The following is a 52,280-nucleotide window of genomic DNA, read 5'->3' on the forward strand; positions in this document are numbered from 1 at the left end:
TGGCAAGTCACGCTCACGCAGCCTGAGGGGAAGCTGCCCGGACAAGCCCGGGCCGGGGCGCATGTCGAAGTGCGGATGGGACGTGACACGGTACTGATGGGCTATGTCGACAGCGTGCAGCGCAAGACGAGCAAGCGAGAGAAGTCGCTTGCGCTGCACGGGCGTGACTACGCGGCCATCCTGCGTGACTGCTCGGCCCCGATCTTTACCGCCAGACAGGTGACGCTTGCCGAGGTGGCGTCGAGCATCGTCAAGCCGCTGGGCATCTCGACGGTACGCATTGACGCAAAAAGCACCGGCTACACCTGGGACAAAATCACCGTCGATCCGGGCGACACGGCGTGGGACGTGCTCAGGCACGCCGCCGAGGGTGAGGGACTTTGGCCGTGGTTCGAACCCGACGGTACATTGATCGTTGGAGGTCCGGACTACAACGCACCGCCCGTGGCGAGCCTCATCCTGCGCGAGAGCGGCAAGGGCAATAACGTTGAATGGTTCGAGGAATCCCGCTCGGTGGCCGAGCGTCACTCCGAGGTAACGGTCCTCGGCCAGACGCACGGCACGCACAGCGAGCCCGGCAAGCACGCGATCAAAGTCACGGTGAAGGATCCCACCGTGCCTGTCTATCGTCCGAAGATCCATGTCGATCACGACGCACCGAATCTCGCGGCCGCCGAGGCGCGTGCCAAAAAGATCATCTCGGACTCAGCGCTGGCGGCTCACACGCTGCGCGCGTCCGTGCAGGGCCATCGCACGAGCGACGGCGTGCTGTGGAAGCCCGGCCAGCGGGTACACGTTATCTGGGACGAGTGGGAGATAGATGCCGTCTATTTCCTGATGGGGCGACGTTTTTCGGGCGGCCGTCCGGGCGGCGAGCACACGCTGCTCAAACTCAAAGAGGATGGCGTGTGGGGGCCGGAGGCGCATCCGCACTCGGGGCGTCATCGCCATAGGCAAGAGGGACCATCGCTCCACGTGACCGACGCCACCATTGATGCGACCATCGCAGCGAGCCACGGAAAATGATTGAGGAAATCGACAAGCGCATTCGGCGCGCACTGGCGAGTTTTCGCCACGCGTTTCGCGGGCTGATTGGCCTTGCCAAAACCGATGGCCCGGTCGTTATCATCCAGGGCGAGGGGCTCGCAGGTGAGCCGGTGGTCGATGCGGAACTCTTCCAGCACTACGGCTATACCAGCGCGCCGCCGTCCGGCACGATGATGATTGTGGTGCCCATTGGTGGCAGGACAAGCCACAGCATTGTGATTGCCACCGAGCATGGACAGTACCGGCTCAAGGCCCTGAAACCCGGCGAAGTCGCGCTGTATTCCGACGAGGGAGATTCTGTGCATTTGGCCCGAGGTCGGGTGATGAACATCACCACGAAAACGCTTAATATCACGGCCGAAGAAGCGGTCAACATCGATAGCCCGAAGGTCAACGTCAAACATCTGCTCAACGTCGCAGAACAGATCACCGGCCAAGGTGGTTTGAGCGTGTCCGGTGGAGAAGGCGTTGTCGTGGATGGCAGCATGAAGGTGAAGGGCGACGTCGAGATCGGCGGCAAGAGCTTCCTTGGTCACAAACATCCGGTGCCGGGTAACGTCACAGACGTTCCGTCTTGATGGAATACGAGCGCGACCAATGACAGCCGTTGCATTTCTCAGGTCGCGCGTGCCGAGCAAAATCGGCACATGGACGCTCTGCTCAATCCCCGCACTGGTGGCTACGCTGGCTCGCAAACGGATTCGTTGGCGAACGCGATCTATATTCGCCTCGAAACACCGCTTGGTTCTTGGTGGGCGGCCCCCAATGTCGGCTCGTTGCTCCATACGCTGGCCCGAGAAAAGGACACGCCGCGCGTGCGACGCCTGGTCGAGCAATACGCCGAGCAGGCCCTCGCCCCCATCGTTAAGGACGGACGGGCGACCAAGATCATCCTCAAGGCCGACGCGTGCAATCCCGGCTGGGTCTTGCTACATATCGACGTGCACCAGGCGGCGGGCAAATCGCAGTACTTTCAATACCAGGTCAAGGTGTCGTAATGCCGGGTACGATCCTGACACTCGACCAGGTCCGCGCGAACATGTTGCGCGAGATCCGCAATCAACGCGTGGACGCGCACATCGGAGAAGACTCCGATTATTTCGTGCGTGCGAGCAGCGTTGCCAGTGCCGTCGAAGGACTGTACGCGCACCAGGCGTGGCTTGAGCGGCAAATTTTCCCTGACACGGCCGACGAGCGAAACCTCATCCTGCACGCGAGGCTGCGCGGCATCGAGCGAAAGACGGCGGTCATCGCTAGCGGCCAAGCGCGCATCGACGGCAAGCCGCAGAGCGCCGTCGCCAGCGGCTTGAGAGCCAAATACCGAGACGGCACGGCATACATCACGACCTCGGGCGGCACGACCGACGCCACGGGGCATCTCCTGGTCGACGTAGAGGCCATCGTCGCCGGGAAGCTCGGCAACCGCGAGGATGGCCAGACGCTCACGCTCACCGTGCCGCCCGCTGGATTCGACGCCACGCTTACGATCACCCATCTGCGCGGCGGCACCGAGATCGAATCGCTCGACAGCCTGCTCGCCCGGCTACTCCAACGGATTCGCCGCCCGCCTGCTGGAGGCAACAAATACGACTATTGGCAGTGGGCCATGGAAGTGCCGGGCGTGTCGGCCGCCTATGTCTACCCGCTGCGTCGAGGGCTGGGCACGGTCGATGTGGTCATTGTGACGCACGACGGTCTGCCCTCGGACAAGGTGCTCAAGGCCGTCCAGGCGCGTATCGACGAGATGCGTCCGGTGCGCGCAAAAGACGTGCGCGTGATGATGCCGACGATCAAGACGTATGACGTGACGGCGGCCCTCAAGCTTGACGGCCTGACGCTGGACGTGGCGCGCGAGGTAATCACGAGCAGCCTCAAGGCCTATAGCGCCACGCTCTCGCCTGGCGAAACCGCGATCCGCAATCGCATCGGCGGTGTGATCAACGACACGACCGGTGTCATCGACTACACGCTCGACAGCCCGGCCGCCAACGTCGTCGCACTCGTTAATGAACACGTGGTCGAGTGGTGCCAACTCGGGAAGGTCGAGTTGCGGGTGATGGCATGAGTCACGCCGAGCTGCTCAGCCAGTTGCTCCCACCGGTGTCGTATGCGCCGGGCGAGCCGAATCTGGCGCTGGGACTCATGGTTGAGGGCATGGCGCTCGATCGTGCGCTGGCCGACGCTGAGGCGATCGAGGATGCAATCACCCCGTACTACGCCCATCAATATTTGCCGGACTGGGAGCGCGTGTGCGGCCTCGCGCCGAAGCCAGATGCGACGCTTCAGCAACGTGTCTCGACTGTTGTAGCAAAGCTCAATGAAACCGGTGGCTTGTCGATCCCGTATTTCATGCGGCTGGCCGCTGCGCTGGGCTATCGGATCGAGATCGTCGAGCCGGAACCGTTTCGCGTGGACGAGGCGTGCGTTGGGGACGCGCTATGGAACGAGAACATTGTGGACCAGTGGGGCGTGATCGTGCACGGCGCACCGGAGCTGACGTACGACTTTCGCGTTGACGAGAGCACCGTTGGTGAGCCGTTGATGGCCTTCTCCGATCCCATCCTCGAAGCCATGTTTCGTGATCTCAAACCGGCAGACACCTTCGTCTACTTTCAATATCTGGACAAATAACCATGCAACGTATTGATACGCCTGACGGCCATTTCCATGCGGGCGATCCGTCGGCAGGCGTCAAAGGCAGCGTCGTCACACGGGACTACATGGAGGCCGTGCAGGAAGAACTTGCCGCCATCCCTGAGAGTGTCGGCATCAAGCTGGACAAGGGGGACAACAAGCAGATCCTGAAGGCAATTCAGAAGATGCTCGCTAGTGCGGTGGGTGGTCACGCGACGTCGGACGATGTCCAGAAGCTGATCGCCAAGGCCGTAGAGCCATACCTCCCCAAATCCGAGGCCGACTTCGCCAAAAAAGCGGGCGACGCCGCACAGACGTTTCAGGTAGCCGATGCGACCGAAGATGGGCATGCGTTAAACCGCCGATCGGCGAATGGCCTGTATGCCAAGAAGGGCGAGGCAGGCGCTTCCACCTGGGATGGTGTCACAGGCAAGCCTACCACGCTCGATGGCTACGGCATCAAGGGCGAAGCCGATGGCCGCTATCTCGCCAAAGACTCGATGGCGATCACGCGCTTACAGACGTCGAATGTGACCTCCAGCGTGTCATCGATCGATTTCTCGAATCTGTCCGACGACTATGCGCAGTACATCGTAGAAATCTGCGACTTGTCCACGGACACGATGGGGGCGGAGCTGTGGCTACGCTTATCTGAAGGGGGAAGCTGGCGCTCCTCATCCTACATAAGCACCTGGGCCTACAACAACCAGGCGCGCACGGGGGCCGCGCCGGGCAATGCTGGAGGTGACCACATCCAAATCCTGAACGGTATGCATGCCGGTAACGGACTCGGTGTGGCCGGGCGCATCGTGATCTACAGCCCGCATAGCGGCTCTGCGTTCAAGCGCCTCACCTGGGATATGCAGAACCACAACGCGGACTCGGGCGTGGGAACTGTCGCGCGCTACTACGGCGCAGGAGCGCTTGAGAGCCAACGGTCCATCGACGGCATCCGTCTGCAACTCTCAAGCGGCAGCATCGTCAACGCGACCGTCAAGCTTTATGGAGTGAATTGATATGAAACGTCTTGTAAATGGTGTCGAGATCGACATTCCTGCCGACGAACTCGCGGCGTTGGCCGCCGAGCAACTGGCGGGGGCGAAATCCGCTCGTATCGCCTGGCTGAACAGTGACTGCGCGCAAGCCATTGTTTCGGGTTTTCAGTCGAGCGCGCTGGGCGAGCCGCATACCTATCCGTCGCACCCTACCGACCAGCAGAACCTGAGCGCGGCCGTGACCGCTTCGCAGTTGCCAGTGTTCAGTGCCAACAAAGACTGGCGCGTGCCATTCCCGTGCGCGGATGCCCAGCACGTCTGGGCACGTCGAGAGCACACGGCCGCGCAGATTCAGCAGGTGGGCATGGATGCTTTTGCGGCGGTCGCGGCGCGGTTGCAGCAAAAAGACGCGCTTGTGTTGAAAGTCCAGGTCGCGAAGACGGAAAAGGAAGTCGCGGCGATTGTGTGGCCTGCGTGATGCGCGGGCCGCAGGCACAGCCGCCTCGCTTGCGCCCCCCGTCGCAGATCACCGATATCTCGTGTCCCGCTAGAAATAGAAATATGTTGACAACTTCTACCGTTGCATTTGTTGCCGCTGGTGCGGCCAGCGGCGCAACACTCGCGGCCATTTGGCCGCAAGCCGATCTGGTAGTGCTCAGCGGTGTGCTGTGTGGCGCGCTGATTTTTGCACTACGCAGCCAGGAAACGTCGCGCCTCAAAAAGATCTTGTACTTCTGCGTCTCGCTGGTGGGCGGCTACGCCGTGACGCCGAGTCTTGAAGTGGCTGCACCGTGGCTGCCTGCGTGGCCGGCCGCATTCTTTTCGTCCGCGTTGGTGGTAACGCTGGCTATGGTTCTACTCAGTTGGGTGGAGACGGCATTGCCGCAAGCCCTGACCCAACTGCTTAACAAGATGATTGGAGGTGGTAAATGACGAGGCTCGTTGCGCATTTTCATGCGGCCGGGGTGCTGGACTTCTGGATGCTGGTGGCGACAGGCGTGATGGCTACGGCCATTTTCCTGCTGGTGGTGTTTGGCCCGCCAGCGGGCAAGCAGACGCCCGCGCTCTCGCACCGGCTCGCCCGTTACGTGCTGGCGAGTTCCTTCGGGGTATTGGCGCTGCGTGTCTGGGTGGGCTGGTTCAACACCCCGGTGGAGCCTGCCAACGTGGTGATTCTTGTGCTGGCGCTGTGGGTGATCTGGCGTTGCCGAGGGGATGTGTCCGTGCTGCTGACGGCGGTGCGGCAGGCGGGACGATAAGGGACAAACGATGAGCAACTACGACGCATCAGCACTGAAAGCCGAGTTGACCTGCGACGAAGGCTATCGGCTGCGCTTGTATGTCGATACGGTGGGAAAGGTTTCTGGCGGGATCGGGCGCAACCTGACCGACAAGGGCCTTCGCCCTGACGAGGTCGATCTGATGTATGCGAACGATATTTCGGAAGCCGAGGCGTGGCTCGATCACAACCTGCCATGGTGGCAGTCGCTTGATCCGGTGCGTCAGCGCGTGCTGATGAACATGGCGTTCAACCTGCAGGGCAGGCTGTTGGAGTTCCGAAATTTCCTGGCGTCCGTGGAGCGTCACGACTGGCCGGTGGCGAAGCGGGAAATGCTGGATAGCCGGTGGGCGCAAGAGGTAGGCGCACGCGCCACACGCCTGGCGTCGATGATGGAGACGGGCGTATGACTTGGCTCAGTCCCCGTGTGTGGGGCGTATGTCTCCTGGCCGTCTCGCTCGGCATTGCCGGTGGTTACTGGAAGGGGCACCGGGACGCCGATCAATCGGCCAAGGTGGCGATGCTTGAGAAGACCGCCAAGGAACTCGCCGCAGAGCGAGACGAATACCGTGAACGTGTACAAACCCAAGCAGGAATTACCAATGACGCGAAACAATCCGCTGACAAAGCGCGCGACGACGCTCGCGCTGCTACTGCCGCTTCTGACCAGTTGCGCCGCCGAGTTGCCGAACTCGTCACCGTCGCGCGCCATTCCACCGCTGCCGACGGAAGCGCGCCAGCCGCAGACCCCATCGGAGTGCTTGCCGACGTGCTCGGCCGCGCTGATGAACGAGCGGGGAAACTGGCGGAATTCGCTGACGCTGCCCACATCGCAGGGCTTGCCTGTGAGCGAAGCTATGACGCGCTAAATGCCGGGATGCGTTGACGCCAGGGCGTCGTAACTGCGGGGCGCTGTGAGAAAAGACCCATCCGGACCAAACGTGATCCGGATGGAGGGCGTTGAGCATCCCCCCAGACACTCGCGGCCAATACGCCGGGAGGCAAGGCGTGGTACGTTGGGCATTGCGATCCATATCCCACGAAAGAATCGCCCCAAATTCTCGTTTTTTTGGGACGGGTCTTCTCACGAAAAAAAGCCCGTACCGGGGGGTACGGGCCCCGAAATTCTCCCCCGTCGGGGGTGGCGAGGGGAGAAGACCCAGCGCGAGTATCAGACGTCCCGAACAAAAATTGAATGGGGCTTGGCCCATCTGTCGGCATTGCTGCGAGGGGGCGTCGCCGAAATCTGTAGAGGGTCTTTGGTAAGGCAAGTGTTGATAGCGGCCGCTGCCGTGGTGGTGACAATTTTCGGATCACGCCCATATGCTTCCTTTGCGTCCAAGTGGCAGTCTGCGTTGAGGTGGTGAGCCTAATAGGTGAGATTGCGTGGCTTTGCTACCGGACATGTGGGATTGACTCTTATTGGATTGAAGGAGTGTTTATGTCTGATCGTCCGGACGCTGCGCTCGGCGTGGCGTTGGTGGGGGCTTTAATCGTTGCAGCCTATTTGTATTCCGTCTCCAAGCTCCTTGGAGCTGATTTCAAGACGACCGCCAACGCGGTTGGATATTCGGCCATAGTCCTGGGGCTGACTGGCGGCTGCCTGTATTTTCTAGGATTCGAATGGCTGGGGCCTTGTTCTGTCGCTGGTCTCGCATTCCTCTGGCCTGGGTGGTGGCCTGTTTTGCGGAGCATCGCGGCGGGAGGCCGGTCACCGGATGAATATCCGTGGTCAATGTCTGAGGCTTGGTACACAAATGACCTATTTCTGAAGGGGAGCGAGGCGGTGATAGTTATCGTCTTGGCATGGTTGCTGTACCGAGTATGGAATCTGCGCTTCCGATATTGAGGAGTTCGCTCCGTTTTTGTTATTTTTCTTTTGAGGGCTTGCGATGAGGAGGCCCTCATCAACTGTTCCTGGTGGATGTGCGGTCGAGTGGCCTAGGATGTCGACGTGTAAAATTGGCGTCGGGCTGCCGTCCATGAAGTGAATTCATCCCTACACGTATCCACCAATCCGGGACGTTAGCTCAGTGGATAGAGCAACAGCCTTCTAAGCTGTCGGTCGCTGGTTCGATTCCAGCACGTCTCGCCACGGGCCTCTAGCTCATGCTTGGTTAGAGCAGCGAACTCATAATTCGTTGGTGCCGCGTTCGACTCGCGGGAGGCCCACCAAACCCGAGTGGTAAAATTGGTAGACACAGCAGACTTAAAATCTGCTGCGCCTTTCTCGGCGCGTGCCGTTTCGAGCCCGGTCTCGGGTACCAATTCAAGCATTGAACATGCGAATAGGACGATTTCGCGCAGTGTCAAAACTCGTGCGAATCGGTGTCAAATCGCGCGCCACGCTACAGTTGATGGCTGAGTGAACTCCATTCAGCATTACACCACGTTGCGCAGTACCTCTTGACACGCGTCAAGGAAGCGCCGAAGGGAGCACATTTACAGTGTCGGGATTGAATGGACAGCGTGCCGAAAGGGCTCGGATCTCTGCCCGGAAGCGGGCACCGACAAAGCCGATAGGAGGGGGTATTCGTGCCGCGCAGCTACAACTCGGTCACAAGTCTTTGCCGATGACTGCGGATTGCGTGCGTGCGGGAAGGAAAGGGCGATCGCGTTGCCCCGGCAAACTAAGTTTTTGCGGAGCGAAAGGAAAAGGGCCTGCATCTCTGCAAGCCCCTTGAATTCGTTTGGTAGGCCGTGCGGGATTCGAACCTGCGACCAACGGATTAAAAGTCACCTGCACGTGTATGTAAACACAGTTAATTTTCATGCGCTTACGTAAAATCAATGACTTAGCGAAGCATGAAATACTGTGTATACCGACAGTAAAGTGTCTCGGAAGGCAGAAAAACCCACACCTTTTACCGCTTGCCGATCTTGTCCACGGCGGCGCTAAGTCGATCCGTTACGAGGTGGCTATAGCGCTTCGTGGAGACCATCGACTTGTGTCCTAGAACTGCGCCCACAGTGTACAGGTCCACCCCTGCATTAATCATCTCCGACGCAGCTCCGTGCCGAAGGTCGTGAAATCGGACGTTCGGCAGTCCGGCGGCTATGCGCGCACGATCCCACACGTCGGAGAAGTGCACGTCGCTGATTGTGAACTTCACGCGCCGGGCCCAGACGGCTACCTTGCGATGGATGGGAACAATGCGAGGCGTGCCGTTCTTTGTGTCTGCCAGGGAGAAGCCTTTCTTCGTGACTTTTGCGCGTAGGATCTCCGATCGTCTCATTCCTGAATAGAAGGCGATCAGGATGGCGGCGCGAACTTCTCGGTTCTTGCACGCGCGCGCTATCCGCAGCATTTCTGCCCGCTGAGGATAAGCATGCCGCTCATTGTTGACGGCCGGGAATACCATCCGCTTCGTGTTGTCGTGCTCGATCTTCCCGATCTTGTGCATGTACTTCACTGCCGCGCGGATATAGGCAAGGATGTTCCGGATCGACGCGTCGGTGAGGGGGCGCTTCGGATCTCCGTCATGATCGCGACTCGCGCGCAGGTACCCGACGAATTTCACCGACCACTCGTGCAGGTCATCGGCTGGCGAGTCGTCGTACTCGGCGCGCCATTTCTCCAAGATCCGCACGCGGGCCTCGGCGTCCTTCCATTCGCCTTGCTTGTCGGTAATGTGCTTTCGAACACATTCACCGATCGTCACGACGGGCTTACGCGCGCCGGTGGCTATGGCGTAGACTTCTGCCTCCCACTCGCGCGCTATTTTGTCCGCTTCGGCCGCAGTAACTCCAGCAGGGAGGAGTTTTGTTTTGCGGATACGCTCGCCCTCGATGACGCGCTCGAACGTCCAGCGGAAACGCTTCTTACCGGATTTTGCAATGGTTTCGATCGGCATGATTCGAGATATCTGTACAGTGAGTCGATGTCGTATACGTGTGTTTTGCGGGTCAGTTTGAACCGCTGAATCGTGCGGCCCTCGGTGTCCAGCCGGCAGACGAAAGCTACCGGTACCCCTAGGATTGCCGCGGCTTCGGCCACAGGAACGAGTTTTCCCATGTTCCAATCCTCCAATCTCTCGCGGTCGCCCGCAAAGTCTGCCTCAGAATGCAAACGGGGACGCGCTAACAAGGGCGTCCCCGCTTTCCAGTCATCAAATCAAGCACCAACGGCGGCGCTCACGTCTAAATTCCCCAATCTCTCGCGGTGACCCGCAGAATCTCTTTCAGTGCTTCGGCCGTGTCGGCCAAAAATTCTCTGCCGTTCTTGGGGCATAAAGCGAAGTCGTGACACGACACTAGGCATTCACCAGTAGCCTTTGTGGAGAAGCCTGATATGTCGTATTTGGCCCCGATTTTCGTCAATGCAAAGTTGTTCAAATTTGAGTCAATCGAAAAGAAGGTGGAGGCAGAAGCTTGGGTCCGTGCCCGGCCACGTCCTATCGACTTAGCGGAATTCCTACGCGAGTTTCCTGACGCCTCTCCCAAAGGCGAGTTGAGGCCCGGCGGCGGAATCTCGGCGTAGGTCATGCTGCTGCAATCTCACGTTGCTCGCGTGCGCTGAAGGCTGCCATTTCCGGCACGTTTGCGCGCACCAGCGCTGCAGCCATCGGTGGGCTGACGCTGTTGCCACACATGCGAACCTGCGCATGCTTTGCGAGGCGCTTGCCGTTGAACACCGGCGCGATGACGTAGCTCGCGGGAAAGCCCTGCGCCGCGTATAGCTCATGCGGCTCGAGCATGCGCATGCCGATGTCGGCGATCTGGTACGTCTGGCCGGCGACCGTGACGAGGCCCATGCGATCGGTGCACGGGATCGTGTGCATCGGGTCACGGCAGTCCTGATCCTGGCCGCCTTCGCTGTAGTACTTCACCAGGAAGGCGCGAACCTCGCCGGTGTGGTTGCCCTGTGCCGAGATCGTAGGCGCGGGCTCCGCGGTAGCGCTTCCCGTGCATTCGCCGCGGAGCTTGACCATGTGCGACGACACCAGCGCATGATGGTCGGCCGTCGTGATCGTGCTGGCCGGCTCTTTCAGTCCGACGCCGGACCCGTCGTAATTCCCGCCGTAGTGCTTCGCGAGAAAGGCCGCTGCGAGAGCGAAGTGCCCACCCTTGACCTCGGCGCATTGGGTGCGCAGCGGCTCGTCTGCCGACCAAGAGCGTTGCGTCGAAGCATTCGCGCACTCAGTCAGCACCGGCGCGACAAGGCCAAACCCGTGTTTGCCGGTCAGCGTCTGAATTGGTTCGCCGAGCGGCTGACCCCGGAAGTATTCGTACCCGTGGTTCACCTTCACGATGAACGGATCGGCCGAGTTGATGACGTACCGGCGCATGCCCCGCGCGATTCGGCGCTGCGTTGTCTCAGCCAATTCCTTCTTGCGCTCGAAGATGGACGGGCAGGGGATCGACCAGTCGATGCACTCGGCGGCTGTGCGCCACGGTTTGCGTTGGCCTGCGATCACGGCGGCACTGCCCGGCGCGCCGTGAGTCGGCTCGGGCCACACGATCGGCTTTCCGTCGCAACGTGCGATCAGGAACAGGCGTTTGCGGATCGTTGGCGCGCCATAGTCGCAGGCGCGTAGTTCGCGCCATTCCACAGTGTATCCGAGGCCATTCAACAGGCGGTCGGCGTGATCCTTCCCGGGCTCGATGTTCAGGAACTCGCACGCTTCCGAAAACGCCGGGTGGAGTGCGGAAATTCCGTCGGAAAGCATCGCGACGAACCCCTTGAACGTTTCACCCTTTCGGGCCGGGTCCGGTCGGTACTCCCCGGAGTCAATCTCGATCAGCGGTCCCCAGGTCACGAATTCCTCGACGTTTTCGACCGGAACGACTCGCGGGCGTACCAACAGCATCCAACGCAGGATGATCCACGCAAGCCCACGAATTTCCTTCTTTACCGGCGCGCCACCCTTGGCCTTGCTGAAGTGCTTGCAGTCCGGTGAGAACCAAGCGAGGCCCACAGGACGACCCTGTGTCAGCGCGAGCGGGTCTACGTCCCACACCGATTCGCAGTGGTGCTCGGTCTGCGGGTGGTTCATCGCGTGCATTGCGACGGCCTCGGGATCGTGGTTGATTGCGTGATCGACGTGGCGCCCGAGAGCCAGCTCGATACCGCAGCTCGCGCCGCCGCCGCCGGCGAAGTTATCGATGATCAACTCGTCGGAAATGTCGAGAAGGAACTGATCTCTGATCATGCTAGGATTCCTGAAAAAAAACGGGGGTAACGCATGTGGCGATACGCAGCCAGCTTGATTGGCGGAATGGTGGGTGGATACTTTGTGGCGAAGTTCTGGCAGTACCCGCCGAGCAGTAGTCAGGATGCTGCCGCGTGGGTGCAGGCTGTGGGATCGATCATGGCCATTGCCGGAGCCGTCTGGATCTTTCGGGCTCAACGGCGCGGCGACAGACGTGACAAATGGGATGGGATGCTCGCGATCGTCACCGTGGTCAAAGCCGACATCCAAAGCATCTATGCGTTCTGCGATACGACGAATGCTTCGCGATTTGATCCCGACCTCTATTTCGACGAAATATATCGCCCAGAGAATTTTGCACACGTTGACGATTTGCTCTCAGCCATACCTGTTCACGAAATTCCGTATGCGTGGGCCGCTTGGAATTTGATCGCCCTTCGGAGAGAACTTCGCCGCCTGGCTGATCTTCTCGCCGGGATGAACCAATCGCACTTGCGTCTTGGGAAGGAGGGTGTGATCGACGAGTGTGTGATAGCGATGGAGCACGCGCGAGCGATCAAGAACCTTGCCGACGGGGTTAGAGATAGGCAATCGGTACACCATATGTAGCGTCACGCCCCCTTAGCGCCGTCGACGCGTCATACTAGACGTCCTCGAAAGTTAAGGAGATCGGTATGTATGCAGTTGACTATGAAGGGTATGCAATCAGTGTTTTGATTGAGCGAGCGAAGCAATCCGAGCACCCCAACGGATTTGCCGTTTCCATCGTCATTAAGGCGGACGGCGAAGTTGTAGACCGGCAGCGGCGCACTGTGGAATTCGAGACCCCGAAGGAGTCTGCTGTGGCGCTTGATTGGGGACTAAAGCTGGCCCGCCGTCGTATCGATACGGGGAGCTGGGACTAGCACCACGGCCCTCACGCTGTCGGCGCGTGGTGCTAGGATTCCTCGAAACGAAAGGAGGCTGAGATGGCCAAACCAGTCCTGTCGCCCGAACAATTCATCAACGAGGTTAATCGCCGACTTCCCAACATGTTCGGCTACAAGCCCGGCATGAAAGCGTTTCTGGTTCCTGACGGAGCCGATGGCGCGCATGCGACTGGCTACGACTGTGAGCCAGATGATCTGGCCACGATTGGCGCCGTGAAGGCAGCGTCCGACGCGGTGCTGCGGGAATTTGACGTGAATCCGTACATTTCTCGCGTCTAGCATCACGCCCCCTTAGCGCCGTCGACGCGCTTGAACTCGACCACCCACACCCACGGGTTGGCGTCCCAAGAGCCGGGGCCGCTGATCGAATTCCACAATTGGCGAAAGTGGGCACGCGGCAGGCTTTCGAGTAGATCGCCGGACGACAAGACGCCCTCGGCACCACCGGTCAATCCGATTCCTTCAGCGATGCAATCCTGGTCGCTGATACTGTTCAGGCGCTCAATACGCACGCCGGTCACGTCGAGCAGCGTCCGAGCAGCTTTGCGCGGCATATGGATCGAAGGACGCCACTGTCGATATTTCCCTTCCGGCGACTTCTCGCCATCAGGCCCATGCGGGTCATCTAGGTAATCGGCGCGATAGAAGACGAGGCAGCCGTCATCGTACGGCCCGAGGGGGTGGTTGCTGTGCTGCCACGTCTCGCGCACCCACAAGCGGTCACCCGCAACTCCGTATGGCGAGTGCTTCTCTGCGAACGTCGTCTGTCCCATGCAGTGGTACGTCCCGCGCGATGTGCACTCAGCAATTACGCTGAGTCGGTCGGTGCCAGTTGGCAACATGTCGGGGCAGACGAACAGATCTCCGATCTCGATATCGCTGAAGGTCGGTGGGTTCGTCCGGCTGACATACGGTTGCTTCTTCATCACGCGCCGCGTCTGCGTCTTCGAGCCGTCGAGGATGGCGCGCACCATCGGCGCGCTGAAAAGGATAGGGCGCTCGCGCACCGGCATTGGAGTGCTTTGGCTCATGCTAGGATTCCTCAAAAGATCCGGGGCGCTAAATGAACAAGGTTGATAGATCGGTCATCGACGATGGACGTGCGGTGTTGCTTGTCGCGTTCGGCATGCTGCTCGGAGTCGTTTTCGCTTACATCTGGCCGTGGAAGACATTGATCGTTGGTCAAACAAAAGACTGGGTCGATATCGCAACTGCGATCGGGACTGTTGGCGCGGTGGTGGCAGCAGTCGGAATCGCGTTGCGAGACGCGCGCTGGCGTCGTGAGACCAAGGAGTCGGAAGCCGTAATGGCCTGGGGTTTGGTCAGCGACGAGTTGCGCGCCAAAGGTGACGAGTTGAAGGAGATGTTGTCCGTCTTTTTCGCCGAGCCCGACCGCCTGCGACGGTCTGCCGAAAGCCTCTACGCCGCAAAGCGCGTCTCAGCCAATTTGGCGCTGACGATCCCACACGACATGCTAATCAAGCTCGCGAGCCTTCCTGGCGGAAGGGGCGGTCGCATCGCGCACGCTGTAGGCCTTTTCCCATCGATTCGACGTCTGCTTGAGCAGTACATCAGCGCAGGGGACTCGCATGAGGTTTACTCGACAAGGAGTCTGGCGATACCGAAAATTGAGCAGGCTCTGGAAGATATCGAGATCGCTTTTCGAGACAAGGACGATAGGAGAATGAAGTAGCATCACTCCCCCTTAGCGCCGTCGACACGCTCGAAATAGAACACCACGGGCGCGCCGGTTTCCTGAACCAGTCCGTACGCTCTCGCCAGCCGGTAAATCGGGTGGTAGCTGTTCAACGACGTCACATGCCCAGCGAGCCAAGTGCGCCAGTATTCGAGGCCCATCGATCCCTTGCTGATGTTGCAGGGCGGGCACGCAGGCATCATGTTTTCGATCACGTCGCGCTCTGGCCGTAGTGGCGTAGTCGTCGCTAGGCGCACGCCGCCGTTAGGGGCGTCCACACGCTTCAGATCGCGAATGCACGGCTCGAAGTGATCGGCATGCCAGTGCGCGGGCAATTCGCAGCCGCAATAGGCGCAACGGCCGTCGTATTTCTGGCGCACCTGCTCGCGTTGAGCTTTCGTCAGTTTCACGATTTCCGCTCCTCCGCTGCCTGAGAGGCGGCGCGCACTATGGCTCTACGAGTTGCAGCGTATTCGTCGCGGTTGAACTGTTCGCGCACAAGCGGTTCATCCTCGCGCGCTGGGCATACCCATACTTCGGTATCCTGGCGCCGAATCTGGATTTCGAGTCCCAGCTTCACCGCCAGCCGTAGCGCGTCGCCGTCGTCGGTGAGAGGACGCCACGGCACCGGTATGTTCAGATTGCCGTTATACGCGTAGCAAAAGTCTTGGCCCCACCAGGAACCCTCAATCCCCGCCGCCTTAGCGGCCAGTTCCAGCAATTCGCGATCAGTCACGGGCTTCCCCCTTCGCCTTGGCGGCAATGGCGTCGACAACTGCGTCCAATTCTGCGCCGGCATCTGGCGCTACATAGGTAGGCCGGAGATTGATGATGTGAAATGCATCTCCGACGATGCACACTTTGTGGCGGACGATCCTATACCTTTCCGCATCCCGCTTGTCCTCCCCGCCATCCGCCGACAGCGCGGCGCAGGCGTAGTCCAGCGCAGCAAGCCAGACATGACGAGCTTTCTGAGATTCCCAATGCCCGTACTCGTTGAGACTGCCTTTCTCGGCCTTGTCAAAGCGCTGGCAATCCTTGATGAACGTTTGACCGCGTGCGAATCGCTCAAACGCCTCCCGCTCATCCCCGCCCACCTGCGCGGTGGGCGAGATCGGCGTTAGGAACGTGCCGGTCGACTCAAGGTCGTATGAGCCCGCCGGACATTTGCCTACGGCCTGGCGCACAACGTCCCAGTCCACTTCCTTCGCGGGAGACGTGAGGGCGGCACTCCACGGAGACTCAAGCAACCGGCGAATGACTTCTGTTACGATTTCCGGATGGTGAGTCGGCATGCGCCTCAGTTCTTGCGCGAGGCCGTAATTGGTATAGTCCGTTGGTTTCATTTGCATTCGCCTTTTACGATTTTCCACGACGCTTCGCCCCATGCCATGCGGCAGTATTGGCACATCCGACATAGTCCGAACTGCGTTGGCTTCCATTGCGAAACGCCTTTCTTCCCGCATTCCGGACACCGCAGGCGTTTGGGTTTGGGCACGCCGTAGCCCTGTCCAGCGCGGATTCCCATTACTCATCCCCGCCCACCTGCTGCGCATCTGCGGCGCGTTTGTGTTCATCAGCATCCAAAGCCTGTTCAACGTCGGCAGTGTGTGGCGTCAATAGCTCGCCGCCATTCACGGGCGCGACGTAGACGATGCGAGTGCGGTAGCCTTCGGCCGCCAAGAAGCCGAAATCGTGTCTAGTGACATCCCGCCATGAGGCACCTAATCCCACTTGATAGATCGCCTCTTGCCCTGCGCTCTGTGCGGCTGGCGTGGGGGCGGCAGGCTCAAATAGCGGAACGATGATTTCTGCAATACGCGCCCGCAGTTGTTGGGCATCGCGGAACTCGATGGCAGTGTCGCGCAAGAGATTCACGAGCATGGCAACTTCGTGCGCATCAAACGTCACGGTCTTGAGGTCAGGCATTTGCGATCTCCGAGGTTTCGGTAGCCGCTTTCTTCGCGGCGTCGTACTCGCGAATCGCCCATGCGATTGCGTACAGGTTCCAGACGAAATGGAAGGTGTATTCCTTGCAGTTCCATTCCCAGCAGTCGGTGAAGAGGTCCGGGAAGTCACGAGCGTGGAAATCGCGCATACGCCTGAACGCGTCACCCTCGTCCCGGTGGTCGAGCACGGGCGACAGGATATCTTCCTGAATCTCTGCCATCAGTTCAGCGCGGCGCTCATCGGAAATTTCGGCGTCTTCCAGATGGCTCTCGATGCGCTCTTTCAAGCGCTTCTCGAACTGTTCGACCGAAAACTCTTCCGCACGCCCACGCCCATATCCATCGCTGGCTACCGCCTGAAGCTTCTCGCACCAGTAACCCTTATTGATGTACAGCTTGGCCGGGTCGCCCCGATCGTCAGTGCGGAAGAACTCGAACATGTCGGTCAGCCGCGAGAAGACGTAAGTGCCCATATCACCACGGATGCACAGTGCGCCGGGCCACGTCAGGATCTCGAACCAGTACGATGAGCCGCCCTCTGCACGCCGAAGCGCGATATGGCGATTGACACCGTCGTCACGAATCACCGTCATTTGGTGCGTGGCAACGTCTTGCAGGAATCTCTCTTGGGTGCAGGTCATGCTTCCACCTCTCTTGCGGCTGCTGCGTGGCCCATGCAGCCATGCTCTTTGTGATCGAAGTTGTCGCACTTGCCGAACGGGATGAAGTTGTGGCCGCGCGACAGTTCATCAAGCAGTTCGGCCTTCGCCTCGTCGGGCGTCATCGTGCGACCGTCGTCGTGCTTGAACATCCCGCGAAAGTCACGGGGCTTCCAGTTCATAAGTGCGCCGCGCACATCGAGGCACAAATGAAAACTCTTGCGCTGATGCGTTAGCGTCTGCACCACAGAAGGCGGCGCAGGATCGGTATTCAGCCCTTCGGGGCGTGGGTCGTAGGGGCTCATGCTAGGATTGCCCTCCTAAACAAAAAGGAGAAATCGCTTGGATAAGTGGTCAAGAAGAATCGGGGGATTGACCGTTGCACTGACATGCCTTTCGGGACATGCGGCAGATTGGGCAGGCTGGGTTCGTGTGCCGTTTCCGCCATCGAAGGACGGGCCAGAAGCGTCCATCTGGTGTCAGAGGCCTAAGCCGTATTACCCTGCCGAATGGGCTGATGCGGGAGAGGTAGGGGTGGTAAAAATTCGCGTGGTCGTTGCCCCGTCCGAGCGCGTGGTCTCAGCATCGGTTGTGCAATCGTCTGGATTCGTGCGTTTGGACGACGCTGCTCTTGCTGCAGCGAAAGCTGTCCGATGCCGGGCCGTTACTGGCGATATTCCGTCCCCTGGATTTTCCGCCATCATGCCTATTTCGTTCGAGGCACATTAGAGGGCTCAAACGAGCACCCCCCAGCGTCTGCCGTCCACGCCGGCGGTATACGTCGTTCTTCGCTGCGAAGAGTTCTAGCGCTTTCACCACTGACGCGCTAAGGGTGACGGTAACTTTGCTCATGCTAGGATTCCTGAAAATTTCGGGGATGGCGATGGACAAGGAACAAAATGGAGATCAGGTGAGCATCAGCCTGAATCGGACCATCAACACATATGCGGAGCTATGGCATGGAGCAAAATCGTTGGCGGCGAAAGGTCGTGCCGACGTCGATGGCTCGTTTTGGACGCTCATGGGGGCTCAGATTCTCTTTGCGTTCAGCATCGAGGCGTACTGCAACTACGCTCTTCCGTATGTGTTTTCTAACCTAACGGAGAACCGCCGGCGGGATGTTGCCCAGCGCCCTCCTGTGTGCAGGATTGCACTGATCTGCGCGTCGCTGGACGTATCGTTCAATGAAGGTGGCGACGAGTTGAACGCGCTCCAAGAACTATTCAGATTGAGAAACTCATTGGCGCATGGACGACAGCTGGATCTCGCCGAAAGCAAGATGTACGCGGCGGAGGACGTCAACGATCCAGCGAATTTTTGGCTTTCCGCACCTTGGGAGGCGATGTGTACAGTGGACGCTGTAGACAGGACTCAGGATGTCGCTTATCGGATCATCACGGGAATTCACGGAAGATTGCCAACACATCTCGGGCGTCCGTTTAAATTCGGCGTCGGTTCTGGATTGGCTCAACTGGTGCGGTCGTAGTTACAAATCTGCGGGTCGTTCAAGTACTCCCGCCAATGCACCCATCGCGTTGGCGTGTGAAACCCCCAGTTGCGCTGCCACGGCCCCAGGATGAAAGGGGGGGCGCGTAGACAGATCGACCAGCACGATGGCGGTTACGCCGCTTGTTTTTGCAGTGCCGATTGAATGTGGTCAATCAAAGCCGCACAAATCACCTCAAAGTCGCCTTCGTGGTACAGCTTCGCGGCCTTGTCGGTCGCGGCGTGAGTGATGCCAAGGCTGGCAAGACCGTCGGCGGTCAGGCTAATCGGCGAGAGGCGCTCATTGATCTGCCCGAGGCGAAGCGTGGGTGCGCCCTTTGAGGCAGCGCGCACAGTCGTATTCCAAGGCGGCGCATCCGGTTTCTGTTGGGTCGGCCCGGAAGGGCTGACTGCCGCAGTAGGTATTGCCGGAGCGCCCGGCGTGACCTTCTGCGCTTCCGCTCGCTTGTGCTGCTCGATCCGCGTCGTGACGGCCAACTGAAAATCCTCGGCCGGTTTCTGGATTAAGGATTGCAGGTCACGGAACAGGAACACGTGGCTTTCGTGCTGGGCGAACCAAGCCAACTTCTCGCGCAAATCCCGCGCGGCGGCGTCAGCGGCGATCTTGCCCGCGGCGACGGCCGTGTCGACGGCGTCGTGGAGGCTCGCGAGCGTGCGCTTGTTCTTTGCCGCTGCCACGAGGTCCGGTGCGGGGATCACGATTTGGACCGGCTTCAGTTCGGCGTTCAGCGCGGCCACGTGATCCGTGTAGGCCTTGCGTCCGCCGACAATGATTTCGCCCTTGATCTCTTCTTTGCGCTTCGTGACGAGTTTGTCGAGGCCCAGCCGCTTTTCGCGGAGTTGGGACTTGATGTAGTCGACCGTGCGCATCAGCTCGTCGATGCTGGCCGTCTGAGCGAGTGCTGCGTTCTTCGCGACTTCGAGTTCCTTTTCGGCGGTTTCGCAGAACTTGACCGTCGCTTCGGCGTTCGCGAAGTCTTCGTCGCTCTTCAGGTCGGTCTTGATGCCCTCGATGAAGCGCTCAGCAGCCGCTCGGAACGTCGGCAGGTTGCTCGCAAGCACCTCGCCGCAGATCTGCACGGCGAGCGCCGGCAACGCCATGATTGCGTCGGCCTGCGGCTTCTCGACAATCTCGACCGGCGCGTAGCTCACTAGGTCGCTCGCGAACTGTTCCCAGCCGGCCTGCAGTCGCTCGAACCATTGCGCATCAGGTTCGATCTCGATGCGCTCCATGTTGTCGGGCGTGCCGTCCGAGACAACGAAAATCACCTTCTTTGCACCCGTCACTAGCATGACCTGCTGGCATTGCGGCCAGTACTCTTCGGGCAACTCGCCAGCGCGCACAGCTTCAGCCAGTCCCGCGTTCCATTGCTTGTGCTCGAACGCGATGTCTTCGGCCATCGTCAGACCATCGCACGAAGCGGACAGGCGCCCCAGTGAACAGGTAACCGGGTACAGATCGTCTCCGATGATGCCCTCGACGATCGGGCGTGCCAGCGCTTCAACCTCGTGGCCGTAATCCAGAATGTTCTTCTGAACCCAGTCCGAGAACTCGCGCGGCGTGCCGACATACTTCATGTGCAGTAACTCGTTGCGCTTTACCTTGGACGAGAGGCCAAGCATTGCGGCGGCTTCGCTTGCGCCGAAGTGCTCCAGGCGGAACTGCGCCCATTCGTCAGATCCCTGCACCAAGTTGTGAATGATGCGTTCAGTCATTTTCGTGGCTCCATGCGTCGATCGTCAGCTTCTGGTCTTCGGTGAGGCGTAGCCGCGTCTCGATCATCGCGATCAGGTCAGCGGGAGTTTTGGCCTTCTCGATGATTTGCTTCCGCCACCCGTCCTTCTTTTTTGCGAAATCCTCGGCCGTGCAGGTGGGGATAGTCTTGGTTTCGCTCTGCGTCGCCGCGCCGGCTGCATCGCCGCCTTGCTGCTCGGCGCGGTTTTCCATCACCGACTTCCAAGTGGCTTCGCCATCCTTGATGGCGCCATAGATGCCGCGCAGATCGACCAGTTCAGTAGGCGAGCAGGTGTCGAGTGAATGGCCGAGGTACTTCGTCAATTCCTCGACTTTCACGCCGATTTCGTGGAACGCGTCAGCGATCCGCTTACGCTCTGCTGCTGGGTCACGCGCGGCCTCATCCATACGAACAGATTTGATGATTCCCTCGGCTTCGTCCTGCAAATCGCCGGGGATAATGCGCAGGCCCAGCGTCCGTATCGCTTTCGAGATCAGTGCCGCCCGCTTGTTGAGCAGGTCGTCATCGTTGGCCGTTACCGTGTACGTCATCTTCCCGTAGCTGTTCTTGCGAACCGAGATATACGTACCGTCGTCCATCGGCTTCGAGCGCTCGACCGTCTTCGAGACCCGCACGTCGAGCGGATACGTGAGGTTCGATTCGAGGTCGGTCACGCTGACGCGGTGCACTTCTTTGGCGTCGTCCTCGAAGATCATCGTCGTCTCGACAAGGACGTTCGACATACAGCGCAGCGCGACTTCGACGAAGCGAATGCCGAGCCCCTCGACACCGTTGCCGATAGGCTTTCGGTAGTAGGCGCTCTTGTTTTTGGCGAACGTGGGTCGGCGGCACTCGTTGATGAGATCCTGGCGAACTCGATCCCAGTTGCGGGGCCGCTGCATCGCCATGATGTAGCGAGCCTCAACCATCGCTTTGGACTGGGCGGCGACTGCTGTCGATGCGGTCTCGACGACGGCCATCGTTTGGTGCTGTGCGCCGAATTCGTTGCGTGTGGTCAGTGCGTTGGTCATGGTCACTCCTGCGGGACGGCCGGCGCCGGTTCGATCTTCATGTAGGGATACTTCTCGGCGAACGGCTTGATGGCCTTGTAGAAGTGCGAGCCGATAGACTCGGCGGTATCGAACGCGATGAAGTCAGTGGCCGACACGTTCGAGTAGTGATAGAGCGAAGAGGGCGCGCCATCCTTCGTCTTGAAGCGAACTGCCAACGTGTTCGACGCCGGGTCGTGGCCGATGCTGTGGATCTGCGACGACTGGACTTCCTTCATCTCGATTTGCACGGCGCTTGCGTGCTGGGCTTGGTTCTCGATCATGGTGTTCTCAGGGGATACGGACGAAAACAAGGTCGGTGCCTGTCCAAACACCGCGAAGAACCCAGCCCTTCGCGCGCATCTCGATCAGGAAGTCGTACATAAGCGGGTCTGACATTTCAGTTCTCCCAGGTGGTCAGGCAGTACGTCGTGTCGTGCGCGACGCGGCAGGCATGCCAACTCGTGACTTCGCGCCACGCCATGAAGGCGAGGGCGGCAACAATCAGCACGACGGTGAGCGCCAAGCGGGCGGGGGTGTTCATTACGCGGCACGCCCGTAGACGGGTATTTCGCTGGCGTCGGCGTCGACGCAGTATTTCGCGCCACCGACGAGTAGAAAGAAGACGATCAGGATGAAGAGGACGCGGCCGCAGAATGCGCCGAAGTCGCGGGCGAGGCGGATCATGTTTCACCTCGCGCGCGAATCATGGCGTCGGCCATCTTGTAAGCGTCTTCCGCGATCTGTTCGCACGAGGACGTCCAGTCTTTGTTCGGCTCGGGGTTTTGATCCCCCTTGCGCCACTCGTCCCAACCCTTGATGGCTTCCGGCAAAGCCTTCGCCGCGAAGTAGTCGCGCACGGTCATGCCGAACGCTGTGCCGTGGCCGCCGTACTCGCTCGCTGCGACCGGAAACGCTGCACCGCCGTTCTTGATATCGCTCATACACGCACCTCGCCCTCGGCAAAGACGTTGATCTCAACCTCGAACGCGACCTGCAGGATTTCGCCGGCGCGCTTCGTGTCCTGCTTGATGAGCGCATCCTGCAATGCGCAGTAGCCGTCGTAATCGGTGTCGATCAGGCGCTGCACCGCGTTCTGGACGTCGGCTGATTCGGCGGCACGCTCGCGGGCCGCACGCTTCAACTCGTCGAGCGTTTGCTGACGAACGTGTGCGCCGGTGTCTCGCGACACCGCGCATTCGAGTTGTGTGTACATGGGGATTCCTTCTGACGTGCGGGGGGCGCCCCGGCAGAACACCGGGGCGATGCGGCTTTAACCATGTCCGCCATGGGCCTCTGAGCGTTCAGGCTTGCTTCAAACTAGAAAGGGAGGGAAGTCTGATATGCTGTTTTCGGCTTGGCTGCAGTGCCCGGCTGACCCGAAACGACCCCCGAATATTCCATCTGAGGAAGCCAATGAAGAAGCTTCTCGTAATTTTCGTCGCCGCGTTGTCGGGCGCAGCAAGCGCCCAGGGAAATAACTGCGATTGCCAACAAATTGTCGGATCGTGCACCGCTTCCATCAGCGTGGTTCCGACTCAAGTAACCAAGGGCAGCTACGGCGCGGACTTGAAGATCACGTCGACTGCACCTCAGTGCTCAAAGGTTGACTACTACGTTGACGGAACGCCGTACTTCACTGTACTAAGCCAGGGTAATCAGGGCGAAGACCGTGTGTTTGGCCAGAAGCCAATCTCACGGTCAAATATCTCCGGGGTCGCGTGCCACGTCTGCAAAGTTCAATCTTCGGCAAGTGGTTCTACCGCTAACCAGCAGGGCGGCGCGGGCTCAGGCGCAAGTGGGTCGCCGAAGGACCGTGCACAGGCGTTCCTGCAGGGAACGTGGTGCTCGGATACGGGAAGTGTCCATACCGTCATCAAAGTCGCCGGCAGTAACGTAACTTTCGCGGCGAGCTACGAAGGCGGGCCCCCAAGCTACAATTCCGGCGCATTGGTTTTGCTCGATAAGGACGAGTTTGAATTCCGCAGAGGTAACGGTACCGATCTGTTTCGTATCGAAGGTCAGGGGTTCCGATGGACTGGGCGTAATGGGGGAGCATCACCTTATCCCGACAATTTGGCATATCGGTGCGCTGGATAATCAGCGCTCACCCTCAAGAGAGCAGACCCGAGATCCTGATCAGATCGGGGAAGGGGGATACGGGCTATTTAACGTCGCCGCGCCGACGCGGGTCTGCATCACTTGAGGATGCTCAGGAGTTTTTCATCATCAATATGGATGATTCAGTGCGAATTTCGCTGGAATAGCATTGTGGTGCGGCGCATCACTTAGGGTTTGCCTCGCTCTATGCCCAAAGGTCTCGTCCGCGTGAAGAAGATGAGAAATGTGCTTTTCAGGGGACTTCATGAAATCCAAACTCTTTTTATTCGCTACCGCTTTTCTCGCACTGCTGGCAGGTAGTCAGGCTGCAAATGCAGCAGAGCCGTGTTGGGATGAAATGGTGGCGGCTAACCGCGCGAATGGCCCCGGAGGACGAGCCGGTGCTGATGCGCAATGGGATAGCCTCTCAGACGAGCAGCTTAGAGCGGACTTGAACGATTACAAGGGCTTCCGACAGTCTTTTCGTGCACAAGGTCTTCAGGGGACGCCTGACTACAAATGGGTTGAGTGCACAATAAAAGCAATGGAATCTCGCTTGAAGCCAAACAGTAACGAGGCCAGCGCCAAGGTGTCGGAGGGGAGCAAGTCGCTGTACGACAAGCAAGTCAGCAAGTACCGAGACGGCACTCAATGCCTGAAGCTGATCCAAAGTCACGACAGCCTGAACAACATGTTCTGGTACAACGGTTGCAAGTTCCTCATCTCTGTTAGCTGGATCGACTATGGAGAGAAGAACGGCGCTGGCTTAAGCGCGGCGGGTCCCATTTCCCCGGGGAAAAAGGAGGTCATCACTCCCGTGAAAGGGCGCTATACGGCAGCCGCTTGCGAATATCCCGGAACGGTACGAGCACCAAACGGTGAGCGTTGGAACCCTCAATCAATGGATCGGCACAGCTGCCGCTAGCGCAAAATCTTCTAGGGGCAAAACTTTTCCGGGGGGGGGGCGCCTTCCCCGGGGAGGTGTTAGGCGTTTCGCATAGCCTGGCGGGCAGCGCGATAGGCGCGCAGCCACGCTGCTCGGGGCGTTTTCGTTGTGCCGCTGCCGCGATAGCCGTTGCGGATGGCTCGATAGATCGCGGGGGCCACGTACAAGCACGCGCAGTCAGACTCACGGACGGCAGTTTCCTCGCGGATCATCCAAGCGGCGTCGTTGCTCTTCGTGACAACGTGGTGTGCCTCGACGGCTGCATATCCGAAGGCGCGCAGCTTCGTATAGCTGTTGCGGTGAGATTTGGTCACTTCGATATCTCCTGCATCGTGTATATGGCGCGGCTCTCGGAAGAAAGCCGCTTCATGTACAGCTCACGCAGTGCCCCGGCTACACCCGGCCAAGCCGGCTCCGGGGTCTCCTGCGTTTTGTGCCGATTACCTCGCCATCGACACGATGTGTGGGCGCCGCGATGAACTGCGGAAGCCAGTCGGGCCAGCCGACCAACCATTTCCGCGTTTCCAACCGACTCATCCACGCGTGTGGGAGATGTGTGCGCATGGCGGCGCTATGGCCGCGTGACACCTTTTATCCGTCGAATTTTTAGAGAGCACCCGAGAGGTCGGGCGGGCAGCGATGTGTGCTGCGTTGGAGTGAATAATAGAACTGCTATTAAATATGCACAATAGTAATTCTAGTATTTAAGGAGAAATAATAGCTATCGACATTCTTGTATTGATAGGAATTGTCGGGCGTGGACGCAAAAATGCCCGCTCGCGGCGGGCAGCAGGCAACAAAAAACCCGCCGAAGCGGGTTTGTATGGTGGCACTTGTCTGAGAGATTAAAACCAGTGGAATCCTTTGGCCATCATCCCGGCTAGCCCTATGGCGACGGCAATAATGGCGCCAAAGGTCAGACGAAAATCTGTGGTGCGAATGCCGGAAATATCGTTGCTGCGAATCGGCGCTGGTGAAATCTCAACGATCTCAACGCGTCACGGGCTTTGCCACCTACGAGAACGTCCAGATGCTCATTGTCGGTGCGTCTCGTCCGTTACCTCCTGATGACGCACGTTAGACCGTGCGACGCGAGGAAATCATTTCGTTGCAGCACGCTCGACGAAAAGAACGGGCTCCGGGCCTCGATCTTGTCCCCGCGTCGCTCAAACAGGATTTGCATTTCGAGATCTTTCCCGGTTTCCTGTCGTCGCAGCACCGGGAAATATTGCATAGATATGAATGACGTGCCTGTCTTCAAATCTCGATCAACCTGGGCAAAATCAGTCGTTGAAAATCCGCGGCTGCAATTTTTGATGAAGTCGAAGAGAGATTGACCATCTGCCAGGCGGATCTGTTTGGCAAAGTACAGGGCACGGTGAAAGTCCTGGTGCATCCACCGTGCAGTCTCGGGGTCGGCATCCAGCTCGCGCGGGATGCGGTACCGGATGCTACTGATGTCTGGGTATTCTTTGAGAATTTGACGGTCGAACTTGTCGAAGGTTAGGCACTCTTTATCGTCATAACAACCAACATCACTTAGAAGCTTCTTTTCTGCCGGCGACTGTGGAAGTTCGATTGATGCAGCCGGCAATTTACGCTCACTGGACTGCATCGCCGCAGAAGCTGGAGCATCCGTCTTGCGTTGCTCATCGGAATCATTGTCGCAGGCCGACAAAACCGAAATCACTGCTGCGGCCCAAGCTGCCATTAGGATTTTGCTCACTCAAGATCCCCGAATTTTGGTGGCTATTTGCTGTTTCTTATAGCTGCTTGGTGCCGGTTCAGATTGGCGCAATGACGCACTACCGCAGCATGTTCTCTCTACGTTCGATGCATACACCGATTACGTGAAGGTGATTGCGCTCGTTTCTAGCTCTTTGGCTTCTGATAGACCTCAAGTTCACCGTTCATGGCATCTTGAAGAATGGCCCAAATGAGGGAGCCTTCGGCTGCGGCCACCGTATCTGTCCGAGCTTTATATCCATCGAGGTACGTCTCTGATTTCACGAACTTGCAGGGGGATTCGCAGGACACCTTGTTGGTCACACCATTGTCGATGAGATCTACACGGTATTTTTTCCCGGTCTTGCCCTGATATCGCACCATCAGCAACGCCTTCGTTGCGGTCCCGGCTTTTCGGTCATCATCGCTTAGTGCTGGTTGATAACCATATTCGCCATCTTGAGCGATGGAGTAGTAGTGAGTTGGCTGAGGCGGTGTTGGGGGCGCTGGCACTTCTGTCGGCCGGGATGCGCTCTTCGGCTTCTCCTCTGAATCGCCACATCCGGTCAGCAACGCCGCCATGGCGAAGGCCGCGATAATTCCCGATTTGGTCATCATATTTTTCTCGTTTTCACTGGTGAAAGTTGGTTTTTCCGGCGCCTGAAGCGCAACGTCCAACAAATATGTCCCTTGGGGTCAAAGCTTGGTCCCGCGCCACGCATAGACCACTCTGCCAAGGATCTTGAATTTCTCGCGCTCGCCATTCTGGATCAGGTACGGCTCGTACTTCTTGTTGTCTGAGATCATGAGAATTGATCCGTCCGGACGACGCTGCAGCCGTTTCACGTACAACTCATCGCGCAGAGCAAGAACATAAATCGCATCAACTTTCACGTCGACCACGCCACGGTCAACCCATAGCAAGTCACCGTCGTTGAAGGTACCTTCCATCGAGTCTCCGAACGCTGGCAAAAGCGCAAGATTCCTTGGGCTGGACACATTTGGCAGGGTGTCCCGGACCCATGTCCGGGTGACTCTGATCTGTTCCACGACATTGTCATAGTCGGGCATCGGGAAGCCATTCCCCATGGACGCGCGTACGTCGAAGCGCGGGATCTCAATCTCGTCCGCCAAAGCCTTTGCAAAATCGAATCTGGTCAGATGGGCCGCGGCGCTGGTCGGATCGTCAAAGTCAGCATCCGTCAACTCGCTCACATCAGGGAGAACGTCAGAGGGGGGCGGACCTTCATAGTTACGCAGTGCAGGCGAAATATGTAACGCAACGCTCATGGCCTGTTTGGCGAGCGTCGGGCTGAAATCGGCAATAGAAACGCCTAGACCGCGCGCGAAGCCGGCGGCGGCCTTCGCATTCAGCGGGCTTCGCGCATTGAGGTACTGCCAAACCATCCCCTGCGAGCCGATCTCGAACTTCGCGCCGAACGCCTCTTGCGATAGATCGGATTTGACTTTGAATAGGGCCTTCAGACGCGCCGCGTCTTCGATCTGCCAGGGAAGAAGGGTTGTTTTTGCCATAGGGCGAATATAGCGATTCTATTAATGAGTTCAACAAGGATTCCTATTGACCAAAACAAATAGTGATACTAGTATTTGGGCATGGACATCAATACCTATCTTCACGAGAACCGGCTGACGCAGACTTGGCTGGCGGGAAAACTTGGCGTAACGCCCGGGGCAGTGTGGCAATGGATTCGCTCTGGCCGATTTCCGCCTGAGCACTGCCCGACGATTGAGCGCCTCACTGACGGCAGCGTCAGATGTGAGGATCTGAACGATCGTGTGGATTGGGCATACATCCGATCCCACCCGGAAGCCGAGGATCCACCCCGAAGCCCTCGAAGTCGCCCTCCCGCCCAAAGAGGCGGTGAGGGCGCAACGGCTGACGGGGACACTGCGGGGGCGATCGCATGACGAAGATCACCCCGATTCGCCGCCGCTTCGGTTTGCTCGGTGCCGTCGCCTCGCTTTTTAGCGCGTGGCGGCTGCATCGCGCTGATCGGAAGCTGGCCAGTCCCTATTACGACCCGAAACAGTTCCGGGGGCGTCGATGATGCGATTTCAGCTAGTACAGCCTCGGCATCTTGATCTGGTACGTCTTTCCGGTGAGGAAGTTCGCTTTGCATGCGTTGCAGTGAAGAAAAATCTTCCCATTCCCTTTGTGCGTCTGGAGTACTTCCTTCTTCGACGCGTTGTCCATGCAGGACTGGCAAAGGTAGTGCGCGGGATCGGTTATTTCATCCGGCGTACTTCCGCCGTTGTAGGCGAGGACGAAAACACCTTCCGACAGTTCATGAAGGCGGTACTTCGCTCGCTCCGACTGCCCTTGTTCAAGCTCAGCGACGCGTGCACTGATCTTTCGCTTGTCGTCTTTGAGCGCATCAATCTCGTCGCGTGCCGCCGACAGCTTCTCTTGCAATTGAAGCGCGGCGTTTGTGACATCGAAGATCCGTTCATCCAGTACTTGCTTCGCCTCGGCGAGCTTCGATTGATCCCGTGCTGCGACGGCTGTCTTCGTCAACTCGAATGCACTTTTCAGGCCACTCAATGCGGCACTGATGGATGCAATGTCCATGGGGTTTCCCCTTGTTTTGGTTTCAACGGTGTAGGAACCAACGATTCTAAGGCAGGTGGGAATCCTCACCATTTCAATCCGGCGCAATCGCGCCGCCTCGTTTGCTTTGTTGGAACCAATCGTATGGATCACGAACCGCACGTGGGAGCAACACATGAAGGTTGCTGAGAGAAACGAAAATGTGGTAGTGGGCCTGATCGCGAAACGGACTCAGATAGCCGTCGCGAACGCTCTCGGCATTGACCGAACGAACTTCAATCGCTTCCACAACAGCCGCGGTCACGGGCTGTCCCTCAAGAAGTTCTGCGAAATGCTTGAGCTGCTCGGGTTGGATCTGTCTCGGCTCGACGGTGCGCCGGAAATCCCAGAAGACGTCGACACGGTCACGATGCCCCGCGCTGAGTACGAGGCCATGCTCGAGCGACAGGACGCGATGCGCACGCTTCTCAAGCACTCCCTGGGGGACTGACCATGTCAGGGAACAAGCGCATGCCATGGTCGCCGGAAGACAGCGCTCGGCTGACGGATCTGTGGGACTCGGCGCTCCCCATCAAATGCATCGCCGAACATTTCCCCGGGCGCACGACAAACGCGGTGCGCAAACACGGCCGCTACGGTTTGGGGTTGCCAGATCGCAATGGGAAGCGGGGGCGGGCTACATCGATCGCCTGGGGCGCGATTCAGCGAGAGCTGCGGAAGGTGCCGATGGGCGATTCGAAGTATCTCGCGATGGTCACAGGCTACTCGCGGCGCCAGATCCTGCTGCTTCTGAGCGAGCACCACGAAGCAGGCGACTTGCATATCGCAGGCTGGGTACGTTACGCGCCGGCTGGCGCTTGGGCGGCACGCTTTTCTCTCGGGAACGGCGTCGACGCTCAGAAGCCAGAGCCGCTGACGCGCAAAGAGATCGACCGACGTCGCACTCTCAGACTGAGCAAGGATGCCGAATATCAGGCCGCCCGCTGCGCGCGTGCGCGCGTCCGCTATGCGATCAAGACAGGCAGTCTCGTTCGACGAGACCCCTTGATCGCGGCTCTTTACGGTACCGCGTAGGCGGGGAATCAATGGCACGAATTCGTTCAGTCAAACCCGAGTTTTGGACGTCCGAGCAAGTGATGGACGTCTCTCGTGACGCTCGTATCCTTTTCATCGGGATGTGGAATTTCTGCGATGACGCTGGGATTCACTCGGCCAACGAGAAGCGGTTGAAGGCTGAGGTGTTCCCGGCCGACGACCTGACTTCGGCGGATGTTCGGCGAATGGTCGACGAACTGCTTCGCGTCGGATTGCTCGACGAGTATGAAGTCGCCGGACAGCGCTTCTGGATCGTTACCGGCTGGCATCACCAGAAGATCGATCAGCCGACGTTCAAGCATCCTCGCCCGGACGGCACTGTTCCGTCCGGTGCGCCGAAGCGCCGTCAAACCCGCATGAAATCGAAAGATTCGGCGAGTGATCGCCAATCGGACGGCGAACATTCGTCTAATGATCGCGGAATGTTCGGCGAACACTCGTCGAACGAACGGGGAGCGGACGGTGAACGTTCACCCCCGGAGAGGAGTGGAGTGGAAGGGAGTGGAGTATCAAAAGGTAGTGGTACTTCAATCGTCGTAGGCGACGACGATGAAAATCGCAGCCTTTCCGATGCTAGCGACTTCACGGACCCCCGCGTGCCGGCCAACCCCGCCGAGTGGGCCACGTACTTCGGCGACGAGCACGGCATCGATATCGACCCAACGAGCATCCACGAGCGCAAGCGATTCGTGCCTCTCGCGACGGCATGGTGCAACGCCCGGGTGTCGGTCGGGCGCATGCGCAAGGCTATCGAGAAGGCTCAGGACGAAGCCACCGAGCCAATCGTGTTTCTCCCGGCCTACGTCGACCGTGTGCTGGCGAACCAGGCCGCGCCGCGCGCGTCGCCGCGACAGGCCGAGAACGCAGCAATCCTCGCCGGCCTCGCCGGTAACCCAATCGGACACGACTATGACCACGACACCATCGACGTTGAAGCGCGGCACGTCAGTTGACTGGCCGCAAGACGCGGCACCGCAGCGGCTTATCGAGCGCCTGTTCACCGTGCTTGGCCAGCGCTACGGCGCCCGGCTGGCGGACATGTGGCGCGGCGGGGATCCGTCGAAGCCCGAGACAGTGCGGCAACACCTCGAAGGCGTGAAGCGGCAGTGGGCGCTCGATCTTGCCGATCTGACCGCAGCCGAGTGGCAGCGCGGCATCGCCGCATTGCGCGATCGCCCTTACGTGCCGACCTGCCCGGAATTCCGGCTGCTCTGCCGCCCGCGTCAGCACGTCAACGAACTGCTCGAGTACGCCGTCGCGCAGTTGCATCGACGGGACACCGACGGCAGCGACGTCTGGCCCGATCCGGCACTGTTCTGGGCGGCCAAGCGCGTCGGCGGGTACGAGATGCGCACGCTTGGTCGGGACGTCCTCGTGAAGCGATTCGCCGCAGCACTCGATGCGGTGCGTGACGAGGGAAACCTGCAGCCCGTTCCGGCCGCCATGGCCGCCTTGCCTGCACCCGGCAAAGCCACGACGGACAAGGCGACAGGCCGTGCGCACCTCGCCGCGATTCTGGCAGGACGCCCGGGCCGCTCGGAACGCTCGCTCTCGCGTACGCGCGAGGCGTTGCTCCCGATTGCAGATCGCCCCGACGCCGTGGCGAAGTTGCTCCCGGACTCGGTCCTCGCGTACGCGCGAGAGGCAGAGAAGGGCGCGGCACGAGCCCCGCAGGCGTGACGCATGGATCTGTGCCCACTCTGCCAGGCAAACGCCGGTCGGCTCGACTTCACGAAGCCGTGCTGTCGGGTTCGTCACCTGATGGCGTTGCCCAAGGTCGAGATGCGGCGGGCGACCCTCGACCGGTGGCGCAGGCAGTTGGGCGATACCGCAGTGAATCGGATTGAGAACGAAGTGAAGGCCCGGTGGGCAGCGAGGAAAGCATGAGTACGTTCAATTTCAGAAGTTCGGCGAAGACGCGCATGCAGGCGCTCGGTCGCTTGAAAGCAGGGCAGCGGAACAAGACGGAGACGGCCTACGAGGCGTTGCTTGAAGCCCGTCGACAGGCTGGAACCGTCGCCTGGTACAAGTTCGAAGGCCTGAAACTGCGACTGGCCGACAACACGTTTTATTCGCCGGATTTCTTCGTGATGCTCGCAGACGGAACGCTCGAGGCTCACGAGGTGAAAGGGCATTGGCAGGATGATGCGCGGGTCAAGATCAAGGTTGCGGCTGAACTGTACCCATTCAGATTCATCGCCGTGCGCCCCAAGCCGAAGCGAGAAGGCGGCGGCTGGCAGCAAGAGATTTTTGAGTAATGGATTGGCACTTTTGACGGGGATCAGGCCAATGAACGAAGCATTTCAAGACACTCGACAGGCGCTCCACGTGGCGTACCTCGTTCTGTCGCTGCCGCCTCGGCAGAAGGCACCGTTTCGCAACATGCTGATTCGGATCATCGAGTCGATTGACAAGCCGACGAAGGCGCAGGAAGCATGGCTGAACGAGTTGCGCGGGCCGCAGGGCGAGTTTGACTCCGAGCGGCTGACGCTCGAGGAATTCCGCGCGCAGTGCGCCATGATCACGGACGCGGCGCGCACACGGCTGCCGTCACCAGAGTATGCGGCGGTGCTCGCGCGCTTCGCGCATGGAGACGAGAAGGTGGCGGGCATCAATACGTTGGCCGTCTGGTCGCGCAAGTCGAGCGGCATCACGGCCGTGGCGCTGCTGCGCGACCTGACCGCGTGGAACTACCTGCCGCGTACGAAGCGGGAAGGAGTGTCGATCCGGGATCTGGCCGAGCGCCACAAGATAGCAAAGAGCACGGCGTTTCGCGCGGCCAAGTGGATGGCGGCACGCTTCACGGAACTGGAAAATCTGGCAGTGGCGAGGCTCGAAGCGGGCTTCGTCTCGCATGGCGTCGTCCCATCTTCAACCCATCCCGCGTGCGATTATGCGCAGCCCGTTGCAGCGTAAGGACTTCGAAGGAAAAAGCTCTTGCAGTTTTGGGACAAAGCACCTAAGATTTCGCCATACTCAGCAAAAGTACGTTCAAAGCCCGCCTAGTGCGGGCTTTTTTCATTGTTTCGGCGCTATTGCAGATCCGATCGCCGAATCGATGAGTGCGCGTGTTTTCTCGAAGGCCTCGATTTGTGTGTCGGACCAACCGGCACCGAGCGATGTTGAGAGCAGCGTTTCCATCCAGTGATTCATGGCCCGCTCGAGTTGTGGGGTTCGCTCCACAGTACTCAGAAGTGCAATCATCGCAGCGAGAATGGCATGCGTATTCCCCGCAGTCGTCATTGTGGCTTCGACCAGTGACTTTTCCATTGTGGATCCCTAGGCTGATGAATTAAGCGTGTTCCATCTCGCGCTGTGCCGCGAGTGCCAGAAACGCCGAGCGCGACATATGGCGCTTCTCGGCCACCGCATCGATCTGGTGAACTAGCCTCTCTGGCAGGCTGATGTTCAGCCGAATAGCCTTGCTGCTGACCTTCGACAGATCGATGTCAACGAACATCCAGCAGCCGGTACCGTCATCCACCTCGTGCGCATGCAGTTTGTGGATGTCGTAGGTCGGTGCCGGGATAGCATCGGCGCTGTCTTCGTACATGAGTTCGACGGCTTCCTGCGCCATACGCTCGAGTTCGTCGAGTGTATCGGCGGCCGTGTGTACGCCCGGAAGATCCGGAAAGGCGGCACCGAAGGCGCTTTCGCCTTCCTGCCACACGTAGATCGGATATTTCATTCGCTTCTCCAGTCAATGCCCGCTTGCTTGAAGATTGAGCGGGCGGTGCCAATCGGCATGTCCTTTTTCGGGTGCGGGACGATCACCACTCGACCGTTCTCATGCCGAAACTTGTGATGGCTGCCGCGCACCGACACTTCGGTGAATCCGGCGGCTTTCAGTCGTTTGATGATGTCTGCGCTTGTCATGTGTGTAACTTTACGCAATACACAACGTTGTGTAAAGAAATTATGCGCAGCGTGACGCGTATCGGTTGATTCGCCCGGCAGGGCAAAGACCATAACGCCGCGTCGCTGCCCGGGCCAGCCGGCCAGTGTCCGATCCTTCTCAGAAATAACCCCGGCAGCGCGCCACATGTCGCCACCCGTACCTCCTGCGGGGAAACGAGCGGTGGGGGCGCGTGCAGCAAAAAAGCCCGCTTTCGCGGGCCTCGATTTTTACTTGCCTTCGAGCTTATCGGCGAGAGTTTGAATCAGCGTCGCCAAGTACACCGCATCCTGCTTCCCCGCATCGGCTACAGTCGCTGCAGAGTTAAAGCCGCCAAGAGGTATCGACTTGCTCTCCAACGCGATCTTAACGAGTGCGAGAGCGTTGGAGCGAGCATCGATTTGGTCGTAGTTCAGCATCTTGTGTTTCTCCGTAGTGTGGAGTGCTAAGTTTGCCATATCCCCCCGCGCGGCTCCGCGACTCCGCGCCAGATTCCCTGTCGTCTATGAAAAGGCCCGGCCAACTCTCGATCGTCTACCGATCGACCGATGAGCTGGCCGCTTACGAGAACAATGCGCGCACTCACAGCGCAGCGCAGATCGAGCAGATCCGCGAATCGCTGCGACAGTTCGGCTGGACCAATCCGGTTCTCATCGCAGACGGCGGGATTGTCGCCGGGCATGGCCGCATTGAGGCGGCGATCGGGATGTGGGAATCGGGCGAGAACGTCGCCATGTGCCCCAAGCCGTTCGAGGTGCCGACGGTCGACCTGTCGCACCTGGACGCCACCCAGCGACGTGCCTACATCCTCACGGATAACCAACTTGCGTTGAACGCGGGATGGGACGAAGACTTGTTGGCGGCTGAACTGGCCGAGCTGAAGGAAGACGGCTTTGACCTATCTGTGATCGGCTTCAGCGACGCTGAGCTGCGCGACCTGCTAGCAGAGCCGGGTGAACCCGGGCCGGACGGCGCTGGCTCGTTGGCTGAGCGTTTCATGGTGCCGCCGTTCAGTACGCTCGACGCACGCGCGACGGCGTGGCAAGACCGGAAGGACGCCTGGCTGGCGCTGGGCATCGAATCGGAAGTAGGGCGCGACGCACCGTCGTACGGAAACGCCAGTGAGACGCAGAAGGCTGCCCGCGGTGCCACGGCGCAGCACCGCACCAGCGTGTTCGACCCGGTGCTGTGTGAATTGGCGTATCGCTGGTTTTGCCCTGATGGCGGGACGGTGATTGACCCCTTCGCCGGCGGTAGCGTGCGCGGCATCGTTGCGGCGCGCCTCGGCCGCCAGTATGTCGGCATGGAACTGCGCGACGAGCAGGTGGCCGCCAACCGCGAGCAGCTTCACCTGATTGCGCCGGACGATCCGGCACCAGCGTGGCAGGTGGGCGACAGTCGCCACATCGGCAAAGCCCTGAAGGGCATCGCGGCGGACTTCCTGTTCTCGTGCCCGCCGTATGCGGACCTCGAACGCTATTCGGACACGCCGGAAGACCTGTCCACGATGAAGTACCCCGAATTCCTTGCTGCATATCGCGACGTCATCGCGGGCGCGGCGGCGCTGCTGAAGCCTGACCGCTTCGCCTGCTTTGTCGTGGGCGACGTTCGGGCGCGCAGCGGCGCGTATCGCAATTTCGTGTCCGACACTATCACCGCCTTCCTCGACGCCGGGCTGACGCTCTACAACGAGGCGATCTTGCTGACGGCATTGGGCAGCGCGCCCATCCGCGCAGGCAAGCAGTTCGCCGCCAGCCGCAAGCTCGGGAAGGTGCACCAGAACGTGCTGGTGTTCGTGAAGGGCGACTGGAAAAAGGCCGTCGCGGCGTGCGGCGATGTGGACATGACAGATGTTCAATTTCCCGATCCGGATGAGTAACCAATCCAGTCGATTTCAGGGATTTGCGAAAACTCCCCCATGAATGAGGTCCGAGCATGGCCCTGTGCGGAGCCAAAGGCCGCAACGGTCAGCCGTGCAAACGACACGCCTCAGTGGGGGCGAAGCGTTGCAAATTGCACGGCGGGAACAACAAGCCGGCCGCCAAGGGGAACACCCATGCGGCGAAGCCCGGTTCGTTGTACAGCAAGTACCTGACGCCCGAAGAGCAGGCCGATTTCGACCGTATCGAACTGGGCCGCATCGACGATGAGTTGCGCCTGACGCGCATCCGTCTGGCCCGCGCGCTGGCGCAGGAACAAGAGAAGGGCAGCACGCTTGAGGTCGAGTCAGCCGTCAAACGGTCAGCCGTCAAACGAAAAGGCGGCGGCCCGCAGGTGGCGACTGCAGAGGTGCACACGAAGCGTCGCGACTACGTGGGCATCATCGACCGCCTGACAGCGCGCATCGCTTCCCTTGAAGCACAGCGTGCTGCGATGCTGAACATGTCGCTCGACGCTGAACTGAAGCGATTGGAACTGAAGGAACGCGGCGACGAACAGAACCCCGAGCCGCCCGCATCGCGCTCGTTCACCTTCGTGGTGAAGGACGCAAGGCGCCGCACCGATGACGCCGATGACGACGCCTAGTCCAACCCTTAATGTTCCGCAGGCCCAGTTCCTGCAGATGCCGCACAAGTTCCGGGCGTACGTCGCCGGGTTCGGTTCGGGCAAGACGTGGGTGGGCTGCACGAGCATCTGCCAGCACTTCTGGCAGTGGCCGCGCATCAATCAGGGCTACTTTGCCCCGACGTACCCGCAGATTCGGGACATCTTCTATCCGACGATGGAAGAGGTGGCGGCTGTGATGGGCTTGGCCGTCAAGATCAACCAGACGAACCACGAGGTTCACGTCTACGAGGGACGGAAGTATCGCGGCACTGTCATCTGCCGCTCGATGGAAAAGCCGGAAACGATCGTTGGTTTCAAGATCGGGCACGCGTTGATCGACGAGCTGGACGTGATGCCGCTGAAGAAAGCACAGACGGCGTGGCGCAAGATCATTGCACGGATGCGCTACAACGTACCCGGGCTGCTGAACGGGATCGACGTCACCACGACGCCCGAGGGCTTCAAGTTCGTCTACCAGCAGTTCGTCAAAGCCGTGCGCGAGAAGCCCGCGCTGGCAGAGATGTACGGGCTTATCCAGGCCAGCACGTATGACAATGAGCTGAACCTGCCAGACGACTACATCCCGTCGTTATTCGAGTCCTACCCGGCTCAACTGATTGCCGCCTACCTGCGCGGCCAGTTCGTGAACCTTGCCAGCGGTAGCATCTACGCCGATTTCGACCGGGTGAAGAACCACACGGACGCGGTGATCGCGCCGAAGGAAACGCTACACGTCGGGATGGACTTCAACGTGTTGAACATGACGGCTACGATCAACGTCGTGCGCGATGGACTTCCGATGACCCTGCTAGAACGCACCAAGGTGCGCGACACGCCCGCGATGGCGCGCATCCTGAAAGAGGACTTCGCCGATCTTGGGCATGGCATCGTCATTTATCCGGACGCGTCAGGCGGCAACACGTCAACCAAGAATGCCAGCGAGTCGGATCTGTCGATTCTCAAGCAAGCCGGCTTTAAGGTCGAAGTGAATTCGGCGAACCCGGCCGTAAAGGATCGGGTGAATGCCTACAACGCTCTGATCCTGAACGCAGCCGGTGAACGCCGCTTCCGAATCAATACTCATGCGTGCCCGGTGACCACCGAGGCGCTCGAGCAGCAGGTTTGGGGTGAGGACGGCCAGCCCGACAAGAAAACCGGCCACGACCACCCCAACGACGCGAACGGGTACTTCCTCGTGAAGAAGTGGCCCATCGTCAAGCGCACGGCCACGGTCAGCACGCTGGCCGCATAACGAGAATCCAGGCATGTCCAACGTTCGAACCCCGACCGCCGCCGTAGCCGAAGCGGCCGAGGATCTCGCCTTGATCGCCGCTCTGATGGGCGGCACGCGTGCGATGCGTGTTGCTGGTAAGACCTATCTGCCGCAGTGGCCGAACGAGGCGGATGACGCCTACACGGCGCGCTTGAACACAGCTACGCTGTTCCCCGCTTTTCCGCGAACGGTCGAAGTGCTGGCAGCAAAGCCGTTTTCCCGGCCGATCACGCTTGACGACGACGTTCCGACGCGGATTAAGGAATGGTCAGAAGACATCGACCTTCAGGGTCGAAGCCTCCACACCTACGCGGCGGCGCTTGCTGACACGGTGCTCGCCGAAGGCATGGCCGGCATCCTGGTCGATTACCCGACGAAGGAAAAAGGGGTGACGACTGTGGCGGACGAGCGCCGGGCAGGTTTGCGTCCGTACTTCGTGCATATCCGCAAGGGCGACATCCTCGGATGGCGTTCGATGAGGATCAATGGTGTTGAGACATTGACGCAACTGCGGCTGCTCGAACGCGTGGCTGTCAATGACGGCCAATTCGGCGAGAAACAGATAGAGCAGGTGCGAGTTCTGTATATCGGGAAGTGGGAAACCTGGCGCGAGACTGAGAAGGTCGACGCGGACGGGAAGAAGGTCTGGGTGATTCATCAGTCAGGCACCACGACAATGAAGCGCATCCCGTTTGTGCCGGTGTACGGCAAGCGCACGGGCTTTATGACCGCCGTTCCGCCGCTGATGGAACTGGCGCATGCGAACGTCGAACACTGGCAGTCGAAGAGCGACCAGCAGACCATCCTGCACGTCGCGCGCGTGCCCATACTGTTCGCAAAGAACCTCGGCGAAGCGCAGATCGTGGTCGGCGCATCCACGGCGATCAAGGCTGACGGTCCCGACGCTGACATGAAGTTCGTTGAGCACACCGGCAAAGCCATCGAAGCCGGGCGTCTGTCGCTACTGGATCTCGAAGACCGGATGCGCCAAGCGGGCGCAGAACTGTTGGTCATCAAACCCGGCAACATCACTGAGTCCCAGACGCTCGCGGACAACGAGCAAGGCATGTGTGCGCTGCAGCGCATCGCGCACGACGAGGAAGACGCGATCGACGCGGCGCTGCAACTCATGGCCGACTGGGTCGGTGAGAAGCAGGGCGGCCACGTCACGATCTACAAGGAATTCGGCGCGGCCACGCTCGCGCAGGCGTCTCTCGAGCTTCTGCGCGACATGAACATTGACGGCACGCTGTCCGATGAGTCGCTTTTCCGCGAGGCCCAGCGGCGCGGTGTGATCAGTCCCGAATTGAACTGGGAAGCAGAGAAGAGCCGCATCGCGGCGAACCTCAAGCGCCCTGCAGCGCCCGTGCTCCAAGACTGAGCGGCCGAGCGTCGAACGATTTACCGAAGGCCCCTGGCAACGCGCCCGGGGCCTTTTTCTTTGCCTGTCCGGCGGATGCCGAGGGCGCAACGCGGCGGATGCCGCACGGAATCAAGGGCGGATGCCCGAGGAAAGCCACCATGCCATTCAAGTACGACGCCGAAGGGAACATCGTCACGCAGGACGTCAACGGTCAGAAGTTGCCGGTATTCATCAGCGCCGGCGGCGGCGAAGCCCCGTTCGACGCCGATGCCACCGTCGGCAACATTTCCCGGCTCAACGGCGAGGCCAAGAGTCACCGCGAGCGAGCCGAGAAGGCGGAAGGCACCCTGAAGGCGTTTGAAGGTATCGGTGACCCCGCTGCCGCTATCGCCGCGCTGGAAACGGTCAAGAACCTGAACGACAAGAAGCTGGTGGATGCCGGCGAAGTCCAGAAGGTGAAGGACCAGGCGATCGCGTCCGTTCGCGCTGAGTTCGATCCGATCGTCAAAGAACGGGACTCGCTGAAGACGGCACTTTTCGACGAGAAGATCGGCGGCGCTTTCGCCCGCTCGAAATTCATCGGAGAGAAGGTCGCAATCCCGGCGGACTTCGTCCAAGCGACGTTCGGCAAGCACTTCTCGATCGAGGACGGAAAGATCGTGGCGAAGGACGCGAGCGGCAACCAGCTTTTCAGCCGCACGCGCCACGGCGAACCGGCCGACTTCGAGGAGTCGCTGTCGATTCTGATCGACGGCCATCCCCAGCGCGACAGCATCCTGAAGGGCTCGGGTGCCAGTGGCGGCGGCGCGAGCGGGGGCGGGAACGGCGGCGGTGGTGGCAAGCGCACGATGTCACGTTCCCAGTTCGACGCGTTGGGGCCCGCAGAAAAGGCGGCCGCAGCGCGTGATACGAATACGACGATCACGGACTGATCAGTCCAATACCCAACTGAAGGCCGCCGCGTGCGGCCATTTTTGTTTAAAGAGGCTCATCCAGATGAAGCGTTTCCTTTCCAATCTGCGCCGTATGGCGCTGGTCGCTATCGCGTTCGCGGTCGTGGCCTATCCGGCTGCGACCATGACAAAGGTCGCTTCGAAAGCCATGGAATGGTTCCATGCAATGGCACTGCGGCCGGTCGGCGGCGTGGTCCTCGGCGCTAATACTCTGACCGGCCTCATTCCCACCATCTACGAGGCGCTCGACGTCGTCTCGCGCGAATTGGTCGGAATGATCCCGGCAGTATCGCGCAACAGCAGCGGCGCGCGCGCTGCGCTCAATGAGCTGATCACCATTCCGATCGCGCCGCCGGGCACCATGGCCGACAACACGCCGGCCGTTACGGCCCCGAATACGGGTGATTCGAATATCGGCAATGTGTCGATGACCATCAGCAAATCGAAGCACGTGCCGATTCGCTGGAACGGCGAAGAGCAAAAGGGCATGAACAACGCCGGGACGTACGGTGGCGTGCTGATGAATCAGTTCGCGCAAGCGTTCCGTACCCTGGGCAACGCCATCGAGGTCGATTTGGCCACCACGGCCTATCAAAATGCGTCGCGCGCCTACGGTACGCCGGGCACGGCCCCGTTCGGCACCCCAGGTGACCTGTCGGATATCGCGCAGGTGCGCAAGATCCTCGACGACAACGGCGCGCCGCAGATCGACCTGCAATTGGCGCTTGGATCGTCCGCAATCGCCAACCTGCGCGGCAAGCAGAACGTCCTGTTCAAGGTGAATGAAGCGGGAACCGACGAGCTGCTGCGCCGGGGCATGATCGGCGAACTTGAAGGCATGGCTATCCGCAACTCGGCCGCCATCAAGCCGATCGCGAAGGGCAGCGGCGCAAGCTATACCACGGATACCGCCGGATATGCGATCGGCGCCACGCAGATAGGTCTGATCACTGGCACGGGTACCGTGCTGGCAGGCGACACGGTCACGTTCGCGGGCGACGCGAACAAATACGTGGTGGCAAGCGGTGTGACCGCGCCCGGCGTGGTCACGATCGCTGCCCCGGGCCTGCTGCAAGCCATCCCGTCTTCGGCTACGGCTGTCTCAGTGGGTGCCACGGCAACGTCGAACCTCGCGTTCAGCCGCTCTGCAATCCAACTGATTACCCGCGCACCGGCAATGCCGATCGGCCCGGATGGCAAGGCGATGGACATGGCCGACGACGTGATCCAAGTGACTGACCCTGTCACCGGCATCACGTTCGACGTCGCTGTGTACCGCCAATTCATGCAGTTGGTCTACCACGTGCGTCTGGCGTGGGGCACGCAGGCCATCAAGTCGAACCACATCGCCACGCTGCTCGGCTAATCCGGCACGAGGCTTTCCGTAACTTATCGGGGCGGCGGATTTACGTTGTCGCCCCGGATCGCATTGGAGTGACCATGCAACTCGAAACGGTCAAAGTCGTTTCGCCGGTGTCGGACGACAACCCGCTCGGCTACATCGTGATCAACAAGACGGACCTCACCGACGAGCACGAGCTTTTCGATGAAGACGGCGCGAAGAAGGAACCAGCCGCAAAGGCGCTCACCGTCGAGCAACTGAAGGCGGCGCTCGCCGATAAGGGCATCGCTATTCCGGATGGCGCGAAGAAGGCGGACCTGCAGGCACTTCTCGACAAGGCCAACGAAGGCTAAACCATGCTCACCGACGCGCAACTGACCGATGTTCGGCGGTTTATGGGGTACCCGCTCGCGGGCACGACCATGCCGATCACGAACGATCAGGACATCGTCTACGGGCGCTTCGGGATGGTGGTCATGTCCCTGTATCAGCGGCTGACGACGCTGTCTGCGAGCGAGGAAGCGGTGATGGTCACCTATCTGGCGACCCTCACTGAACTGGAATCGGCTGTGCCTGCAACCGGCGACAACCTCGACACCCAACAGGCGGCAGTCTGGAAGCACAACCCGTATGAAATGCGCGACCGTCTGGCGCTATTCGATGAGTGGCGGCGCCGCCTTTGCGCGTTCATCGGCTTTGCGCCAGGTCCGATGCTTGGCCCCGGCGGCGCGACGATTGCCCTTAGCCGGGCCTGATATACCACGATGGACGCGATTACTCTTCAGAACCGCATCTACGCGGGCTACGCGCAGGCGGCGAAGCGGCTCGGGCTGAGCTACGTGAAGTTCCGTCCGGCCAGCGCGGCGAATCCACTTGCCACGCAGACCGGTAGCCTGCTCGCGGCGTTCAATGCCGAGGATATGAGCTACGGGAAGCCGAATCGCTACGGTGATCCGGTCTGGTACGGCCTGTTCGACGGGCGGAAGACGCAGGCCGGTGACTATCTCGTCGGGCCGGGCGGCACATTCTTCATCGCAAGCCAGCAGTTACACCTGCCGATTCAATGCGTCGAGTGCAACGTCACCGTACGCGCGACCCGCGTCGCACCGGCCACCGGCGTTGGGGCCGTCGGTTACGGCGGCCCATGCGGCGAGCCCGGCGCGGGCGGCGACGACTATCTGATCGGCGACGCGACGGGCGCAGGCTGGCCGGCGTCGATCCTGTTGTTCGGGCAGCGCGAGAAGTCCATCAGTGGCCTGCCGTCCTCTTCGCAGCAGATCGGCTGGCGGATATTGCTGCCGAGGTCGGTGCCGGCGTCGGTCGTCTTCCAAGCATCTGACACTCTCTCCTGCAACCTTGGTCGGCGGTACGTCGTTCAGGGCGCGGAACTGACCGATATGGGCTGGCGCCTGACCACCACGGAACTGCACGCGTAATGGCCGACCTTTCAGACGTCAGCAACCTGATCGTGGCTCAGGTTGCCGCTTACCTGTACCCGAACGGCACGGCGAACCCGATCTCGCCCATCGTTGGGTGCGCCGTCAAGGTGTTTCCAGGCTGGCCGCAGCCCGAAGCGATGCGCGAAGACTTCGCCAGCAACATCGGGTACGTATCGGTCTACCCGTTGCCGACTGAGACAGTGCTTCGCTCCACGGTTCGCGAGTGGGAATTGCAATCGATCGCGGCCCCGACCGTGACGGTCACCGTGAGCGACGCCACCGTAACGCTCGGCGGCGCTGTGGCTGCGCCCCAGAACGTCGCGGCGATCGTTGACGGCAAGCCGTACGTCTACGGTGTACAGGCGACTGACTCGCTCGCAGGAATCGCAACGGCACTGGCCACCGCAATCAGTGCGGATCGCCCGGCGACATCGGCTGGCCCCGCTTTCACCGTTCCCGGGGCGCACTCGCTCGAGGCTCGCGTAGGTACAACCGGCAGGATCATTCGAGAACTGCGGCGGCAGCGCAAAGGCTTTCAGATCACGGCTTGGGGCAACTGCTTTGATGTCCGGGATCGGCTGGGCATGGCAATCGACCAGGCGATAGGCCCGCTCGTGCGGGCGACGCTGCCGGATGGCTCGATGGCGATCTTTCATTACCAGAGCAGCCGCCAGGACGACGCGCAGCAGAAGCAGCAGATCTACCGCCGGGACGTGATCTACGGCGTCGACTATTCCACCACCCAGATCGACAACGCTTTCGGCGTTGTTGCGCCGCAGGCTTTCATCACCGGCGGTGTTGATGCGCTGGACATTCACATTTCGTGAGGCACTCATGAATCTCGTTGTTTTGCACGCCTTTGGCAGCTACCAGAAGGGTGACCAGATCACCGATGCCGACAAGGTCGCGGCCATTCTCGAATCGGAACAGGCAGCCTATGTGGTGAAGGTCGCCACGCCGGACGATTCGGGCGGCACCAAGCCGAAATCCGGCAAGTAAGTCGCTCAACAAACAGCATTTGCAGACCGCCTCCGGGCGGTTTTTTCGTTTCCGGAGGCACAAATGCCGGTTTCTCAAGAAGGCGCGCTGAATACCACCGCGCTGATCGTCCCGGACGTCTACGTCCAGATCCTCTCGCCGCGCAACACGCTCATCAACGGCCTGCCGACCAACATCCTCGGTATCGTAGGCACTGCTCAGTGGGGCCCGGTGAACTCGCCCACGATCGTTGGCGACATGGCGGGTTACGCCCAGAACTTCGGTGCCGTGATGCCCCGAAAGTACGACATGGGCACGCAGGTGGCCGTGGCCGCGCTTCAGGGGGCCAACAACTTCCGATGTGTGCGAGTCACGGACGGCACCGACGTCGCGGCCAGCGCGGTAATAGGAGCGTCGCCGACGAACATCACGTTCACGGCGAAGTACACCGGGACGTTGGGCAATAGCCTAGTCGTGACACTGGGCACCGGCTCGGCCGCGAACTCATGGCGTGCCGTCGTAGCAATGCCCGGACAGGTTCCCGAGGTGTTTGACAACATCACTGGCACCGGTGCGGCGTTGTGGGCCAACATCGCGGCGGCCCTCAATCTGGGGCAGTCGGGCCTGCGCGGGCCGTCCCAGTTCATCGTCGCAACGGCTGGCACCGGAACCACGGCGCCGACAGCAGGCAGCACTACGCTCTCGGGCGGCACGGACGGCGCGACCACCATCACGAGCGCTACCCTTCTTGGCGTCGATACAGTGCCGCGCAAGGGCATGTATGCGCTTCGCAACACGTTCACAAGCGTTGCAATGCTGGCAGATTGCGACGACTCGACGAGTTGGACAACTCAGGTGGCGTTCGGGCTGTCCGAGGGGATTTATATGATCGCCGTCGGCCCCGTTGGTGACACGATCACGAACGCGTCGGCTACGAAAGCCAGTGCTGGCATCGACACATACACTCTGAAGCTTCTTTTTGGGGACTGGGTCTACTGGCAAGACACGGTGAACAACGTGATCCGCCTCGTCTCGCCGCAGGGCTTCGTGGCAGGTCGCTTGGCAAATCTGTCGCCCGAGCAATCGAGCCTGAACAAGCCCCTCTACGGCATTGTCGGCACGCAGAAGTCGATGCAGAACCAGTTGTACTCGAGCGCTGAGCTGCAAGCACTCGCTCAAGCTGGCATCGACATCGTCACGAACCCCATCCCGGCGGGCAACTCGTTCGGCGTGCGTATCGGACACAACGCGAGCAGCAACCCGGTCATCAACGGCGACAACTACACGCGGATGACAAACTACCTTGCATACACGCTCAACAGCGCGATGGGTAAGTTCGTCGGGAAGCTTCAGTCGACGCAAAAGAACGATCCTCTTCGTCGTCAGGCGGGATCGACCATAAGTTCGTGGCTCGAAACCATGAAGGGGGATGGTGACAATGTCGGCATGATCGACGACTTCTCCAACCAATGCGACGATCGCAATAACCCTCCGAATCGCGTCGCGCTTGGCTACTTGCAGGATGACTGCAAGGTGCGTTACCTCGGCGTCGTCGAGAAATTCATCATCAACCTGGAAGGTGGCCAGTCGGTCACCGTCACGCGCCAGAGCACGCAGCCGGCGTAACCCTCGCTGAAACATCTTGGCCCGCCGAGCGCGGGCTGTTCTCATTTCGGAGTTCGCCATGCCAGTGAATGGCTTTAACGTCGGCCGCGACGTGTCGGTCGACATCAACACGTCGACCGGCCCATTGAATTTCGGCCTAATCACCAAATTCACCGCCAAGCAGGACATCACCGACAAGAAGGTGAAGGGCCTCGACGGCATCACGCGCCACGTGCGTTTCCCGGACGGCTGGTCAGGAACCTTCGACGTCGAGCGTCAGGGGCCGGAACTCGATAACTTCTTCGCCCAGGCAGAAGACAATTATTACGCCGGTGTGGATGAGCAGGGTGGCACGATCACCGAAACCATCACCGAAGTGTCGGGCGCCGTGTCGCAATTTCGCTTCCTCGGCGTGCTGTTGAAGTACGACGACGCGGGCGACTGGTCGGGTGACGACACGGTTAAGCAGAAGGTCTCATTTGTGGCCTCGCGCCGCGTAAAGGTGTCTTGATATGACGAAGCTCATTGTGAACACGGGGACGCCGAGCGACGAAATTGTGAAGGCGGCGATGGCTGAACACTCCGTGCAGGACGCCACCGGTCGCACGCTACTACTGCGCAAGCCGGGCATTCTGGCGCAGTACCGCCTCATTGAGGCGCTGGGCGACTCGGCCAAGAACGAGGCCTATATGGGCATGGTCATGCCGTTGCTGTTCGTCGGCGCGATCAACGGCGATGCCGTGCCACCCCTGCGCACCAAGTCCGAGGTGGAGGCGCTTATCCAACGCTTGGACGACGCTGGCGTCGAGGCGGTCATGCTCGGGGTTCAGGCCCACTTCGCTCGCCAAGATCCGGAGGCGGACCGGGACGCGCTAAAAAAATAGTCAGGGCCACGCCGATCCGCGAGGCGCTTTGGCTCGTGAAGAATGGCGTGCCCTTTGATGTTGCATTCAGCGTCAACGACGCCACGCGTGCGGGCTGGGCCATCATCTTCAGCGAGATGGAAGGGCACGTATTCAACTTCCGGACGATGGAGTTCGAAAAGGCGGGGGCGAGATGAAGGAATTCGGTGATCTGGCATCGTTTGCAGCACATCTTGGGACGATGGCGGCGGCAACCGACCGTAGTCTGCACCACGGGTTGAAGAAGGTCGCGGTCGTCATCGAGAAGCGGGCGGAAACGAAGTTCGGGCATTACCAGACGAGCGTCGGGCCGTTCTCGGCGTGGGCGCCGCTTGCTGAGGCGACGAAAGCGGACCGAGTCGCCAGCGGGTTCACGCCGGACGACCCACTGCTTCGTACTGGCAGCCTGCGAGACTCGATCGGGCACCAGGTTTCCCATCTGGAAGCGATCATTGGTTCACCCGATGACCGGATGGTTTGGCAGGAACTGGGGACTGACAAGATTCCGCCCCGCCCCGTGCTCGGGCCTGCGGCGGTCGAATCGAAGAAGGAAATCGAAAGAATCGTCGCGGGGGCTGCGGTCAGCGGCCTGCTGGGCGGCGATGTAATGGCGGGTGCGTTGGCGAAGACCTACGAGGGCTGACTGCCGAAGCTCGCGAGCACGAAGAACCCCACGATCAGCACTACGGGTGCCCACAGCCACCACATCAGGATCACGAAGACGAGCCACTTCAGCAGCGGCCCGGCCCACGAGCCTGATACCCGCTCGACCTTTGTTCGGCGGATCCTCGGGTACTGGACGAAGCTGAATCGTTCGGCCGCCCATTCATGCATCCGATAGAGAAACTTTCCCATGTTTGAAGCCTATTCGATTGGCATCCGCGTGCGGCTGGTCAACCTGGCAACGCAGGGGCTGGCGTTGCTCGGCAAGGACATCCTCAAGACGCATGGTCAAGCGGTCCAACTCGAGAAGCAACTCAACGCCCTGAAGCTTGCAGGCGCGGGCTTTGCGGCGCTGAAGATCGGCGACGGCATGCTGGGCTCGCTTGGAAAAACTCTTGAGGTGTCCAAGGAGTATACGCGACAGCTTTCGCTTATGGGAGCGTCAGGGATGTCGCAAAAGGACATCGCCGAAGCGACCGGCGCCGCGTGGAAGACCTCGAAGGACGTCCTCACAAGCAGCGCAGCGGAAAACCTTGCAGCCATTCGCGAGCTGCGCTCGGTCTTTGGCACCGAACACATGCCCGAGGCCTACGGCATCCTGCCGACGGTGCAGCGCACGCGCGCGGTCATGGAAGCGCTGAGCGGCAAGCCACAAGAGCACGTGGCATTCGATATGGTGAAGGCCATCGAGCTGCGCAACACCGGCGCGATGAGCATGGAAACCATGCAGCGCAACGCCGACATGATGGCTCGGACGATGATGGCGTTCGGTGGCACGTTGAACGTGCACGACTATCACATGGCCCTCAAGACGGCGAAGACATCCGGCATGCGGCTGGACGACGATTTTGTCTACAAGTACCTGCCGACCCTGATGCAAGAGGTGAAGACGGGGAGTGGTGGTGCGCAGTCAGCCGGCACCATCCTTGAGACCATGCGGCGGGCGGTTGCCGGCGGCCGCATCCCGGAAAAGATGATCGGCAACTGGCTGGACGCAGGCCTGATCAACGCGAACGGGGTCGGGCGGGGTGGTTCGGGAAATCGTCACATCAAGCCCGGCGCTGTGATGGGGACAGAATTGTTCCTGTCGAACCCGTTCGAGTGGGCAAACACAATTGCCCGCCCGGCAATCGAAAAATTGATGAAAACGCGGAATGTCGGCTTCGACACCGCGACTGCCATGCTCTTCGGCGATCGCAACGCCGAATTCGGAGTTTCGACTCTCATTAAGAAGGCTGCCCAGTTTGAGCGCGACCGGAAGCTTGTCGAGTCCGAAGGCAACAGCATCGACACGTATCAGAAGCTGCTGAAGACGAATCCGCAGCTCGCATCGGACGCGATGCACAAGCAGTGGGAAAACGTGCAGGCACGCCTTGGCTATGAGGTACTTCCGCGCCTGATTCCGTACATGATCAAGTTCGCCGACTCACTCGACGGCATCTCGCAATGGATGCAGCGCAACGGCGGCGCGACCAAGGCCATCGCTTTCGGCTTCGTCGGCTTGGCGGTTGGCCTCTCGGTGCTCGGGCGAGTACTCATGACGGCCGGCATCATCAAGTTTCTCGGACTCGGCCCGGTGATTGGCCGGTTCTTCGGCGTGATCGGCACCGGCCTTCTCTGGCTGGGCAGGGCGGTGCTCTTCATTGGGCGCGCGCTGTTACTTAACCCCGTCGGGCTGGTGATCACGGCGATTGCGGCGGCGGCGTACCTGCTCTGGCGAAATTGGGATGAGGTGGGGCCAAAGCTGACGGCCGCGTGGGAAACCGTAAAAGCGGCTCTCGGTGCGGTGGCCGATTGGATCGTCTCCAAATGGAAATGGGTGAAATCGCTGCTGCCGTTCGGAGACGACGACAAGGAAACGACTTCGCCGGCATCGCCAGGTGTACCCAGTGCGCCGACGGCAGTGCCGGCTCGGTACGAGAGCCGTTACGTCGCGACGCGAGATCAGGGGGAGCGCCCGTTGCAAGCGAAGCTGTTCCTGACCGAGAGCGGTCGCCGAGAGATCGCGTCTAGCACATCGGCCATCCAAGCTCGGGAGGTATCTCGTCCGCTCGGATCCGGCATGTATGACGTTGGCCTCGGCCTTCCGCCTGTTGGCATGAACTACGCAAAATGACCCCTGACACCGTTCTCACGCTCGGCGACTTCTCGTTCACGCGCACCGAAGTTCCCGAGCAGATTCCGTTTGGCGGGCAGCAGGCGCTTGTCGTGCACAAAATGGTTGGCGGCGTGCGTCATGTGCAGGCGATGGGGGACGACCCTATGCCGCTGGCGTGGTCGGGACTGCTTTTCGGCTCGACAGCACTTGAGCGCGCGCTGTACCTGAAGACGCTGAAGGAGTCAGGGCAGGAACTTGAGCTGATCTGGTCCGAGCTGTACTACCTCATCGTCATTCGCGAGTTCGTCGCGGACTTCGAGCGCCAGTATCAACTGCCGTACCGCATCAGTTGCGAGGTCGTCGAGGATCTGACGCGCGCGGTACGCGACGTGCCTGACGCAGGCATCGACGACCTGGTGAACGATGACATGCTGACGATCAACGGACTTAGTGACCTGATCGGTGACGGGCCACTCTCGTCTCTCGTCGGCGGTTTGAATTCGGCGATCAGCGCCGTTTCGAGCACTGCGAAGGCAGCTCAGAGCACGATCAACGGCGTGTTGCAGCCGCTCAACGCGGTGCGCTCGCGGGTACAGACGCTGATCGCCTCGGCGAACAACACGCTGCTGAATGTCACCACGCTGGGGGGCATCCTGCCGAATAACCCAGTGTCGCAGAACATCATGCGTATGACGCGCCAAGTGACCGCCGCCACTCAGTTGCCGGTGCTTGTGCAGCTCAATACGGTGGCGGGGCGGCTCGGAAAGAATCTCGGCACCGTCAACGCCGGGACGAAAAGCGTGGCGCTCGGCGGCGGCAATCTCTACCGGGTGGCGGCCAACGAGTATGGCGATGCGATGGGGTGGACGACAATCGCGGCGGCGAACGGCATCACAGACCCGACGCTCATGGGCGTGAACTCGGTAAAGATCCCGCCGTATAACGTTCCTACGGGGGGCGTATTCAATGCGTAGCCTCAACCCGGTGCCATTGGGACCGATGGCGACGTGGCCGCGCGGTGCTGTGAAGCTGAATGACACGCTGATTTCAGGCTGGGTGAGTTGGGAAGCCGAATCGAACAGCTTCTACTCGGCGGACACGTTCCGTGTGACGTTCGTAGCCGACAAGTTGCCGCCCGACCGCGACAAGCGTTGGTTTTCCGAGCAGGAAGACATGTTCGTCGAGTTGTTCGGCGGATATGTGGAAGATCCTGAGCGATGCAGCCTCACGGATCTGACCAGTGAACTGTACGGTCGCGTTGACGATATCGATTTCGACATAGTTGCTGGCACATTCGAACTGGTGGGGCGCGACCTGACGTCCGCCTTCATCGACGCAAAAACGACCGAGAAGTGGCCGAATCTGACCGCATCGGCAATCGCCACCCAGTTGGCCGAGCGCCATGGCCTGACGCCGGTGGTTACGCCCACCACGGCCAAGGTCGGGAAGTACTACGAGATCGACCACGTCAACATGTCGGACCAGCGCAGCGAGTGGGACGTCCTAACCTACCTCGCGCATCTCGAGGGATTCGTCGTGTACGTGTCCGGTCGCGAGCTGCACTTCGAACCCAAGACGGACCCGAACGCGACGCCTTACGTCATCCAGTGGGTGCCACCCGACGAGTCGAGGGGGTATCCGACATCCAACGTGATCGACATGAAGTTCACGCGTTCGCTGACCGTCTCGCGCGGCATTCAGGTCGTTGTGCGCACGTGGAATGCCAAACAGAAAAAAGGGCTCACGGTGTCGTACCCCAATAAGGCGAAGACAACGCAGGCGGGCAAAGCGAAGCCGTTTGGCGGCGCGCAAATCTACAGCTACACCATCCCCGGCCTCACGCAGGAACAAGCGCTGCAGCGGGCTCAGACGATCTACGCCGAACTCGTCGCGCACGAGATGAAGCTAACGGTGCCCCGTATGCCGGCCGATTCAGCCCTCGACATCAAGGTGATAGTCGAGGTGGCTGGGACCGGGACCGCGTGGGATCAGCGCTACATCCCCGACAGCATCGTGCGCCGCATGAGCATGTCCGACGGCTATGCCATGTCACTGAACGCGAAGAACCATGCACCCGACTCGACGGTGACGCTATGAATCCGCACGCGCTTGCGAATGCCATGCGTGGCCTGGCTCAGTTGAACGCGGGGACGCGGTCTGAGTCGCGCGACGGAACGATCAGCAGTTATGACCCCAACGCGCACGCGGTAAAGGTGCTGTTGCAGCCGGAAGAGACGGAAACCGGCTGGATCCAGCTTGCGGCGGCGGCCGTTGGCGCCGGGTGGGGTGTTGTCTTCGCCCCTTCCATCGGCGACGCCGTCCAGGTGGATTTCATCCTCGGGAACGCCGAGACGCCGAAGATCGTTGCGCGATTCTTCAATGACGTCGACAACGCGATTGGCGTGCCGGCCGGCGAGTACTGGATGGTGCACCGGAGCGGAAGTTTCATAAAGCTGGTGTCGAACGGCGATATCGATGTGAACTCGGTCGGAAACTTGAACGCCACGGTGACGGGTAAGACCACGGTACGTGGGACGGGTGACATTTCCCTTGTCAGTGACACGAAGGTCTCTGTCAACGCGCCAATGGTCAGTATCAACGGTGCATAGCCATGCGAATCTGCGCAACCACGCCGATCCCTGATTTCAATGGGCTGTACGAGGCGGCCCGCGCATCGATGACCTTCCCGCCGCAAGGGATCACGGTACCCGCGCTGCCCAGTTTGCGGAACCCGATCTACCCGGGGCTCTCGCGAACCAACGACGAGATCGTGCAACTGGTGCAGGAATTGCAGTCATACCAGATGCTCACGACCTTCAGCAGCTTCTTGAATCCGTTGACTTCGTTTCTGGGGCTGTCACCGGCGTCGATATTGCCGAAGATCCCCGGTACCGCGCTGAACCTTATCGATCTGCTGGCGATGTCACCGGGGGCGATCTATGACGGCGTCGCGGCTGCGCTGGCCGAGTACGGAAGTGGCATCTTCCCCTTCGTGAAGACACCGATCTTTCAGGGACTGTCGATTCCGTCGATCGAGATCGTCACCACGGTGAAGATGGCCATCAAAGGCTACATGAACACGTTGTTGGGCACGGTGTCCGGCCTGATCGATCAGGTGACCGGAAAGCTGAAGCTTCCGGGCATGCCTGCGCTTCC

General features: G+C 60.2%; 74 protein-coding genes and 3 tRNA genes (2 of these 77 cut by a window edge). 51 read left to right on the forward strand and 26 right to left on the reverse strand.

Annotation, left to right across the window (positions count from 1 at the left end):
* The 15 genes from C266_RS11850 to C266_RS11920 form a co-directional block, all read left to right on the forward strand.
* Nucleotides 1-1,026, forward strand: the 3' portion of a protein-coding gene (locus C266_RS11850) for a phage baseplate assembly protein (RefSeq protein WP_010806498.1). It extends 105 nt beyond the left edge of the window; only the last 1,026 of its 1,131 coding nucleotides appear in the window; its start codon lies off the left edge, out of view; the stop codon is at nucleotides 1,024-1,026.
* Nucleotides 1,023-1,625 carry a phage baseplate assembly protein V gene (locus C266_RS11855; protein ID WP_010806499.1) on the forward strand — a complete coding sequence of 201 codons (603 nt, stop codon included), beginning with the start codon at nucleotides 1,023-1,025 and terminating at the stop codon, nucleotides 1,623-1,625. Before C266_RS11850 ends, C266_RS11855 begins: the two co-directional genes overlap by 4 nt.
* A gap of 69 nt (nucleotides 1,626-1,694) precedes the next feature.
* Complete coding sequence (locus C266_RS11860; RefSeq protein ID WP_010806500.1) at nucleotides 1,695-2,045, forward strand: phage GP46 family protein; 351 nt, start codon at nucleotides 1,695-1,697, stop codon at nucleotides 2,043-2,045.
* On the forward strand, nucleotides 2,045-3,112 hold the full coding sequence (locus C266_RS11865; protein ID WP_010806501.1) for a baseplate J/gp47 family protein: 1,068 nt from the start codon (nucleotides 2,045-2,047) through the stop codon (nucleotides 3,110-3,112). Before C266_RS11860 ends, C266_RS11865 begins: the two co-directional genes overlap by 1 nt.
* Nucleotides 3,109-3,678, forward strand: coding sequence for a YmfQ family protein (locus tag C266_RS11870; RefSeq protein WP_010806502.1), 570 nt, complete (start codon nucleotides 3,109-3,111; stop codon nucleotides 3,676-3,678). The genes C266_RS11865 and C266_RS11870 overlap by 4 nt, the downstream gene beginning before the upstream one ends.
* A 2-nt stretch (nucleotides 3,679-3,680) precedes the next feature.
* On the forward strand, nucleotides 3,681-4,697 hold the full coding sequence (locus C266_RS28060; protein ID WP_010806503.1) for a hypothetical protein: 1,017 nt from the start codon (nucleotides 3,681-3,683) through the stop codon (nucleotides 4,695-4,697).
* Between the two features lies 1 nt (nucleotide 4,698).
* On the forward strand, nucleotides 4,699-5,154 hold the full coding sequence (locus tag C266_RS11880) for a hypothetical protein (RefSeq protein WP_010806504.1): 456 nt from the start codon (nucleotides 4,699-4,701) through the stop codon (nucleotides 5,152-5,154).
* Nucleotides 5,155-5,237: 83 nt separating this feature from the next.
* Nucleotides 5,238-5,609 (forward strand): putative holin, encoded by a 372-nt coding sequence (locus C266_RS11885; RefSeq protein WP_010806505.1) that lies wholly within the window; start codon nucleotides 5,238-5,240, stop codon nucleotides 5,607-5,609.
* A complete protein-coding gene (locus C266_RS11890; protein ID WP_010806506.1) occupies nucleotides 5,606-5,935 on the forward strand; it encodes a hypothetical protein in 330 nt (109 codons plus the stop codon). Before C266_RS11885 ends, C266_RS11890 begins: the two co-directional genes overlap by 4 nt.
* 10 nt (nucleotides 5,936-5,945) lie before the next feature.
* On the forward strand, nucleotides 5,946-6,365 hold the full coding sequence (locus tag C266_RS11895) for a lysozyme (RefSeq protein WP_010806507.1): 420 nt from the start codon (nucleotides 5,946-5,948) through the stop codon (nucleotides 6,363-6,365).
* A complete protein-coding gene (locus C266_RS26815) occupies nucleotides 6,362-6,841 on the forward strand; it encodes a DUF2514 family protein (RefSeq protein ID WP_081636260.1) in 480 nt (159 codons plus the stop codon). The genes C266_RS11895 and C266_RS26815 overlap by 4 nt, the downstream gene beginning before the upstream one ends.
* 555 nt (nucleotides 6,842-7,396) lie before the next feature.
* On the forward strand, nucleotides 7,397-7,804 hold the full coding sequence (locus tag C266_RS11905; protein ID WP_010806509.1) for a hypothetical protein: 408 nt from the start codon (nucleotides 7,397-7,399) through the stop codon (nucleotides 7,802-7,804).
* Between the two features lie 170 nt (nucleotides 7,805-7,974).
* Nucleotides 7,975-8,050: transfer RNA gene (locus C266_RS11910), tRNA-Arg, on the forward strand.
* Between the two features lies 1 nt (nucleotide 8,051).
* Nucleotides 8,052-8,130 (forward strand) — tRNA-Ile (locus C266_RS11915).
* A gap of 1 nt (nucleotide 8,131) precedes the next feature.
* Nucleotides 8,132-8,222, forward strand: a tRNA-Leu gene (locus C266_RS11920).
* Between the two features lie 597 nt (nucleotides 8,223-8,819).
* On the opposite strand, the gene C266_RS11925 is transcribed toward C266_RS11920, so the two are convergent.
* Both C266_RS11925 and C266_RS11935 read right to left on the reverse strand, forming a co-directional pair.
* Nucleotides 8,820-9,809 carry a site-specific integrase gene (locus tag C266_RS11925; RefSeq protein WP_010806510.1) on the reverse strand — a complete coding sequence of 330 codons (990 nt, stop codon included), beginning with the start codon at nucleotides 9,807-9,809 and terminating at the stop codon, nucleotides 8,820-8,822.
* Nucleotides 9,810-10,436: 627 nt separating this feature from the next.
* Entirely contained in the window at nucleotides 10,437-12,107 is a 1,671-nt protein-coding gene (locus C266_RS11935; protein WP_010806512.1) for a DNA cytosine methyltransferase, read from the reverse strand.
* 674 nt (nucleotides 12,108-12,781) lie between these two features.
* Between C266_RS11935 and C266_RS11945 the strand changes: the two genes are divergently transcribed.
* Nucleotides 12,782-13,012: a hypothetical protein gene (locus tag C266_RS11945; protein ID WP_010806514.1), complete on the forward strand. Its 231-nt coding sequence runs from the start codon at nucleotides 12,782-12,784 to the stop codon at nucleotides 13,010-13,012.
* 63 nt (nucleotides 13,013-13,075) lie between these two features.
* Complete coding sequence (locus C266_RS11950) at nucleotides 13,076-13,315, forward strand: hypothetical protein (protein WP_010806515.1); 240 nt, start codon at nucleotides 13,076-13,078, stop codon at nucleotides 13,313-13,315.
* A 2-nt stretch (nucleotides 13,316-13,317) separates the two neighbouring features.
* On the opposite strand, the gene C266_RS11955 is transcribed toward C266_RS11950, so the two are convergent.
* Nucleotides 13,318-14,067, reverse strand: a complete 750-nt coding sequence (locus tag C266_RS11955; RefSeq protein ID WP_246831174.1) for a hypothetical protein — start codon at nucleotides 14,065-14,067, stop codon at nucleotides 13,318-13,320.
* 32 nt (nucleotides 14,068-14,099) lie between these two features.
* Here C266_RS11955 and C266_RS11960 point away from each other — a divergent pair, with 32 nt between their 5' ends.
* A complete protein-coding gene (locus tag C266_RS11960) occupies nucleotides 14,100-14,729 on the forward strand; it encodes a hypothetical protein (RefSeq protein ID WP_010806517.1) in 630 nt (209 codons plus the stop codon).
* Nucleotides 14,730-14,731: 2 nt separating this feature from the next.
* Here C266_RS11960 and C266_RS11965 read toward each other — a convergent pair whose 3' ends face one another.
* From C266_RS11965 to C266_RS11990, 6 genes are all read right to left on the reverse strand, one after another.
* On the reverse strand, nucleotides 14,732-15,142 hold the full coding sequence (locus C266_RS11965; protein WP_010806518.1) for an HNH endonuclease: 411 nt from the start codon (nucleotides 15,140-15,142) through the stop codon (nucleotides 14,732-14,734).
* Entirely contained in the window at nucleotides 15,139-15,468 is a 330-nt protein-coding gene (locus C266_RS11970) for a hypothetical protein (protein WP_010806519.1), read from the reverse strand. The genes C266_RS11965 and C266_RS11970 overlap by 4 nt, the downstream gene beginning before the upstream one ends.
* Nucleotides 15,461-16,174: a hypothetical protein gene (locus tag C266_RS11975; RefSeq protein WP_144265796.1), complete on the reverse strand. Its 714-nt coding sequence runs from the start codon at nucleotides 16,172-16,174 to the stop codon at nucleotides 15,461-15,463. Before C266_RS11975 ends, C266_RS11970 begins: the two co-directional genes overlap by 8 nt.
* Before the next feature lie 85 nt (nucleotides 16,175-16,259).
* Nucleotides 16,260-16,661 (reverse strand): hypothetical protein, encoded by a 402-nt coding sequence (locus C266_RS11980; protein WP_010806521.1) that lies wholly within the window; start codon nucleotides 16,659-16,661, stop codon nucleotides 16,260-16,262.
* Nucleotides 16,654-17,322, reverse strand: coding sequence for a hypothetical protein (locus tag C266_RS11985; RefSeq protein WP_010806522.1), 669 nt, complete (start codon nucleotides 17,320-17,322; stop codon nucleotides 16,654-16,656). The genes C266_RS11980 and C266_RS11985 overlap by 8 nt, the downstream gene beginning before the upstream one ends.
* The gene (locus C266_RS11990) at nucleotides 17,319-17,645 is read right to left on the reverse strand and encodes a hypothetical protein (protein WP_010806523.1); all 327 of its coding nucleotides are present in this window, start codon (nucleotides 17,643-17,645) and stop codon (nucleotides 17,319-17,321) included. Before C266_RS11990 ends, C266_RS11985 begins: the two co-directional genes overlap by 4 nt.
* A 127-nt stretch (nucleotides 17,646-17,772) precedes the next feature.
* Between C266_RS11990 and C266_RS28400 the strand changes: the two genes are divergently transcribed.
* Nucleotides 17,773-18,069 carry a TonB family protein gene (locus C266_RS28400; protein ID WP_371257068.1) on the forward strand — a complete coding sequence of 99 codons (297 nt, stop codon included), beginning with the start codon at nucleotides 17,773-17,775 and terminating at the stop codon, nucleotides 18,067-18,069.
* A 154-nt stretch (nucleotides 18,070-18,223) separates the two neighbouring features.
* On the forward strand, nucleotides 18,224-18,826 hold the full coding sequence (locus tag C266_RS11995) for a hypothetical protein (protein WP_144265797.1): 603 nt from the start codon (nucleotides 18,224-18,226) through the stop codon (nucleotides 18,824-18,826).
* 134 nt (nucleotides 18,827-18,960) lie between these two features.
* Here C266_RS11995 and C266_RS12000 read toward each other — a convergent pair whose 3' ends face one another.
* From C266_RS12000 to C266_RS12020, 7 genes are all read right to left on the reverse strand, one after another.
* Entirely contained in the window at nucleotides 18,961-20,562 is a 1,602-nt protein-coding gene (locus C266_RS12000) for a YqaJ viral recombinase family protein (RefSeq protein WP_010806525.1), read from the reverse strand.
* Nucleotides 20,555-21,613, reverse strand: coding sequence for a hypothetical protein (locus C266_RS12005; protein WP_010806526.1), 1,059 nt, complete (start codon nucleotides 21,611-21,613; stop codon nucleotides 20,555-20,557). Before C266_RS12005 ends, C266_RS12000 begins: the two co-directional genes overlap by 8 nt.
* 2 nt (nucleotides 21,614-21,615) lie before the next feature.
* Nucleotides 21,616-21,915: a KTSC domain-containing protein gene (locus C266_RS12010; protein WP_010806527.1), complete on the reverse strand. Its 300-nt coding sequence runs from the start codon at nucleotides 21,913-21,915 to the stop codon at nucleotides 21,616-21,618.
* A 116-nt stretch (nucleotides 21,916-22,031) separates the two neighbouring features.
* Nucleotides 22,032-22,175, reverse strand: a complete 144-nt coding sequence (locus C266_RS27725) for a hypothetical protein (RefSeq protein WP_168162903.1) — start codon at nucleotides 22,173-22,175, stop codon at nucleotides 22,032-22,034.
* Complete coding sequence (locus tag C266_RS27730) at nucleotides 22,175-22,318, reverse strand: hypothetical protein (protein ID WP_168162904.1); 144 nt, start codon at nucleotides 22,316-22,318, stop codon at nucleotides 22,175-22,177. Before C266_RS27730 ends, C266_RS27725 begins: the two co-directional genes overlap by 1 nt.
* A complete protein-coding gene (locus C266_RS12015) occupies nucleotides 22,315-22,575 on the reverse strand; it encodes a hypothetical protein (RefSeq protein ID WP_010806528.1) in 261 nt (86 codons plus the stop codon). The genes C266_RS27730 and C266_RS12015 overlap by 4 nt, the downstream gene beginning before the upstream one ends.
* Entirely contained in the window at nucleotides 22,572-22,847 is a 276-nt protein-coding gene (locus C266_RS12020; protein WP_010806529.1) for a hypothetical protein, read from the reverse strand. Before C266_RS12020 ends, C266_RS12015 begins: the two co-directional genes overlap by 4 nt.
* 200 nt (nucleotides 22,848-23,047) lie before the next feature.
* On the opposite strand from C266_RS12020, the gene C266_RS27445 reads away from it, so the two are divergent.
* Together C266_RS27445 and C266_RS12025 are read left to right on the forward strand one after the other, a co-directional pair.
* Nucleotides 23,048-23,731, forward strand: a complete 684-nt coding sequence (locus C266_RS27445; protein ID WP_144265798.1) for a hypothetical protein — start codon at nucleotides 23,048-23,050, stop codon at nucleotides 23,729-23,731.
* Between the two features lie 265 nt (nucleotides 23,732-23,996).
* Nucleotides 23,997-24,656: a hypothetical protein gene (locus tag C266_RS12025; protein ID WP_144265799.1), complete on the forward strand. Its 660-nt coding sequence runs from the start codon at nucleotides 23,997-23,999 to the stop codon at nucleotides 24,654-24,656.
* 59 nt (nucleotides 24,657-24,715) lie between these two features.
* Here C266_RS12025 and C266_RS12030 read toward each other — a convergent pair whose 3' ends face one another.
* The 4 genes from C266_RS12030 to C266_RS26165 all read right to left on the reverse strand — a co-directional run bounded on the left by C266_RS12030 (nucleotide 24,716) and on the right by C266_RS26165 (nucleotide 27,935).
* Nucleotides 24,716-24,991 (reverse strand): hypothetical protein, encoded by a 276-nt coding sequence (locus C266_RS12030; RefSeq protein ID WP_010806531.1) that lies wholly within the window; start codon nucleotides 24,989-24,991, stop codon nucleotides 24,716-24,718.
* Between the two features lie 743 nt (nucleotides 24,992-25,734).
* Nucleotides 25,735-26,403 (reverse strand): hypothetical protein, encoded by a 669-nt coding sequence (locus C266_RS28065; RefSeq protein ID WP_246831175.1) that lies wholly within the window; start codon nucleotides 26,401-26,403, stop codon nucleotides 25,735-25,737.
* A 146-nt stretch (nucleotides 26,404-26,549) separates the two neighbouring features.
* On the reverse strand, nucleotides 26,550-27,080 hold the full coding sequence (locus tag C266_RS26160) for a hypothetical protein (RefSeq protein ID WP_144265800.1): 531 nt from the start codon (nucleotides 27,078-27,080) through the stop codon (nucleotides 26,550-26,552).
* A gap of 18 nt (nucleotides 27,081-27,098) precedes the next feature.
* Nucleotides 27,099-27,935, reverse strand: a complete 837-nt coding sequence (locus C266_RS26165) for a S24 family peptidase (protein WP_010806534.1) — start codon at nucleotides 27,933-27,935, stop codon at nucleotides 27,099-27,101.
* Between the two features lie 81 nt (nucleotides 27,936-28,016).
* Here C266_RS26165 and C266_RS26825 point away from each other — a divergent pair, with 81 nt between their 5' ends.
* Nucleotides 28,017-28,331 carry a helix-turn-helix domain-containing protein gene (locus C266_RS26825; protein WP_010806535.1) on the forward strand — a complete coding sequence of 105 codons (315 nt, stop codon included), beginning with the start codon at nucleotides 28,017-28,019 and terminating at the stop codon, nucleotides 28,329-28,331.
* Nucleotides 28,328-28,471 (forward strand): hypothetical protein, encoded by a 144-nt coding sequence (locus C266_RS27735; protein WP_168162905.1) that lies wholly within the window; start codon nucleotides 28,328-28,330, stop codon nucleotides 28,469-28,471. The genes C266_RS26825 and C266_RS27735 overlap by 4 nt, the downstream gene beginning before the upstream one ends.
* A gap of 11 nt (nucleotides 28,472-28,482) precedes the next feature.
* On the opposite strand, the gene C266_RS12050 is transcribed toward C266_RS27735, so the two are convergent.
* Entirely contained in the window at nucleotides 28,483-29,124 is a 642-nt protein-coding gene (locus C266_RS12050; protein WP_144265801.1) for a hypothetical protein, read from the reverse strand.
* A 22-nt stretch (nucleotides 29,125-29,146) separates the two neighbouring features.
* Here C266_RS12050 and C266_RS12055 point away from each other — a divergent pair, with 22 nt between their 5' ends.
* The 6 genes from C266_RS12055 (at nucleotide 29,147) to C266_RS26175 (ending at nucleotide 32,982) form a co-directional block, all read left to right on the forward strand.
* Nucleotides 29,147-29,461: a hypothetical protein gene (locus C266_RS12055; RefSeq protein WP_036662682.1), complete on the forward strand. Its 315-nt coding sequence runs from the start codon at nucleotides 29,147-29,149 to the stop codon at nucleotides 29,459-29,461.
* Nucleotides 29,462-29,463: 2 nt separating this feature from the next.
* On the forward strand, nucleotides 29,464-30,045 hold the full coding sequence (locus C266_RS12060; protein ID WP_144265802.1) for an SANT/Myb-like DNA-binding domain-containing protein: 582 nt from the start codon (nucleotides 29,464-29,466) through the stop codon (nucleotides 30,043-30,045).
* A gap of 206 nt (nucleotides 30,046-30,251) precedes the next feature.
* Entirely contained in the window at nucleotides 30,252-31,019 is a 768-nt protein-coding gene (locus tag C266_RS26170) for a hypothetical protein (RefSeq protein WP_144265803.1), read from the forward strand.
* Nucleotides 30,976-31,746, forward strand: a complete 771-nt coding sequence (locus C266_RS12070; protein WP_036662684.1) for a hypothetical protein — start codon at nucleotides 30,976-30,978, stop codon at nucleotides 31,744-31,746. Before C266_RS26170 ends, C266_RS12070 begins: the two co-directional genes overlap by 44 nt.
* A 203-nt stretch (nucleotides 31,747-31,949) precedes the next feature.
* Complete coding sequence (locus C266_RS12080) at nucleotides 31,950-32,324, forward strand: hypothetical protein (protein ID WP_010806542.1); 375 nt, start codon at nucleotides 31,950-31,952, stop codon at nucleotides 32,322-32,324.
* Nucleotides 32,325-32,355: 31 nt separating this feature from the next.
* Entirely contained in the window at nucleotides 32,356-32,982 is a 627-nt protein-coding gene (locus C266_RS26175; RefSeq protein WP_010806543.1) for a GP66 protein, read from the forward strand.
* A gap of 102 nt (nucleotides 32,983-33,084) precedes the next feature.
* Here the strand turns inward: C266_RS26175 and C266_RS12090 are convergent, their stop codons facing one another.
* The 4 genes from C266_RS12090 to C266_RS12105 form a co-directional block, all read right to left on the reverse strand.
* Nucleotides 33,085-33,336: a hypothetical protein gene (locus C266_RS12090; RefSeq protein WP_010806544.1), complete on the reverse strand. Its 252-nt coding sequence runs from the start codon at nucleotides 33,334-33,336 to the stop codon at nucleotides 33,085-33,087.
* A 22-nt stretch (nucleotides 33,337-33,358) separates the two neighbouring features.
* Complete coding sequence (locus tag C266_RS12095) at nucleotides 33,359-33,754, reverse strand: type II toxin-antitoxin system HicB family antitoxin (protein ID WP_010806545.1); 396 nt, start codon at nucleotides 33,752-33,754, stop codon at nucleotides 33,359-33,361.
* Nucleotides 33,751-34,110, reverse strand: a complete 360-nt coding sequence (locus C266_RS28405) for a type II toxin-antitoxin system HicA family toxin (RefSeq protein ID WP_371257067.1) — start codon at nucleotides 34,108-34,110, stop codon at nucleotides 33,751-33,753. Before C266_RS28405 ends, C266_RS12095 begins: the two co-directional genes overlap by 4 nt.
* Nucleotides 34,111-34,191: 81 nt before the next feature.
* Nucleotides 34,192-34,380, reverse strand: a complete 189-nt coding sequence (locus C266_RS12105) for a hypothetical protein (RefSeq protein WP_010806547.1) — start codon at nucleotides 34,378-34,380, stop codon at nucleotides 34,192-34,194.
* Between the two features lie 86 nt (nucleotides 34,381-34,466).
* Between C266_RS12105 and C266_RS12110 the strand changes: the two genes are divergently transcribed.
* From C266_RS12110 to C266_RS12175, 16 genes are all read left to right on the forward strand, one after another.
* On the forward strand, nucleotides 34,467-35,840 hold the full coding sequence (locus C266_RS12110; protein ID WP_010806548.1) for a ParB/Srx family N-terminal domain-containing protein: 1,374 nt from the start codon (nucleotides 34,467-34,469) through the stop codon (nucleotides 35,838-35,840).
* A gap of 56 nt (nucleotides 35,841-35,896) precedes the next feature.
* On the forward strand, nucleotides 35,897-36,487 hold the full coding sequence (locus C266_RS12115) for an HGGxSTG domain-containing protein (RefSeq protein ID WP_010806549.1): 591 nt from the start codon (nucleotides 35,897-35,899) through the stop codon (nucleotides 36,485-36,487).
* Nucleotides 36,474-37,760 carry a terminase large subunit domain-containing protein gene (locus C266_RS12120; RefSeq protein WP_036662762.1) on the forward strand — a complete coding sequence of 429 codons (1,287 nt, stop codon included), beginning with the start codon at nucleotides 36,474-36,476 and terminating at the stop codon, nucleotides 37,758-37,760. Before C266_RS12115 ends, C266_RS12120 begins: the two co-directional genes overlap by 14 nt.
* Before the next feature lie 13 nt (nucleotides 37,761-37,773).
* A complete protein-coding gene (locus C266_RS12125; RefSeq protein ID WP_010806551.1) occupies nucleotides 37,774-39,162 on the forward strand; it encodes a DUF4055 domain-containing protein in 1,389 nt (462 codons plus the stop codon).
* Nucleotides 39,163-39,302: 140 nt separating this feature from the next.
* On the forward strand, nucleotides 39,303-40,076 hold the full coding sequence (locus tag C266_RS12130; RefSeq protein WP_010806552.1) for a DUF6651 domain-containing protein: 774 nt from the start codon (nucleotides 39,303-39,305) through the stop codon (nucleotides 40,074-40,076).
* Nucleotides 39,976-41,463 carry a P22 phage major capsid protein family protein gene (locus tag C266_RS12135; RefSeq protein WP_246831176.1) on the forward strand — a complete coding sequence of 496 codons (1,488 nt, stop codon included), beginning with the start codon at nucleotides 39,976-39,978 and terminating at the stop codon, nucleotides 41,461-41,463. The genes C266_RS12130 and C266_RS12135 overlap by 101 nt, the downstream gene beginning before the upstream one ends.
* Nucleotides 41,464-41,537: 74 nt before the next feature.
* Nucleotides 41,538-41,792, forward strand: coding sequence for a HeH/LEM domain-containing protein (locus C266_RS12140; protein WP_010806554.1), 255 nt, complete (start codon nucleotides 41,538-41,540; stop codon nucleotides 41,790-41,792).
* Between the two features lie 3 nt (nucleotides 41,793-41,795).
* Nucleotides 41,796-42,194: a hypothetical protein gene (locus C266_RS12145; protein WP_010806555.1), complete on the forward strand. Its 399-nt coding sequence runs from the start codon at nucleotides 41,796-41,798 to the stop codon at nucleotides 42,192-42,194.
* Between the two features lie 9 nt (nucleotides 42,195-42,203).
* Nucleotides 42,204-42,875 (forward strand): hypothetical protein, encoded by a 672-nt coding sequence (locus C266_RS12150; protein ID WP_010806556.1) that lies wholly within the window; start codon nucleotides 42,204-42,206, stop codon nucleotides 42,873-42,875.
* On the forward strand, nucleotides 42,875-43,705 hold the full coding sequence (locus C266_RS12155; RefSeq protein ID WP_010806557.1) for a hypothetical protein: 831 nt from the start codon (nucleotides 42,875-42,877) through the stop codon (nucleotides 43,703-43,705). Before C266_RS12150 ends, C266_RS12155 begins: the two co-directional genes overlap by 1 nt.
* A gap of 7 nt (nucleotides 43,706-43,712) precedes the next feature.
* Nucleotides 43,713-43,877 carry a hypothetical protein gene (locus tag C266_RS27740; RefSeq protein WP_168162906.1) on the forward strand — a complete coding sequence of 55 codons (165 nt, stop codon included), beginning with the start codon at nucleotides 43,713-43,715 and terminating at the stop codon, nucleotides 43,875-43,877.
* 63 nt (nucleotides 43,878-43,940) lie between these two features.
* Nucleotides 43,941-45,482, forward strand: a complete 1,542-nt coding sequence (locus C266_RS12160; RefSeq protein ID WP_010806558.1) for a hypothetical protein — start codon at nucleotides 43,941-43,943, stop codon at nucleotides 45,480-45,482.
* A gap of 16 nt (nucleotides 45,483-45,498) precedes the next feature.
* Nucleotides 45,499-45,972: a hypothetical protein gene (locus tag C266_RS12165; protein WP_246831177.1), complete on the forward strand. Its 474-nt coding sequence runs from the start codon at nucleotides 45,499-45,501 to the stop codon at nucleotides 45,970-45,972.
* Nucleotide 45,973: 1 nt separating this feature from the next.
* The gene (locus tag C266_RS12170; protein WP_010806560.1) at nucleotides 45,974-46,345 is read left to right on the forward strand and encodes a hypothetical protein; all 372 of its coding nucleotides are present in this window, start codon (nucleotides 45,974-45,976) and stop codon (nucleotides 46,343-46,345) included.
* 47 nt (nucleotides 46,346-46,392) lie between these two features.
* Entirely contained in the window at nucleotides 46,393-46,521 is a 129-nt protein-coding gene (locus C266_RS28265) for a hypothetical protein (RefSeq protein ID WP_256380703.1), read from the forward strand.
* Nucleotides 46,518-47,006: a bacteriophage-like protein gene (locus tag C266_RS12175; RefSeq protein WP_010806561.1), complete on the forward strand. Its 489-nt coding sequence runs from the start codon at nucleotides 46,518-46,520 to the stop codon at nucleotides 47,004-47,006. The genes C266_RS28265 and C266_RS12175 overlap by 4 nt, the downstream gene beginning before the upstream one ends.
* On the opposite strand, the gene C266_RS12180 is transcribed toward C266_RS12175, so the two are convergent.
* Nucleotides 46,994-47,218: a hypothetical protein gene (locus tag C266_RS12180; protein ID WP_010806562.1), complete on the reverse strand. Its 225-nt coding sequence runs from the start codon at nucleotides 47,216-47,218 to the stop codon at nucleotides 46,994-46,996. The two genes, C266_RS12175 and C266_RS12180, sit on opposite strands and share 13 nt — an antisense overlap.
* Here C266_RS12180 and C266_RS12185 point away from each other — a divergent pair.
* The 5 genes in view from C266_RS12185 to C266_RS12205 are tightly spaced (at most 2 nt apart) and all read left to right on the forward strand, a layout consistent with a single transcriptional unit that may run on beyond the window.
* Nucleotides 47,217-49,142: a hypothetical protein gene (locus C266_RS12185; RefSeq protein WP_010806563.1), complete on the forward strand. Its 1,926-nt coding sequence runs from the start codon at nucleotides 47,217-47,219 to the stop codon at nucleotides 49,140-49,142. The two genes, C266_RS12180 and C266_RS12185, sit on opposite strands and share 2 nt — an antisense overlap.
* Complete coding sequence (locus tag C266_RS12190; RefSeq protein WP_010806564.1) at nucleotides 49,139-50,098, forward strand: hypothetical protein; 960 nt, start codon at nucleotides 49,139-49,141, stop codon at nucleotides 50,096-50,098. The genes C266_RS12185 and C266_RS12190 overlap by 4 nt, the downstream gene beginning before the upstream one ends.
* Nucleotides 50,091-51,221 carry a hypothetical protein gene (locus C266_RS12195; RefSeq protein WP_010806565.1) on the forward strand — a complete coding sequence of 377 codons (1,131 nt, stop codon included), beginning with the start codon at nucleotides 50,091-50,093 and terminating at the stop codon, nucleotides 51,219-51,221. Before C266_RS12190 ends, C266_RS12195 begins: the two co-directional genes overlap by 8 nt.
* Entirely contained in the window at nucleotides 51,218-51,733 is a 516-nt protein-coding gene (locus C266_RS12200) for a phage baseplate assembly protein V (protein WP_010806566.1), read from the forward strand. Before C266_RS12195 ends, C266_RS12200 begins: the two co-directional genes overlap by 4 nt.
* A 2-nt stretch (nucleotides 51,734-51,735) precedes the next feature.
* Nucleotides 51,736-52,280 carry the 5' portion of a hypothetical protein gene (locus C266_RS12205; RefSeq protein ID WP_010806567.1) on the forward strand. 331 nt of this gene lie beyond the right edge of the window, so the window shows 545 of its 876 coding nt (coding positions 1-545); its start codon is at nucleotides 51,736-51,738; its stop codon lies beyond the right edge, outside the window.

It is taken from the genome of Pandoraea sp. SD6-2 (assembly GCF_000389825.1).
Lineage (GTDB): Bacteria > Pseudomonadota > Gammaproteobacteria > Burkholderiales > Burkholderiaceae > Pandoraea > Pandoraea communis.

Bases quoted from the DNA above. Each gene is read 5' to 3' on its own strand.
- C266_RS12175 (WP_010806561.1), top strand. From the start codon at position 46,518: ATGAAGGAATTCGGTGATCTGGCATCGTTTGCAGCACATCTTGGGACG.
- C266_RS11955 (WP_246831174.1), bottom strand. From the start codon at position 14,067: ATGAGCCAAAGCACTCCAATGCCGGTGCGCGAGCGCCCTATCCTTTTC.
- C266_RS12015 (WP_010806528.1), bottom strand. From the start codon at position 22,575: ATGAGCGATATCAAGAACGGCGGTGCAGCGTTTCCGGTCGCAGCGAGC.
- C266_RS11855 (WP_010806499.1), top strand. From the start codon at position 1,023: ATGATTGAGGAAATCGACAAGCGCATTCGGCGCGCACTGGCGAGTTTT.
- C266_RS11925 (WP_010806510.1), bottom strand. From the start codon at position 9,809: ATGCCGATCGAAACCATTGCAAAATCCGGTAAGAAGCGTTTCCGCTGG.
- C266_RS11995 (WP_144265797.1), top strand. From the start codon at position 18,224: ATGGACAAGGAACAAAATGGAGATCAGGTGAGCATCAGCCTGAATCGG.
- C266_RS26165 (WP_010806534.1), bottom strand. From the start codon at position 27,935: ATGGCAAAAACAACCCTTCTTCCCTGGCAGATCGAAGACGCGGCGCGT.
- C266_RS12025 (WP_144265799.1), top strand. From the start codon at position 23,997: ATGAAATCCAAACTCTTTTTATTCGCTACCGCTTTTCTCGCACTGCTG.
- C266_RS11950 (WP_010806515.1), top strand. From the start codon at position 13,076: ATGGCCAAACCAGTCCTGTCGCCCGAACAATTCATCAACGAGGTTAAT.
- C266_RS12125 (WP_010806551.1), top strand. From the start codon at position 37,774: ATGTCCAACGTTCGAACCCCGACCGCCGCCGTAGCCGAAGCGGCCGAG.
- C266_RS26170 (WP_144265803.1), top strand. From the start codon at position 30,252: ATGGTCGACGAACTGCTTCGCGTCGGATTGCTCGACGAGTATGAAGTC.
- C266_RS12140 (WP_010806554.1), top strand. From the start codon at position 41,538: ATGCAACTCGAAACGGTCAAAGTCGTTTCGCCGGTGTCGGACGACAAC.
- C266_RS12010 (WP_010806527.1), bottom strand. From the start codon at position 21,915: ATGATCGAGAACCAAGCCCAGCACGCAAGCGCCGTGCAAATCGAGATG.
- C266_RS11880 (WP_010806504.1), top strand. From the start codon at position 4,699: ATGAAACGTCTTGTAAATGGTGTCGAGATCGACATTCCTGCCGACGAA.
- C266_RS12000 (WP_010806525.1), bottom strand. From the start codon at position 20,562: ATGACTGAACGCATCATTCACAACTTGGTGCAGGGATCTGACGAATGG.
- C266_RS12055 (WP_036662682.1), top strand. From the start codon at position 29,147: ATGAAGGTTGCTGAGAGAAACGAAAATGTGGTAGTGGGCCTGATCGCG.
- C266_RS11935 (WP_010806512.1), bottom strand. From the start codon at position 12,107: ATGATCAGAGATCAGTTCCTTCTCGACATTTCCGACGAGTTGATCATC.
- C266_RS12155 (WP_010806557.1), top strand. From the start codon at position 42,875: ATGGCCGACCTTTCAGACGTCAGCAACCTGATCGTGGCTCAGGTTGCC.
- C266_RS11985 (WP_010806522.1), bottom strand. From the start codon at position 17,322: ATGACCTGCACCCAAGAGAGATTCCTGCAAGACGTTGCCACGCACCAA.
- C266_RS26815 (WP_081636260.1), top strand. From the start codon at position 6,362: ATGACTTGGCTCAGTCCCCGTGTGTGGGGCGTATGTCTCCTGGCCGTC.
- C266_RS11960 (WP_010806517.1), top strand. From the start codon at position 14,100: ATGAACAAGGTTGATAGATCGGTCATCGACGATGGACGTGCGGTGTTG.
- C266_RS12020 (WP_010806529.1), bottom strand. From the start codon at position 22,847: ATGTACACACAACTCGAATGCGCGGTGTCGCGAGACACCGGCGCACAC.
- C266_RS11870 (WP_010806502.1), top strand. From the start codon at position 3,109: ATGAGTCACGCCGAGCTGCTCAGCCAGTTGCTCCCACCGGTGTCGTAT.
- C266_RS11945 (WP_010806514.1), top strand. From the start codon at position 12,782: ATGTATGCAGTTGACTATGAAGGGTATGCAATCAGTGTTTTGATTGAG.
- C266_RS12145 (WP_010806555.1), top strand. From the start codon at position 41,796: ATGCTCACCGACGCGCAACTGACCGATGTTCGGCGGTTTATGGGGTAC.
- C266_RS11890 (WP_010806506.1), top strand. From the start codon at position 5,606: ATGACGAGGCTCGTTGCGCATTTTCATGCGGCCGGGGTGCTGGACTTC.
- C266_RS12130 (WP_010806552.1), top strand. From the start codon at position 39,303: ATGCCATTCAAGTACGACGCCGAAGGGAACATCGTCACGCAGGACGTC.
- C266_RS27740 (WP_168162906.1), top strand. From the start codon at position 43,713: ATGAATCTCGTTGTTTTGCACGCCTTTGGCAGCTACCAGAAGGGTGAC.
- C266_RS26175 (WP_010806543.1), top strand. From the start codon at position 32,356: ATGAACGAAGCATTTCAAGACACTCGACAGGCGCTCCACGTGGCGTAC.
- C266_RS27445 (WP_144265798.1), top strand. From the start codon at position 23,048: ATGAAGAAGCTTCTCGTAATTTTCGTCGCCGCGTTGTCGGGCGCAGCA.
- C266_RS27730 (WP_168162904.1), bottom strand. From the start codon at position 22,318: ATGATCCGCCTCGCCCGCGACTTCGGCGCATTCTGCGGCCGCGTCCTC.
- C266_RS12070 (WP_036662684.1), top strand. From the start codon at position 30,976: ATGACCACGACACCATCGACGTTGAAGCGCGGCACGTCAGTTGACTGG.
- C266_RS26825 (WP_010806535.1), top strand. From the start codon at position 28,017: ATGGACATCAATACCTATCTTCACGAGAACCGGCTGACGCAGACTTGG.
- C266_RS12095 (WP_010806545.1), bottom strand. From the start codon at position 33,754: ATGAAATATCCGATCTACGTGTGGCAGGAAGGCGAAAGCGCCTTCGGT.
- C266_RS11895 (WP_010806507.1), top strand. From the start codon at position 5,946: ATGAGCAACTACGACGCATCAGCACTGAAAGCCGAGTTGACCTGCGAC.
- C266_RS12170 (WP_010806560.1), top strand. From the start codon at position 45,974: ATGACGAAGCTCATTGTGAACACGGGGACGCCGAGCGACGAAATTGTG.
- C266_RS12005 (WP_010806526.1), bottom strand. From the start codon at position 21,613: ATGACCAACGCACTGACCACACGCAACGAATTCGGCGCACAGCACCAA.
- C266_RS11990 (WP_010806523.1), bottom strand. From the start codon at position 17,645: ATGAGCCCCTACGACCCACGCCCCGAAGGGCTGAATACCGATCCTGCG.
- C266_RS12105 (WP_010806547.1), bottom strand. From the start codon at position 34,380: ATGCTGAACTACGACCAAATCGATGCTCGCTCCAACGCTCTCGCACTC.
- C266_RS27735 (WP_168162905.1), top strand. From the start codon at position 28,328: ATGACGAAGATCACCCCGATTCGCCGCCGCTTCGGTTTGCTCGGTGCC.
- C266_RS12090 (WP_010806544.1), bottom strand. From the start codon at position 33,336: ATGGAAAAGTCACTGGTCGAAGCCACAATGACGACTGCGGGGAATACG.
- C266_RS11980 (WP_010806521.1), bottom strand. From the start codon at position 16,661: ATGCCTGACCTCAAGACCGTGACGTTTGATGCGCACGAAGTTGCCATG.
- C266_RS12180 (WP_010806562.1), bottom strand. From the start codon at position 47,218: ATGGGAAAGTTTCTCTATCGGATGCATGAATGGGCGGCCGAACGATTC.
- C266_RS12060 (WP_144265802.1), top strand. From the start codon at position 29,464: ATGTCAGGGAACAAGCGCATGCCATGGTCGCCGGAAGACAGCGCTCGG.
- C266_RS12185 (WP_010806563.1), top strand. From the start codon at position 47,217: ATGTTTGAAGCCTATTCGATTGGCATCCGCGTGCGGCTGGTCAACCTG.
- C266_RS11865 (WP_010806501.1), top strand. From the start codon at position 2,045: ATGCCGGGTACGATCCTGACACTCGACCAGGTCCGCGCGAACATGTTG.
- C266_RS11905 (WP_010806509.1), top strand. From the start codon at position 7,397: ATGTCTGATCGTCCGGACGCTGCGCTCGGCGTGGCGTTGGTGGGGGCT.
- C266_RS11885 (WP_010806505.1), top strand. From the start codon at position 5,238: ATGTTGACAACTTCTACCGTTGCATTTGTTGCCGCTGGTGCGGCCAGC.
- C266_RS28060 (WP_010806503.1), top strand. From the start codon at position 3,681: ATGCAACGTATTGATACGCCTGACGGCCATTTCCATGCGGGCGATCCG.
- C266_RS12115 (WP_010806549.1), top strand. From the start codon at position 35,897: ATGGCCCTGTGCGGAGCCAAAGGCCGCAACGGTCAGCCGTGCAAACGA.
- C266_RS12200 (WP_010806566.1), top strand. From the start codon at position 51,218: ATGAATCCGCACGCGCTTGCGAATGCCATGCGTGGCCTGGCTCAGTTG.
- C266_RS12150 (WP_010806556.1), top strand. From the start codon at position 42,204: ATGGACGCGATTACTCTTCAGAACCGCATCTACGCGGGCTACGCGCAG.
- C266_RS12160 (WP_010806558.1), top strand. From the start codon at position 43,941: ATGCCGGTTTCTCAAGAAGGCGCGCTGAATACCACCGCGCTGATCGTC.
- C266_RS12110 (WP_010806548.1), top strand. From the start codon at position 34,467: ATGAAAAGGCCCGGCCAACTCTCGATCGTCTACCGATCGACCGATGAG.
- C266_RS12080 (WP_010806542.1), top strand. From the start codon at position 31,950: ATGAGTACGTTCAATTTCAGAAGTTCGGCGAAGACGCGCATGCAGGCG.
- C266_RS11975 (WP_144265796.1), bottom strand. From the start codon at position 16,174: ATGGAAGCCAACGCAGTTCGGACTATGTCGGATGTGCCAATACTGCCG.
- C266_RS12120 (WP_036662762.1), top strand. From the start codon at position 36,474: ATGACGACGCCTAGTCCAACCCTTAATGTTCCGCAGGCCCAGTTCCTG.
- C266_RS12195 (WP_010806565.1), top strand. From the start codon at position 50,091: ATGCGTAGCCTCAACCCGGTGCCATTGGGACCGATGGCGACGTGGCCG.
- C266_RS28405 (WP_371257067.1), bottom strand. From the start codon at position 34,110: ATGTGGCGCGCTGCCGGGGTTATTTCTGAGAAGGATCGGACACTGGCC.
- C266_RS27725 (WP_168162903.1), bottom strand. From the start codon at position 22,175: ATGAACACCCCCGCCCGCTTGGCGCTCACCGTCGTGCTGATTGTTGCC.
- C266_RS12190 (WP_010806564.1), top strand. From the start codon at position 49,139: ATGACCCCTGACACCGTTCTCACGCTCGGCGACTTCTCGTTCACGCGC.
- C266_RS11860 (WP_010806500.1), top strand. From the start codon at position 1,695: ATGGACGCTCTGCTCAATCCCCGCACTGGTGGCTACGCTGGCTCGCAA.